We start from the raw sequence: 57,671 nt of genomic DNA on the forward strand, positions 1-57,671 counted from the left end.
CCCGCCCCCCCCCGTGGGTGCGGCGGCCGGGGCGCGGGCCCCCCCCCCACCCCCCCCCCCCCCCCCCCCCCCCCGGGTGTGGGGGGGGGGGGTGAGGGCGTCGCCGTCTGCGCCAACGGTACCGACACCATTCCCTCACCCGCCCTGCAGGCACCCTCTCCCGGAGGGCGAGGGTAGTGGGTGTTGCATCGTTGTGCCATTCAACACATTGCCATCACTGCACGTTACGTAATTGTATTCAAGGAGTACTTCATGGAACTGATCGACAGCCATTCGCACATATACGGTAGTGAGTACGTCGAGGATTTCGAGGAGATGATGGATCGGGCCAGGGAGGCGGGGGTCGGTACCATCATGGCCGTCGGCGCCGACATGGAGTCGAGCCGCGAGGCGGTGGCGCTTGCCGCCAGCCGACCCAACATCTACTGCTCAGTGGGGATCCACCCGCACGACGCGGCAGGCGTCACCGAGGCGGATTACCAGGCCGTGCGCGAACTGGCGCTCAACAACCCGAAGGTGGTTGCCATCGGCGAGGTTGGCCTCGACTTCTTCCGCGACCGCTCGCCCCGAGCCGACCAGGAGGAAGTGTTCCGGCGCTTCATCAGGATGGCGCGCGAGCTTTCTTTGCCGCTCATCATCCACGACCGCGACGCCCACGACCGCATCGTAGCCATCCTCAAGGAGGAAAAGGCGCACGAAGTAGGAGGCGTACTGCACTGCTTCTCGGGCGACCTCGCCATGGCGCAGGAGTGCATCGACATGAACTTCATGATTTCCATCCCCGGGACGGTCACCTATCCCTCCAACGAGGCATTGCGCGACGTGGTCCGCGGTGTGAAGATCGAGAAGCTCATGGTGGAAACCGACGCGCCCTACCTCACCCCGGTGCCGCACCGCGGCAAGAGGAACGAGCCGGCCTTCGTCAGGTTCGCCGCAGAACGGATTGCGGAAGTGAAGGGGCTCACCCCGGAAGACGTCGGGCGCATAACCTCGTTCAACACCCGCCGCCTGTTCGGTATTGACCAACCGGCCCAAGAGGACACCATCGCCTACAAGATCCGCAACTCGCTCTACCTCAACATCACCAACCGCTGCTCCAACCGGTGCACCTTCTGCCCGAAGTTCGAGGAATTGTCGGTCAAGGGTCACGAACTGAAGCTTTCGCACGAGCCCAATTTTGTCGAGGTGATCGCCGCTGTTGATGCGGCTGCGGATTACGACGAGGTGGTCTTCTGCGGGTTTGGTGAACCGTTGATCCGGCTGGATCTGGTCAAGGAAGTGGCCGCCGAGCTGAAGCGGCGCGGGTTGCAGGTGAGAATAAACACGGACGGCCAGGCGAACATGGTGCACGGTAGGAACATTCTTCCGGAGTTGAGCGGGCTGGTAGATGCCCTCTCGGTGAGCCTCAATGCGGCCAACGCCGCCGATTACGATCGGCTCTGCAATACCCCGTTCGGGGCGGCCGGCTTCCAGGGGATCTGCGATTTTCTCAGGGAAGCCCCCCAGTACGTACCGCAGGTGACGGCAAGCGCGGTGACGGTGCCCGGGCTGAACGTGGACGAGGTCAGGGCTCTGGCAGAGTCGCTCGGGGTGGCCTTCCGCGAGCGGGAATATTCGGAGGTCGGCTAGGGAGTGTCGGCAGGCGGGAGGGTGAAGTAGAAGGTTGCCCCCTCGCCAGGCCTCCCCTCGCCCCACACCTTGCCCCCCATGCGCTCAAGCATGCGACGCACCATGGACAGACCCAGCCCGTGGCCATGGAAACGACTGCCGTCGTGCAGCTTCTGGAATGGCATGAAGAGCTTGCCTGCCTGCGCCATATCGAACCCTTCGCCGTTGTCCTGTACGTAGCAGACCCCGTCCTCCCGTCCAAAGACGATCCTGGTGCACTCTTTCAGTGCGCAGTACTTCCACGCGTTACCCAGCAGGTTTTCCATCACCCCTGACAACAGCTTCTCGTCGCCGGTAACCCGAACGCCGTCCTGGATCTCCAGCGCCACCTCACGGACCGGGTCGGTGATGCGAAGGTCAGCCATAATGCGTCGAGCCATGCGGCTCAGGTCAACGATTTCGAGGCTAAGCTGCGACGACTTCACTTCGGAGAAATCAAGCATCCGGTCCAGGGTTTCTTCCATCCTCTCGCCACCGCTGATGATGTTGGCAAGGTACTCCCGGGCGGGCGCGTCCAGCTTGTCGCCGTAGCCTTCCTGCAGCAGTTCGCCATAGCCGTAGATCACCCGCAGCGGGGTGCGCAGGTCGTGCGAAACCGAGTCGTGGAGGAACTCGAGCTCGGCGTAGGCCTGGCTCAACTCGGCAGTACGTTCTGCAACACGCCGTTCCAGCTGCTCAGAAGCCTTCCTGAGCTGTTCCGACAACCGCCTCTCGTTGGCTAGTCGCATCGCATTGCGGACGCTGATCCCGATCACCGGGGCGATGCCCTGGATCAGATTGAGGTCGCTTTGCAAAAGCCCGCCATCCCGGGTAGCATCGTCGACGGCGAGCACCCCCAGGGCCTCCCCTTCGCAGAGGATGGGGGCGCAGATAAAGGACCGGACGCCCAGGGCGCTGACCAGGGCAAAATTTTCCGGCACCGCCTGCCCGCGGATTTCCTCGATATCGCCGACAAGCACTGGTTGCTGGGTGTGGAAACAGGTCACCAACACCCCGCGCGGAGCAGGTGCGGCAAGCGGGAATTCGATGCGACGTATCTTCTCTTCATCCTCCGGGCTAAACCCGAAGCAGCCGCGCAATACCAGGATGTTGCGCTGCGGGTCGAGCAGGTAGACGATGCCGCGGCCGTAGCCGAGACGCTTGTGCAGCACCTGGTTGACACTGGACAGGATCTCGGACAACTCGGTCCTGGTAGAGATAATCTGGCCGATCTCGTTGATGGCCAGGGCGCGGTCGAAGTTTTCCTGGACCTGCGAGAGAAGACGCTCGCTGGAACTGCGCATGTTGGTCAAAGACGAAAGCAGGGCCTTGCGCTCGAAATGGCGGCTGAGCAGTGTGAAAACAAGGTAGCAGATCAGCCCGAGAAACAGCGGCAGGTGCAAGAGGCTGTGATTACTGAGCAGTTCCGCCAGGAGCACGCCTATCAGTACCAGCGAGCAAACGCGCTGGGCCAGGAGAAGCCGGTAGGCCGCAGAGGGGCGCCACCTGATCCGGTAGCGGCACACCTTGCTCCCCTTGAAAATGCACTCGGTGTGCTCGATATCGGGAAAATCGTGGTCGAAAAGCAGGAAGGCGGCTTCGAAAAAACCGATCCGATTCTCGCACTGGCGCGGGTTCTCCTGCACCCCTTCGTGAAAGGTCACGGTGAGCTCGACCTCGTTCGGGCCGGTCTTGCGGGCGCTGCAGCGGGAAGAACGCGTAAAGCGCGGGGCGATCTTGTTGATGAGGTAAAAGATGTATTCCGGACCGACCATGCCAAGCAGGAACGATCGCAGCGGCCCCAGCGCATCCGGAGAAGCGGAGTAGCGCCCGGCTTCCCGCGCAATGCCGGGTTCGCCGGTAACCTGCACCAGCTTGTCGTGGAAAAGGTTCACCTGACGCTGGCTGAACCAGTGCCCGGGGTCGGAGACCTCGTGCTGCTTCATGCCGGCGTGCGCCAGCAGGGCGTGCGTATCGACGTTGGGGTACCGGTTGCGCAGGAGCTTCAGGTAGGAGTCGAAGATACGACTGTTATAAAGAGGGGTGTCCGGGGACGTTGGCATCTGCAACCTTTCACACATCAGTGGCGCAGGATATTACCGGTAACGTAAGGGAGAATCAAGTCAGATTATTTATCATTCCACGCGCTCACGGGATAGAGCAGTACCTTTTCCCTCAGAAAAAGAGCAGCTTAATCAGCCGGTGTTAGCAGCTCGGACCACACAGAAGACGGCTACTGTTTGCCCCCCGCTTGCCCCCGGTCTGCTTGCCGCACCGAAAGGCGGTAAAAAACACATTAGAATGTGATTCAAATTACTGACTTTATTGCAGCGAACTTCGATATTAGCATTGCATCATTCTCTGACAGGTTCGAACAGACGCCCCCTGTATAGAGAACAACAACAATGTGCACAACGATTTGAATAGAAGGTAATAATAACTCGACAATAACACGAAGCGCCAAGAGGTGGATTGCCACCTTGGCGTCAGCCAATGACCTGTTTTTTGGCGTAAAACGTGCTATAGATCCATTTCGGCAAGCATGTCCTCCCGCCACGGCGAGAGGGTGTACCTGAATCACTGCAGCTGGAGCTTGACCTGTGGAACAGAACCTCGCGAACATGCCTTTTGGGGATTTGCTGATGGAGTTGAAGCGCCTCCCCATGCTGGCGCGCTACAGCCTAACGCTCTATCGCAGGCGTAATGGCACCGTTGCGCCCAGCGGGCGTTTCGAGTCCTGTGCTACCGTCGTCGAGGCTCCCCTGTGCCGGGAGGCGTCGCGTCAGTTCTTCGAGGAGAACATGGAAGTGTTCTTCGATGAGGGCACCCCCTCGGTCTGCCGCTACGGAGGCGGTTTTTTCGGTTTCCTCATCCCCTTCTGCCTCTCCGGCGAAGATTTCTGCCTGGTCGGTGACGGTGTCCGTGAAGAATCGATAGATCTGTGGCAGTTGGCGTCGCTGGCTCATAACGGTGGGGATGCCTTTTCGCTGCTTCCTTACGTGGAATCGCTGTGCACCGCGAGCTACGAGGAGGTCGAAGAGGTCGCCGAACAGGTCAGGCGCAGGATCGAGGCGTACCGCCTCCCCGCGCCCCCCCGCCATGACGCCGTTGTGCGCGCACAGGAACCGGTCGGCGACGAGGCACTGCACGCCGTGTCTCAGGTCATGGAAAGGCTGGACAAGATCGGTACCGTAGCCGGTTGCATCGCCATCTGCTGCGAAACCCTTGTCACCGCTTTCGAGGTTGAGCGCGTGGCGATCGCCCTCCCGGACAGCGAAGGGAAATCGTTCCCCGTGACCGGCGTCTGGGGGCTCCCCGAAGAATTGGGTACGCTGAGCACCGAAGCACTGCAACTGTTCGTCACACCGGACAAGGCCAAAAAGGCCGTGCCCTGGGAGGGGAGGTTGCGCCAGGCGCTCCCCGAAGTCGCGGCCACCGTCTGTACTACATTCCCGCTCAAGGCCCAGGGTGAGCGGCTGGGTTTCCTGGCCATTTTCGACACCGAGATCCCTCCAAACGCAACCCTGCTCATCTCCATGCTGGCCGGTTCCATGGCCGCAAAGCTCGCGTCGCTCGGCCGTGACGCCGCCCGCAGCAAGGAGAGCGCTCTTTCCGAACGCCTCATGTCGCTTACCGATACGCTGCTTCAGATTGACAGCAAGGACCTGCTCTACGAATCCATCCTAAAGATCGCCTCGGAGCTCATCGATGCAACCCAGGGATCAATCATGCTCATCGACAAGGACGGCGTCGGCATGCAGATCGTGTTCACCCTGGGCATGACGCTCAACATCGCCCGCTGTCTGCAACTCAAGGTCGGTAAAGGTATCGCCGGCATGGTCGCCAAGACCGGCCAGCCGCTGCTGGTGAACGACGTCGAAAAGGACAGCCGGGTCGCCATGGCCAACCGGCAGCGTTTCAAGTCCAAGTCGCTGATCTGTATCCCGCTCAAGCTCAAGGACAAGGTGATCGGAGTGCTGAACCTCTCCGACAAGAAGGACCTGTGCCCGTTCACCCACTCCGACCTGCAGCTTTTGACCTCCTTCGCCAACCTCGCTTCGCTCATGATAGAACGCACCGAGGTGCTGGAAGAGTCGGTGCGCTTCGAGCAGCTCTCCGTCACCGATCCTCTCACCGGCCTTTATAACCGTCGATTCCTCAAGAGCCGCCTCGAAGAGGAACTGAACAGGAGCGCGCGCCAGGGACTGAACCTTTCCATCATCTTTATCGACCTCGATTTCTTCAAGAGCTACAACGACCTCTGTGGTCACCTGGCCGGGGACGAGGCGCTCAAGCTCACCGCAGATATCATCAAGGATTCGCTGCGAGACATGGATATCGTGGCCCGTTACGGCGGCGAGGAGTTCTGCGCGGTACTGCCGGGGACCTCCAAGTCCGAAGCGATGACCGTGGCCGAGCGGATTCGCTGCGAGATCGAGAGCAAGCGATTTCCCGGCGAGACCGACATTCCCCTGCGCCGCCTCACCGCAAGCCTCGGCATATCCTCCTTCCCCGAAGACGGCAGGACCTTCAACGACCTGGTGCACGCCTCAGACGTCGCGCTCTACGAGGCCAAGGCACGGGGGCGCAACCGTATCGTGGCGGCCCGCACCTCGGCTCCGCAGTCGGGCAGCAAGTTGGAAGCCCCGATCGAGCACCACGGCGGCTCGACGCACAGCAACCTCGCAAAAACCCTCGATTTCAATGCCTATCTCGAGGCATCGCTGCAGTCCAAGAACTGACCCTCGCCCATCGCCGTCCAGCTTTGCCGTCCCCCCTTCCCTGCGCCGGCTGCCGTCCGCTTCCCCCGTTAATTTTTTCCAGCACACACAACGTTTTATGGTGAAAAACTCTCTGAATCGTGCTAATACTCACTACGCGTAGCAGATGCATGCTTTTCGCCCTGAGGGAAGGCAGAAACAGAGTAGTAATTTGGCAGTATTGCCTTTGCCTTCTACAGTCGCTACACGAGCGGCAATGAGGTACTGATGAAAGACGCCAGCAAGATTTTGCAATTTGCCCGGCCTGATATAGTAATAGAGTTCTCTCCCGGCTCCGAAAAAGAGGTGGGGCTCAGCAAGCTGATCAACAAACTGAACTTCATCAACTTCCAAGAAGAATCAATCCTCGTCAACTTCAAGCATTCGAAATATCCCCGCACGGTAACACTTGAAGCAACTCCCCTGCCCTGCTTGAACAACAAGCTTGAATGCCGGTGGGTCTCAATCGACTCCGTCGAGGTCACGACCAACGGCTGTGTTTTCGACAACATCCTCGTGGTCAGCGGCCACAGGATGATCACCGCTTCCCCCGAGCTGATCAGCATGAGCGACGAGGGGGCCACCTTTCTCCTTCCCGAGAAGTGCACCGAAGTAAACTACCGCAAGTCCCGCCGTTACCCCTGCTCTGGCATCTCCGCGGAGCTCTTCCAAAATGGCGCGCGCTTTGAAGGGACGCTCGTCGATTTCAGCGCTGTTTCTTTCCGGGTTCACGTTCCGGGAGACGGCCGCCGCAACTTCAACTGGATCAACTGCGAGGTGCCGTTGCAGGTTGTTTTCAGTAACGGCAGCACCACCCTGTACTCGGCCGAGTGCCGCATCTCGACGCAAACGCCCGGGCAAAGTAGCAGGATCTACGTGTTGGAGCCGGTGCAATCGAGCATGCAGCGCTTCAAGGCGAAAGCGATTCGCAGCGACCGGCACGAACTCCTTCCCCTTCCCAACGCGGTCTTCACCCACCCGTTCAGCCAGAAAAGCGTGGACCTCAAAGTGTTGGACCTGTCAGGTTCGGGCTTCTCAGTCAGTGAAGATGCAGAGCTGAGCGTACTGCTGCCCGGGATGATTATCCCGGAACTGGAACTCCGCATAGGCAACGGCTTTGCCACCAAATGCAGTGCCCAGGTCATATACCGCGACAGTGTGCAGAAAAACGAGAGAGCAGCTACCGTTCGCAGCGGGCTGTGCTTTCTGGACATGGACATACGCGACCACGTGAATCTGCTGTCGTTGCTTTACCTGGCCAAGGACAAGCACTCCTACGTGAGCACCCAGGTCGACCTGGAGGACCTGTGGCAGTTCTTCTTTGAAAGCGGCTTCATCTACCCGGAGAAATACCACTTTTTCCAGACCAACAAAGCGCTCTTGAAGGAGACCTACAAGAGGCTTTACACGGAGAACCCCAGCATCGCCAGGCATTACATCTACCAGGAGCACGGAACCATCCTCGGACACCTGGCAATGCTGCGTTTTTACCAGAGTAGCTGGCTTGTGCACCATCACGCCGCCAACAAGTCCGAGTCGCTGAGCGCCGGGCTGGTCGTTTTGAACCAGCTTGCAAACTCCATCAACGACTCCTACAACCTGAAGTCAGCGTACATGGACTACATCATCTGCTACTACCGGCCAGACAACAAGTTTCCCAACCGCGTATTTGGCGGCGCAGCGAAGGCCATCGGCACAAAGAAAGGTTGCTCCATCGATACCTTCGCCTATTTCCATTACCACCGCACCTTCTCGGACGATTGGAATTTCTCCGGCCCCTGGAGCCTTACCCAGACCACCCGGGAGGACCTTTATGAGTTGGAGGGCTTCTACGAGCAGGAATCCGGGGGCGTGATGCTCCATGCGCTGGACCTTGAGCCCGCCATGGCGAATCAGGACCAGCTTGGCCAAGAGTACGAGCGCGCCGGACTGTCGCGCGAGCGCCACCAGTACACGCTTAAGAAAAACGGTGACACCAAGGCCATTATCCTTGTGAACATATCGGACATCGGCCTCAACCTCTCCGACCTCACCAACTGCATCCACTTGATCGTTCTGGACCAGGCGCAGTTCCCGCGTGACATAGTCTACATACTGCTCTCCATCCTGACCCACAAGCACCAGCAAAACGATATTCCGGTGCTGGTGTACCCCATGAGTTACGTTGAAGCAGCCGATCTCCCCTATGAACGAAAGTACGCGCTGTGGGCCATAAGCTCCCACGATCACGCCTCAGACTTCATCAAATACATTAACGACATGCAGACGCGGCATAAGCCCAAGCGCGCGCACGCAGCGGAACACTTGGAACCTTCGGAATAAAAGATGAGCACTCCGCTTTACAACAGCAGCATCATCGACACGTACATCAAGCTGATCAAGAGCAAGTACAACTTTGTGAACGTCGGTGAGTTGTTGAGCTACGCCAACATGACCTACCTTGAGGTCTCCGACCAGGGTCACTGGTTTTCCCAGGAACAGGTGAACCTGTTTTACGAAAAACTGCTGAAGGTGACCGGTAACGAGAACATTGCCCGGGAGGCCGGACGCTACGCGGCGTCCCCCGAGGCGATGGGCATCATCAGGCAGTACTTCCTGGGCCTCGTCGGCCCCGCCAAAGCCTATAGCCTCATCGGCGAGGCAGCCAACACCAAGATCGTCCGCTCTTCTGTTTACACCTCCAGACAGATTGCCAGCAACAGCGTTGAAATAACCGTCACCCCGCGCCCCGGCACCCACGAGGAGCCCTTCCAGTGCCAAAACAGGATGGGGTTCTTCGAAGCGGTCGCCAGCGTCTTCAACGCGAAGCTACCCCACATCGAGCACCCTGAGTGCATGTTCAGGGGGGACCGGGTCTGCCGGTACACCGTGTCCTGGGACAAGGTCCCATTTACCTTCCGGAACCACACCCGGTATGCCGCGGGGCTCTTGTTGCTGGCGCTCACCGGGTACTTCCTGAAGGTCGACCCAGCTACTGCGCGAGTCGTCGCCCCCTGGTCCATCACTGCGTTCCTCACGCTCACCCTGATTTCGCTCAGAAGCGAGAAAAAGGCCCTGATCCTCAGCCAGCAAAGCCTGGTCAACCTGACGGACAGCCTGTTCGAGCGGGTGGAGATCAACTACAACAACGCCCTCGTCACCAACGAGATCGGGCAGGCGATCAGCAGGCTGACCGAGGTGCACGACATCCTCTCCGACGTGATCCAGATCCTGGAAAAGCGTCTCGATTACAGCCGCGGGCTGATCCTGCTCGCCAACCCTGAGAAATCGCGGCTGGTGTTCCACGCCGGTTTTGGCTACCACGACGAGCAACTCGCCTTCCTGGGCAAGACCACCTTCCACCTGGACCGCCCCGACTCCAAAGGAGTCTTCGTTATCTCCTTCCGCGAGCAGCGCCCCTTCCTCGTGGCCGACGTGAAGGACATCGAGGGTAACCTCTCCGGGAAAAGCCAGAACTTCGCCAAGCAGCTCCTCTCCCAGACCTTCATCTGCTGCCCGATCATCTGCGAGGGGGAATCCCTGGGCATCATCGCCGTCGACAACCTGAAATCCAAGCGTCCCCTGGTGCAAAGTGACGTCTCCCTCCTCATGGGGATCGCACCGGTGATCGGCATCAGCATACGCAACGCCAAGCTGCACGAGGCCAAGTCGAACCAGTTCAGCTCGTTCCTGAAGGTCATGGCGGCCTCCATCGACGCCAGGGACCCGCTCACCGCCGGCCACTCGGAGAAGGTGACCGAGTACTCCGATGAGATCTGCGAGGAACTGGGGCTGCCGCGGAGCGAACGGGAGATGATCAGAGTGGCGGCCCTGCTGCACGACTACGGCAAGATCGGCGTGCCCGACGCCATTTTGAAGAAGAACGGCCGGCTTTCCGACCTGGAGTACGAGATCGTCAAGACCCACTGCCACAAGACGCGCGACATCCTTGAACAGGTTAACTTCGAGGGTATTTACCGCGAGGTTCCCGAGATAGCCGGCGCGCACCACGAGAAGATCGATGGCACCGGCTACCCCAAGGGGTTGAAAGGAAAGGACATACCGCTGGGGGCGAAGATCATCGCCGTTGCGGATTTTTACGAGGCGGTGACCTCACAGCGTCACTACCGGGCCCCCATGCCCAGGGAAGCGGCCTTCCGCCTGCTCAGGGAGGGTGCGGGATCCCATTTCGACAAGCACATCGTCGACGCCCTGATCACCTGCCGCTCCCGCGCCAGCGAGGACGGAGACGCCTCTGCGGCTCAGGAGGGCTGAGGCTTTCTGCCCCGGCAGGAGATGATCGGGGTGTAGGTAAAGCGGCGTGGACTGGCGAAGAAGGCGCGGAACTCGGCAAGGAACTCCTCGTAGCCCCCTTGGTACTCGTTGAAGTCGTAGCCTGACCTCTTGGCAGCCACCTCGACCTTCTTGGTCCAGTTGAATTCGTCCACCTCCTTCAACTCCCCGAAGATCTGGTGGTGCGCCTCGACCTTGACGTCGATGTCCTCAAAGCCCAAGTCGTAGAGGAAGGAGTACAGTTTCCTCCCGACGTAGGGGTCGAAGTTGTCGTTTTCCTCGAGGCTCTTGATGGTGGCGGCGACGGCACGCTCCATGCGAGGGGAATGGCCAAAATGGCTCAGGCAGTTGTGGTCAAGATCGATCAGGCAGAGAATGCCACCGGGCTTCAGTGCCGCCGAGATGTTACGCACCAGCTCGAAGCAATTGGAGAGGTGATACTCGAGCACGAATCGGCACCAGGCGAAATCGAACTGGCCCAAGCCTGCGAGCGGCTGGTATAGGTCGCAGCGCTCGAAGCTGACCGTGGAGGAGCCGTAGTGCTGGCGGGCAAACGCGAGCCGCTGCTCGGAGAGGTCGACCCCGACGGCGCGCCCGCCCGGCTGCACCAGTTCTCCCAGCATGCTGGTCGTCTTGCCGGGACCGCAGCCGATGTCGATGACGCTCATGCCGGGTGCGAGGCCGGCCCAACGGGCCTGTTTCTCGGTCACCGCGTTGTCTGTTTTCATGTCAAGCCGAACTGATTCCTCGGCGTGTTCCATCAGGTACTGTCTTTCAGAGTGCATCAACTGCTCCCGTTAACCGATTTGAATGATTAAACTTTTAGCACGAACCAGTGGGTATAGTCAACCACGACCGTCATGTTACCCGTTGCCACAGCGATTCGTCAACGTCGCACTTTAATTTAATTCCAGGAGGATCTATGAACTACAGGAAGAGCTTGATCGCGGGGCTGGTCGCCTCGACCGTCGCGCTGGGAGCCGCCGTTCCTTCGTCGGCCCTTGCCGCCGGCTACGCCGTCTTCACCCACGGTGCCAGCGCCCTTGGCCAGGGCAATGCCGTGACCGCCCACACCAGCGACGCCAGCACCATCTTTTACAACCCGGCCCTGATGAGCAAGCTTGACGGGACCCAGGTTCTGGTCGGCACCACCGCAATAGTCTCGTCCCGGGAGTACACGAGCTCCATCGGCGGCAACGACGCATCGGACGACTCGGTCTTCTTTCCGAGCCACCTGTACGTGACCCACAAATTCAACGACCAGGCCAGCGCGGGCCTCGGCGTCTTCAACCCGTTCGGGCTGGGCACCAGCTGGGACAGCAACTGGGACGGCCGCTATATCGCCACCAAATCCACCCTGAAGACTTTCGACATCAACCCTGTCTTCTCGTACCGGGTCATCCCTTCCCTTACCCTGGCCGCAGGTCTCGACGTCATGCTCCTCGACGCTACCCTCGAGCGCAGCATCTTCACCGGCGGGCCGGACATCAGCTCGAAGTTCAAAGGAGACGGCACCGGGGTCGGCTTCAACGTCGGCGCAGCCTACGACATCACCCGCGACCTGACCGTGGGCGCCTCGTATCGCAGCCAGGTTCACGTCGACATTTCCGGCGATGCAACCTTCTCGGTGCCGTCGCTCAACACCGGCGGCAAGACCGACCTCACGCTGCCGCCGCAGTTCACAGCGGGCGTTGCCTACAAGGGGATCGACAAGCTGACCCTGGAAGCCGGCATGCGCTGGGAAGGGTGGTCCAAGTTCAAGAGCCTCGATATCAGGTTGGACAACGGCCAATCGGTAGTCACCCCGCGGGACTGGAAGGATAGTTGGGGCCTCAACGTCGGCGGAAGATATCAGGTGGATCCGACATTCGCCCTGTCCGCAGGGTACGTCTACGGCGACACCGCGGTGCCCGACAGCACCTTTGACCCCTCCATCCCGGACGCCAAAACCCACGTCTTCTGCGCCGGCACCGATATCGACCTCAAGCCGTTCACCATTGCCCTTGCCTACGGCTACCAGTACTACGAGAACCGTAACAAGAACAACACTATCGGTGCAAATCCCTTCGTCCCCACCAGCACCGCCAACGGCAAGTACCAAAACGATGCGCACCTCGTAGCGCTCTCGCTGGGGTACAAGTTCTAACCACACCCCGCGCATCATGTACGAAAAAAGGCCTCTCCCTGATCAGGAGAGGCCTTTTTATATTGATTCCCCTCGCCCCCCGGGAGAGGGTGGCCGAAGGCCGGGTGAGGGTGCGGCAGCTGCGAGCCCTGCGTTCCCGTGCAGTAACTACTCTACTTCCTGGCGAACCTGGGGTCCAGGCTGCGCGCCAGGTCGTCGTAGGCCACCAGCGCCTTGATCTGCGGGGACGTCTTCTTCACCGTGGCATCGAAGAGTTGCAGCTTGCCGTTGAAGACCTGTGCCTTGTTCCTGAGCGACGTGGTGCTTTCGGCGAGGAAGCTCTTCTCGGCCTTGTTGTCGTCGCTCTTCAAAAACGACTTCGCCTTGGTCAGCGCCTCGTCGCCGGAGCCCACGTAGTGGTTCACGCTCTCCAAAAAGGAAAGCGAGGATGCGGACAGCTGGCTCGTGGTAGTGAGCCGCTCCTGCACCTCGGTCATCCCCTTCAAAAGATCCTGATCGGCGAAGCGCACCAGTTCCGACACGTCCTGATTGTAGGTCGGCTTGTTGGGGTCCAGCGCGTCGGCCCGGGACAGGAACTGTTGCGAGGTCCCCAGGTACTTGTTGATGGAGACCGAAGCCGCACCGAGGGAAACCGCGGAGTCGGAGACGAACTTGGTGAAGAGCGATGCCTGTCCCGCGTAGGGGATCGGGAAGAATCTCACGAAACGCGCGGCAACGGAACTGGCCTGGATGTACTTGGAATAGCTGGCGACGTGCCCGGACATCCACTTCACGTAGCTCTCGAAATCGGCCATGGATTGGCGCTGCGCACGCACGTCGGCAATGATCTCTTTGAGCTTCTTCGAGTTGCGGGCGGCAAGATCGGTGGAACTGATGCTGCAGCTCTCCAGCGCCTTGATCCGCTCCTGCAGGAGCGCATTCTCTTTGGTGAGCGCCGCGATGGCGGCGGCCTGGTCGGGTGTCGCTGCGGCCTCAGGTGCCGGGATGGCTGCGGCGGACGGAGCAGCAAGAGCGGCCGAAGCGGCCGCAGCGGCAGGCACAGGGTCGGCGGCATGGGCAAGCGGCGCCGCCAGTACGGCGGCAAACAACGAGAGTGTGATAACGGTGCGGATCTGCACGGGTAAACTCCTGGATCATTAGTGTCGGACTCGCGGAAGATACATGAATCCCCCGGGAGAGACAAGGCAAAAGAGCGGGAACTAGCGCGGGGTGCGGCTGCACGCACGGGACGAAAAAAGGCCGCGCCTTGCGGCACGGCCCCGTCGGGTCGGCAGTCCCCTACCCTATTTTTCTTTGAAGGTGATGCGGTAGTTGAAAGTCTTGGGGTCGTACCAGTCCAGGACCTTGCCCCCCACTTCGGCGTAGGGATAGCCAAAGGTGTTGAGCGGCGCGCCTGCCTGCGGCGGGTTAAGCACCAGGTCGCGCCCCGAGGCGATCTTGAAGCGGTAGGGATCGATACCGCCCCAGAAGTAGTCGCGGTACTCGCGGGTCTTGGCGTCTTTCAACTCCAGCTTTTCGACCAGCATGGCCTTTCTCACGTCGGCCGGGTCAACCGGCACCCAGCCGGTCCCCGGGAGGAAGAACTCGACCCAGCAGTGCTGCCAGGTGGTGACATCCTCCTCTGCCTTCTTGCCAAGGCGCAGGCCGAACACCTCGCGCGCCGGCACCCCGGCAGCGCGCGCCAGCGCGATGTACACCGAGGAGATGTCGGTGCACTTTCCGCCCGGTTTTTTCAGCAACTCGCAGACGTCGCCCTTGCCGCAACCGACCGTGGCCGGGTCGCGGTACATGTTTTCGCAGGCCCAGTCGTAGATCGCCTTCGCCTTGTCGAGCACCGTGGTCTTCCCCTTGACGATGCTGTCGGCCAGCTTCTTTACCTCACCGTCCACCGGACCCATGGAGGTCGGTTTCAGGTACTCGGCGTAGTCGGCAGAGTTCCAGGCCGGCTCCTTTGCCGACAGGTCCTTGATCCGGACCTCATCGCGCTGGACGTTGAAGGTGTAGACGAGTTTGCGGCTCTTGGCGTCCTTGTCCCACTGAGCGTAGAGCATCGGGGTGCCGTTGGCCCGGTCGGTGTAGACCGCGGAGGAGGCAAAATCGCCACTCACCTTGACGTCGGTGACGTTCTGATAGGAGTCGGAAACCGCGTAAGGAATCCAGAGCCTGGTCTCCTTGCCCGCCTCCTGCTTGGAAAGATCAACCTCGACAGTGATCTGCCCGCTGCGGCTTTTGGCCCAGGCAGCCGGGGTTACGCAAAGGGAAAATGCCAGCATGGTCAACAACAACCTTTTCATCGGTGCTCCTTGTGTTTCTTGAAGTATTGGAATAACTACAGCTCTTAAGGCTTTGATTTAACAGCCGGCATGCTGCATTCTTCCACTCGGCCAGAGTGGTCTGGACATGATATGACGGAATCGATGTGGTACCTGCAATCGTCGAACAGCTCTACGTACCGTGGACCTCTCACGGGCGCTCCCCTCTGCTGGTGCCGATGACCTCAAGGAAGGCCTCGATGCGCACCTTCAACTGTTCCGTGTCCGATTCGGAATAGTCGGTCTCGATCTGCAGGAAGGGGACCCGCACCGTCTCTTGCAGATGGCGTTTCACCGTGAACGATTCGACGTTGTAGGTGTGGCACCCTTGCCAGGTGAGGTCGATTACCCCGTCCGCTGCGAACTCCCGCACCAGTTGCTCCAGCAGTTGCAGCCGCCCCTTGTTGGGCGACATGCACGAGCAGGGAACGCGCAGATACTTCTCCGCAATGGAACGGAGCAGGTTCTTACCCGGTTGCACCGGATCCACCTTCTTGTAGGCGCCGCAGCTCTCGAAGCAGACCACGCTCCCCCCCAGCTCCTCGACCAGGCGCACGACCTTGTCGGAGCCGAGACCGACCGGGACCCCGGTCAGCAGGATGCGCGGCGTTTTCGCCGTGAAGGGAGAGATGCCCTGGTCGCTCAGCTCGGCAAGTTCACGGGTCAGCCGGTCAATCAGGTCAATCGCCTCGCGCTTGTCTACGGTGAAGCCGCGGTTGTGCAGCACGGTGAGCAGATCCATTCCCGAAATCGGCGCAGGCTTTCTTTTCAGCAGGTCCTGAAGCGCTTTCAGAGAGCGGCGTTCTTCGTTGAGCAGCAGTATCGCAGCGGCCAGCTTCTCCGGAGTGATCCGGACGTCGAATGCCTGTTCCAGGCGCGTCATCAGGCGCTTCAGCTCCAGGACCCAGTACTCCAGCGCCGCCTCGTCCTGCACCTGGGGCAGTTGCATCAGGTGCAAAGGCTTCATCTCACCCAATAACTCGTACATCTTCTTCTTGCCGTCACAGGTGGTCTCGGCGAGCAGCAGGTCCGAGAAGTGGAAGAAGGGACAGGTATCGGTAAGCGCGAAACCGTAGCTCGATTTGATCAGCGGGCACAGCGAGCGCGGCAGCACCTTTTCCGCCGCGGGGATGGGCGTCGCGCTGGTGCCGCACAGCGACACCGGTATGGCACCCGCGGCGACGATCAGTTCCACCGGTGAGAACAGGCAGTAGGTGCCGACCACTTTCCTGCCGCGGTCCTTGGCCACCTTGAGTGCGATAGCGTTTCTCTCCCTAAGTCCGGCAATCTCGCTAAAAGCAGCGCAGATATCCCTCATGCCTCGTACCCCAGGATCGCCGCGCCCAGCGCGCCGACCATCTGCGGCGCCTGCGGCACCCACATGTCGATGCCGAGGCTCGTTCCGATGGCGCGACAAAGTTCGCGGTTCAACGCGACGCCGCCGCTGAAGGTGACCCGGTGCGACAGGGCAACCTTACCTGCCAGCCCCTGGATCCTGGCAGCGATGGAGTGGAAGATACCGGCTGCGATGCTTCCCTTGTCAGTCCCGCGCGCCAGCAGGCCGATCACCTCGGACTCGGCGAAGACCGCGCACATGCTGGAGATCGGCACCGGCGTCGCCCCAACGGCAAGCTGTCCGAGCTGATCCAGGGAGACGTCGAGCACGCCGGCCATGACCTGCAGGAAGCGACCGGTGCCGGCGGCGCACTTGTCGTTCATGGCGAACTCCGCCACGCGCCCCTGGGGGTCGACACTGATCACCTTGCTGTCCTGGCCACCGATATCGATCACGCTGCGCGTTTCCGGGTACAGGAAATGGGCTCCGCGGGCGTGGCAGGTGATCTCAGTGACCTTCCGGTCGAATATGGGGAGGGAAACCCGTCCGTAGCCTGTCCCGACGATGCTTTGCACCTCATCCGCCACGAGGCCCGCGCACTCCAGCGCCTGGCGATAAGCTTCCAGCCCTGCCGCCTTGGGGTCCCAGCCCGTGGGAACGACGACGCTGGCGCGGATCTCTCCATCGAAGATAACCGCTTTTGTCCCTGTCGAACCTATGTCGATTCCTGCTGCTACCATCTTTGTCACTCACTAAAGGGGATGCCGTGGAGAGGTGGGGGTAGAGGAAAACTACTGACATGAATAACTAATTGACCCGCTGGAGTCAAATTGATAAATTCGATGAAATCAATAACAGTGATCGCTACACCTAATAGGAGGCCACGGTGAACCTGAAGCAGCTCGAAATATTCATCAAGGTGGCGGAAAGCGGCAGCTTCTCCAAGGGGGCGGAGGCCACCTTCATTACGCAGTCTACGGTAAGCCAGCATATCTCGGCCCTTGAGAGTGAATTCGGCATGAAACTGCTCGATCGCACCGGCAAGGGTGCCCTTCCTACCGAGGGAGGCAAGATCCTGCTGGAGCGGGCACGCAAGCTGGTGGAGTATGCGAAGGAGATACCGATTGCGCTGGCGCGCTTCAAAGGGATCGAGGAGGCGGTGCTGAACATCGCGGGGAGCAGCATACCCGGCGAGTACATGATTCCGGCTGCCCTCCCCCTGCTGATCGACCGTTTCCCCGGCGTGACTATCGTCCTTAGACAGGGGGACAGCCACGACGTCTTGGGCAAATTGCTGTCGGAAGAGGTGGAATTGGGCGTGGTCGGCGGTCGCTTCGACGAGGATACCCTGGAATTTACCCCCTTTGCCGAGGACGAACTGGTCCTGATTGCCCGCGCAGGCCACCGTTGGGGCGAGGGAGAAGCGATCCGCAAGGAGGAGTTGCTCGGCGAGCCGGTGGTGTTGCGTGAAACGGGATCCGGGACCGGGAAAGCAGCGGCCCAGGCCCTGCGCGACGCAGGCATCGACCCGACAAAACTGCGGGTGGCGGCGCACCTGGGGAGTAACGAGGCAGTGAAGCGTGCGGTGATGGCTGGTATCGGCGTATCTTTTGTTTCCGCGGTGTCGGTGCGGCACGAACTGGAACAGGGGGCGCTGATTCAGGTTCCCGTGGACCGCGTTTCCATCAAGCGGCAGTTTTATCTGGCCAGCCGCAAAGGGCGGGAAATGTCGCCGGCGGCAGAAGCCTTCCGGGGCATCATGCTGGAAATTTTCAGGGGGGATGGGCAGCTGACTATCGACTCTTAATTGTCGATTCTCGAGCCCCTCATCTTCTTGCGCTCCGAAACCGCCTTCTTGTCCGAGAGCCGTTTCTCTTTGGCGCCGCGCGGTACCTTGGTGGCGATACGCTTCTTCCTCTTCTGTTCGCGCCGGCGCAGCAGTTCCGCCAGGCGCTGTAGCGCCATCTCCCGATTTTGTGCCTGTGACCGGCTCTCGCTGGCCTGGGCCACGATCCCCGTTGGGAGGTGACGGATGCGAACGGCGGAGTCGGTGGTGTTGCGATGCTGCCCCCCCGGTCCCGACGCGCGGTAAAACTCCACTTTTATATCCGATTCCTTGATCTCTAACATCTTCCTCTTCCTCGTTGTTGCGGATGCCGTGAATATACCACGACCGCAGCCTGCGCCCAAGCCTTGTCGGCCACTGGACCATCGCGACACACAGGTACTTACCTGCACCGGTACTACGTGGCGGTCTGTTACGACAAGCGAACACCGGCTCCCGCGGTTGATGTCACCGGTAATATTTGTTACATTGGCCCCCTTTCGACACTACATCTGCGACAAGGAGAGTTGAGCCATGCCCGTCATAACCATCGACCTCGGCACCATCGAGAACAAAGAGAAGAAAGGCCAACTGGTACAGGCCCTGACCGAAGCTGCCAGTTCCGTAACCCAGATACCCGCCGATAAATTCATCGTCTTCATCAAGGAGATGGAGCGCGAGAACATCGGCGTCGGCGGAAAGCTGCTGTCAGACATCCTCAAGTAAAGGCACAGGAGGCCACATGAAAAAGAGTCTGGGCAAAGGGACCCACGCCATGCCGACCCCGGTTTGGCTGGTGGGAAGTTACGACCTGGCGGGCAAGCCGAACCTGGCCACCATCGCCTGGGGCGGCGTCTGCAGTTCCGATCCGGCCGCAGTCACTATCTCGCTGCGCAAGTCGCGCCACAGTTACGACGCCATTCTGAAGCACGGCGCCTTCACGGTGAATATCCCGTCGCAGCAGTTTGCCGTCGAGGCCGACTACGCCGGTATCGCTTCGGGCAAAACCGAGGACAAGTTCGCCAAGGCCGGGCTCACCGCCGTCAAAAGCGACCTGGTCGATGCGCCCTATGTCGCGGAATTTCCGCTGGTCATCGAATGCCGCCTGTTGCAGACCGTCGAGATCGGGGTGCACACCCAGTTCATCGGCGAGATCGTCGATGTGAAGGCAGACGAGTCCGTCCTCGATGGCAACGGCCTGCCTGATCCGGACAAGGTGCGGCCGATCATCTACAGCCCCACCAACCGTATCTACTACGGCCTGGGTGAAGCAGTCGGCAAGGGATTCGATATCGGCAAAGAGTTGATGAAGTAACTGGAGGGTTGCCGTCGCTACGGTATAATCGTTCCCGTCATTAAGCCAAGGCGCCCTGCCCCCTCCTCAAAGGGGGCAAGGTTCCAACCGGGGACGATCATGGACGACGAAACCTTCAAGAACGAAGTACTGGACCGGCTGCAACAAATCATCGAGATGCTGACCTCGATCCTCCCGGAGGCGTGCCTCGAGGAAGTCGAGGAAACGCCTGCTCCCCTAACCCGCCCCGAGGTGGAGCAGGCGCGTAACCCGTACGGCATCGGCGAGGAAATGCAGGACGACTATCGGTCAGCCCTCGAAAAGTGGAAACTCGAACACGGCAGTGTCTGAACCGGACTCTGCCGTAAAGGAACTGGCCGGTGGTCCCGACGCAGATTGCGCAGATGGGCCATCGGCCTTTCATTTACACCTACGAGCCCCCCCCCGTCCCTCCTTTCGCAAAGGGGGGACAGGGAGGATTTTCCTAACGTCCGCACCCTCTCCCAACCACGAACCGCTCCTCGAACTCCAAGGTCACCCTTCTCAGCGGCTCATCCAGAAACCCGAGCGCGCTCTGAGCGACGTAGGCCGGGACCCCGCCATAAAATGCCTGTGCAATCCCCCCGGTTATGCAGGCAAGGGTGTCGGAATCACCTCCGAGCGAAACGGCAAGGCGCAGGGCACTCTCGAAGTCGCTCGAGTCGAAGAAGGCAGCCAGCGCCTGGGGGAGCGTCCCCTGGCAGGAGACGTCGAAGCGATAGTCCGGACGGATGTCGTCGCAACCACGGGAAAGGTCGTAGCCGAATCGACCGGCGATGAAACTGCGTATCTCCGCCTTGGTGCCGCCGGTGCGCGCGAGATAGATTGCAGTAGCAGCGGCCTGCGCGCCGCGCACCCCCTCCGGATGACCGTGGGTGGGAAGGGTGTACTCCTCGGCCTTTTGTAGCACCTCGCCCAGTGAATCGAAGGCCCATGCCGCAGGCGAGATACGCATTGCCGAGCCGTTGCCCCAGCTGTAATAGGGAGCAGCATCGTCGCTGGCGGCCCAGCGCGCGAAATTCTTGCCGTACCCGGCCTCTGGATACCTGCGATAGTAGCGCCGCATCACCTGCGGGTATGATTCACCGCTCATGATCGCCTCGGCGAGCGCCACGGTGAGCACAGTGTCGTCGGTGAAACGGCAGTGGTCCTGGAACAGTGGAAACTCAGTGGTCTTGATGTTGTTCCACTCGTAGATCGATCCCACGATGTCGCCGGTCAGGGCACCAAGCATGTCATCCCCCTACCCCTTTAGCCGGGGTTTTGGTATCATCACTTGCCATGAACTACCTCTTCCACCTCTACTTATCCGGGAACGACCCCGCCATCATCACCGGCAACTTCATGGGGGACTTCGTCAAGGGCCCGCTTGCTGACCGGTTCCCGGAGCGCCTGCGTCAAGGTCTTGCGCTGCACCGGCGTATCGACTCCTTCGCCCAAGGTCATCCAGCCTTCACCGCCAGCCGCCTGCGCATCGCCCAGGAATTCGGCCTGTACCGCGGCATCTTGGTCGACCTGTACTACGATCATTTCCTCGCCAGCGGGTGGCGACACTGGCATGACGATCCCCTGCCGGTCTACCTCGGGCGGATCAGGAAAATCGTAGAGGGAAACCGAGACCTGCTGCCGCAACCGCTGCAGAGGCTGGTCCCGATTATCTTCGAGGACATGATCCCCTCTTACCTCACTACCGACGGTATTGCCGGTGCCCTGCAGCGCATGTCCAGACGCGTGCCGCGTGCTAATCCCCTGGCCGGTGGCGGCAGCGAGCTTACCCGCAACTATTCAATATTGCAAGAAGATTTTCTGCAATTCCTCCCCGATGTACATCGATGCGCACGGCAGTTTTTGCACGATTGAAACAGCAATTGCAGCTCCGAGTTTGCAACTGTTAGGACGCAGAAGGTATTTTGTTTTCCCTTTGGCAGATACTGTCACAGTAACATCGGCCACTGTATTTCGTTAACACCCCTATCATCCCTCTCACGGCCCACCACCCCTAGCAGTTCTCCAAGTCGAAACTTCAATTGCAAAAATTCATAAGATAAGTCATAAAAGCGCAACAATCCGCTTGAATAGAAGCCCGCCCCGCGGTAAATTAAAGCGCTGTATTGATGTCGCCCCTGGAGAAGAACGATAGACACGATCCACCTGCTCATCTTCGCCCTAGACGGCACACGCTACGCCTTGAGACTGGAACAGGTCACCAGGGTCATCAGGGCTGCGGCGCTCACCACGATCCCCTATGCCCCGGATGTCGTACTCGGCATCCTAGACCTGCAGGGGGATGTCATCCCCGTCATAAACCTGAGAAGGCGGTTCGGGTTGCCTGAGCGGCCCATCGGCTGCGAAGACCACTTCGTCGTTGCCCGAACCCAAAGGCTCGCCTTGGCACTCCACGTCGATACGACGGAAGGTGTGTGCGAGTTACCCCCCGGGGCACTCCTGCCACCGGACAAGATCGTCGCCGGGACGGAATTCCTGGCCGGCGTTACCCGGACTGCCGACGGGCTGGTACTGATCCACGACCTGGACACCCTGCTCTTCCCCGAGGAAGAAGCGCAGATCCGGGCTGTTCTGGAGCAGGCGTAGCGTGGCGGGCGATAAACACCACGCGCTGCCAGTTTTCGCAGGATTCGTAGGTAGGAACCTCGGGTTGCACTTTCCCGAGGCGCGCCTGGGTGACCTGGCGCTGAAAATGACCGCGCTGGCACGGGAGGCGGGTTTCAAGGACCTTGACCGCTACCTGTTCCAACTCATGGCGGCTCCGCTCTCCCAGGAACAGATGAATGCCCTTAGCGGGGCCTTGACCATCGGTGAAACCTATTTCCTGCGCGACCCCAAGAGCTACCGGGTGCTCGAACAGCAGATACTCCCCGGGCTCATTGCGGCGCGTCGGCGCGGCGGCAGGACCCTCAAGATCTGGAGTGCCGGGTGCTCCACAGGCGAGGAGCCCTACTCCATCGCCATCATCCTTAGTCGACTGTTGCGTGATCTTCCGGACTGGAAGATCACGCTGCTTGGCACCGATATCAACGTTGACGCTCTGGAACGGGCACACAGGGGGGTGTACGGCAAATGGTCCTTCCGCAACGCACCGCAGTGGATCATGGAGTACTTCACCCCCGTCGGGGACGGCCAGTTTGAAATCGTGCCCCGCATCCGCGAGATGGTGCAGTTCAGCCCGTTGAACCTGGCCGACGACACCGGCCATGCCCTCACCAGCGGCACGGATATCATCTTCTGCCGCAATGTGATGCTCTACTTCCACACCGAGCAGATCGAGAAGACGGTAGGGAGGTTCCACGCTGCTTTGAAGCCGGGCGGATGGCTCTTCGTAGGCCCCACCGAGGTGGACCACCAAAGACTGCGCGGCTTCAGCTGCCACCACTACGACGGGGCCCTGGTGCTCAGAAAGGGAGAACAGCGCCGTAAAACGATGCGCCCAGCCGCCCCCATGCCGACACCGGTTCCGGCGGCAGCCCCGCTGGGGACGGCCTCTTCCGTTGCCTCCCACCGGGCCTTCCCTGATCCCTTGTCGTCGCAGGCGGAGCCCCTGCCGGGCAGCATCGAGCTGGCACGGACGGCGTATCGCGACGGGGAGTACCAGGAGGCGGCCCGGCTGGCCCTGTCCGCGCCGCACCTCCCCGAGAACCTTGCTCTTGCGGCGCGCTGCTACGCCAACCTGGGGCGGTACCAGGAGGCGCGGGAGCAGTGTGAAAAAACGCTGCGGCTGGAGCGCCTGAATCCTCATACCCACTACCTGCTTTCCATGATCCTGGAGCAGATGGGAGACGGCGAGGCAGCCGAAGCTGCACTGAAACGAGCACTGTACCTGGACCATGACTATCTGCTCGCCTACTTCGCCCTGGGGAACCTGTGCCGCAAGCGCGGTGAACTCCGGGAAGCCGAACAGAGTTTCGCAAACGCCCTGCGCCTTTTGCAGCGCTACGACCCGGCGGAGGTTCTGCCCGATGCCGAAGGGATCACGGCCGGGTTGCTGTCTCAGTTGATCAAGGGAATGAACGCCGGTTTGAACCGCAGGTAATACCGGCGGTACTACTGTTTCAGGAGATGGCGGATGTCGGTAAAGAGCTCCAGCATAGACTGGGCTGCACTGCTCAAGCGACAGGAAGCGGCATTCGCCGCGGCGGGCGCCCCCTCACGCGACCCTGAGCGCGAAAAGGCCCTGCTGGACGAACGGGCGCGCCTATTAAGCCGGCAACCTGAACGCCCGTCGGACGCGCAGGGGATCGAGTGCCTGGAGTTCCTGCTCTCCGGCGAACGCTACGCCATCGAAATCTGCTACGTGGCGGCCACCTTGCCGCTCACTGATTTCACGCCGCTTTTTTGTGCGCCCTCGTTCGTACTCGGGATCACCAACCTGCGCGGCCGCATCATTTCCATCGTCGACCTGCGCCGGTTCTTTGAACTGCCGGCCATGGGCCTTTCCGACCTGAACCGGGTCATCGTGGTGGGCAACGAGCAGATGGAGTTCGGCGTCCTCGCCGACAGCATCGTCGGCACCAGGACCGTCGCGCCCGGTGCCTTGCTCCCCATTCCCGACACCTTCACCGGCCCGAGGGAAGAGTACGTCGCCGGGGTGACCGAGCAGCGCCTTGCCCTGCTCGACATGGGGCGCATCCTCGCCGACCCGAGGATGGTGGTGCACGAAGAGGTGGGTTAAGGGCAGAATAAGATTAAGATTTAGATAGATACGCTTTTATGAGGGAGGTCGAGGATAGGTTCAGATGAGGAGAATTCTCTAAGTCTTAACCTTAATCTTGATCTTTCCTAGGGGGTTCCATGCTGAGTAACATGAAGATCCGTTCCCGACTGGCCGCGGGGTTTTCCGTCCTGGTGCTGTTCCTGATCCTGATCGGGGGGCTGTCCCTGAAGAACCTCGCCGCGCAAGGCCAGCTCCTGAGCGAGTTCTACGAACACCCCTTTGCGGTCACCAACGCCATCCAGCAGGTGGATACCAACATCACCCGCATGCATCGCGGCATGAAGGACGTCATCCTCTACAGCAACGACCGCGAGGACGTGGATGCCTCGGTGGCTGATATCGACAACTGCGAAAAGATCGTCTACCGCCAGCTTGCGCTTGCCAGGGACCGCTTCCCCGGGGACAAGTCAAAGCTCGACCAGATCAAGGAATCCATGGACCAGTGGAAGGTGATCCGGGCCAAGACCATCGACCTCGTGCGCCAGGGCAAGGTCAAGGAAGCCATCGCTTTCCACAAGTCCTACGCGCGGCGCACCGTGGCCCAGATCGACACCCAGGTGAACGAGGTGCTCAAGGATTCCTACACCGTCGCCGACAAGTTTGCCGCCGAGTCCAAGAAGAACCAGAGCACCACCTTCGCCATCACCGCGACCCTGGTGGTGCTGGCCGGCATCCTCGCTGCCCTCATCGCCTTCGCCATCACCGCCTCCATCACCAAGCCGCTCACTGACGCGGTGCAGGCCGCCGAGCGCCTGGCCCAGGGTGACGTTTCCGTCGAGCTCGGCAGCGACTCCGCCGACGAACTGGGCCAGTTGCTCAGGTCCATGGGCAAGGTGGTGCACTCCATGCGCCGCCTGGGGGAAACCGCCAACCGCATTGCCCTGGGCGACCTTGACGTCGACATTGCGCTCCTCTCCGATCGCGACGTCTTCGGCACCGCGATGCGCAACATGGTGGCTTCACTTAACAGCCTTGCCGACAATGCCGACCGCATCGCGTCCGGCGATCTCACCATCGAGGTCCTGCCCGCCTCCCCCAAGGACCGACTGGGCAACTCCTTCCGGATGATGACCAGCAACCTCAGGGAACTCACGGTGGAGATCGCCGAGGTGGTCAACGTGCTGGCCGGCTCCGCCGCGGAGATCATGACCACGGTAAGCGAGCTCGCCTCCAGCTCGGCCCAGACCGCCACCTCCATCTCCGAGACCAACGCCACCGTCCAGGAGATCCGCCAGACCACCGATCTCACTTCGCAGAAGTCGCGCCAGGTGTACGAGAGTGCGCACCGATCCACCCAGATCGCCCGCACCGGCCGCGAATCGGTCAACAGCGCCATCGGCGGCATGCAGGGCATCGACGAGCGCATGGGCTTCATCGCTGAACGCATCGTCAACCTCTCCGAACAAAGCCAGGCCATCGGCGAGATCATCGCCACCGTCGCCGACCTGGCCGAGCAGTCCAACCTTCTCGCTGTCAACGCGGCCATCGAGGCGGCCAAGGCGGGCGAGCACGGCAAGGGATTCGCCGTCGTGGCACAGGAGGTGAAAAACCTCGCCACCCAGTCCAAGCAGGCCACCTCTCAGGTCAGGAACATCATCGGCCAGATCCAGAAAGCGACCACTGCCGCGGTGCTCGCCACCGAGCAGGGGAGCAAGGCGGTTGAAGCCGGGGTGAAACAGTCCAGCGAGGCGGGAGAGTCGATCCGCCAGCTTGCCTCCAGCATCGAGGAGTCCTCCAACGCCACCCTGCAGATTGTCACCTCTACACAGGAGCAGGCCATCGGCATGGACCAAATCGCCATCGCCATCCAGAGCATCAACCAGGCCAGCGATCAGAACGTCGAAGGTTCGCGCCAGATCGAGGCTGCGGCCCGCAACCTCTACGAGCTGAACCAGAAGCTGCAGCAGCTGGTCAGCGGCTACAAGGTGGCATAACGGCCATGACTGCAGTAAACGGGGGAATCTCGCCGCATGCTTGACAGCGACGCCTTGCTCAAAGAGCTCCTGGCGACCTTCGACATGGAGGCCCGGGAGCATCTCGGGGAGCTCTCGACCCTGCTTCTTGCGCTGGAACGCGATCCGGACCTGGCAGAGCGCAAGCGCCTTTTGGAGTCGGTGTTCCGCCGCGTGCACACGCTCAAGGGAGCGGCGCATGCCGTGAACCTCCCGGACGTCGCCCTTGCCTGCCAGCAGCTCGAGGACGTCCTCGCCGAGCTGAAGCGTGGCGACCTCGCGCTTGGGCTGGAACAGTTCGACTCGCTGCACGTGAGCATCAACGACCTGGAGAAGCGGCTCTCCCTGGGACTGGCGGCAGCTTCTGCAGTTGCGCCCCATGTCCATCCTGCGGGGCCGCCCCACCCTGCCCCTGCGCCCCTGGTTGCACCTCCCGAGCCGGAGCAGCCTGCCGCGGTCGCCACCGTGACAGTTTCTGCGCCGGCAGCCACGCTCCAGGCCGTCACGCAACCCGTCACGCAACCCGCCCGCGTCCCGGAGCGCAAGCCGGCGCAGCAGCACCACGTTGCGGCACGCCCGCAGGGGGACGAGACCGTCCGCGTATCCGCCCGACTCCTGGAAGAACTCCTGCTGCAGTCGGAGGAACTCGTGTCTGCGAAACTCTCGGCATCCGCGCTCCACGAGGAGCTGGCGACCCTTGCCGGTGAGCTGGCAATGCGCCAGGGGGAGCGTGGCCGTGCCCTGGAGAGCGCGCGTAGGGTCAAGAAGGGCGCAACCGGACGTGAGGCCGCGCTCGCCGTGCAACTGGAGCAGAGTTGCCAGGCAGAGCGGCTCATCGAGGGGCGCCTGCGGCTCCTGGAGAAGGGGGCGGACAAGCATCTGAGATCGCTGCAGGGCATGCTCGACCCCCTTTTGGAGGAGATGAAGAAACTGCAGTTGCTCCCCTGCAGCACCGTCTGCGACCCCTTTGCCAAGCTGGTACGGGACCTCGCCCGCGAACTGGGCAAGGAGGCGGAATTCAGCTACCAGGGGGGGGAGCTGGAAATCGACCGCCGTATCTTGGCGGAACTGAAGGAGCCGCTGTTGCACCTGGTGCGTAACACGGTCGACCACGGTATCGAGGCACCAGAACAACGCGAGGCCGCTGGCAAACCTGCCAAGGGCGCCATCCGCCTCGACATCCGCCTGCAGGACGCGAACCGCGCTGAACTCGTCCTCGCAGACGACGGCGGCGGCATCGACGTCGCCCTGGTTAAAAACGCCGCGTTGAGGCTCGAGGTGGCCACCGACGAGGGGCTGGAGCGCATGTCCGACCGGGATGCGCTCCAGCTCATCTTCGAGTCCGGGCTCTCCACCAGCAAAACGGTAGGCAACGTTTCGGGACGCGGCGTGGGCCTTGCCATCGTGCGCGAGTCCCTGGAGCGTCTCGGCGGCCACGTTACCGTTTCAAGCACCCCTGGTTATGGCACCACGTTCCGGCTGGTTTTTCCCCTTTCATTCGCCAGGATACGCGGCCTGTTGGTCCAGGTGCGCGGCAGGGACTGCGTCATCCCGGCCAACAACGTCGAAGTGAGCTCGCGGGTGGCGCTTGCGGGCGTAAAACGGGTGGAGAACCGCGACACGGTGCTGGTGAACGGCGAGGTGGTCGCGCTGGTTTCTCTGGCTCGCATTCTCGAACTGGAACGGAGCGCTCCGGCGCAGCAGGAGAGCCTCTGCTTCGTGCTACTGCATGCCGGCGAAAAGAAGATCGCCTTCGCCGTGGACCAGGTGCTGGGGGTCCAGGAGATCCTGGTCAAGCCGCTGGGGCGGCAGTTGTCCCGGGTGCGCAACGTCTCAGGAGGTACCGTCCTCGGCAACGGCAAGGTGGTCCCGGTTTTAAACGTCGCCGACCTGTTCCGCTCTGCATTCGCCGTCGAGGCGCCAGCGGTGCCACTGGCCGCCCCCACCGCCAAAGCAAGGACGGTCTCGGTGCTCGTGGCGGAGGACTCCATCACCTCGCGCACGCTGCTCAAGAACATCCTGGAAGCGGCGGGCTACCGGGTGCGTACCGCCGTGGACGGGGCGGATGCGCTGTCCCAGTTGAGGGCCGAGCCATGCGACGTGGTCATCTCTGACATCGAGATGCCGCGCATGGACGGCTTCCAACTCACCGCTGCCATCCGTGCCGACAGCAGGCTGGCCACCCTCCCCGTGGTCCTGGTGACGGGATTGGAATCGCGCAGTGACCGGGAGCGGGGTATCGATGTCGGTGCCAGCGCCTACCTGGTGAAGAGCAGCTTCGACCAAGGCAACCTGGTCGAGGTCATCCAAAAACTAAGCTGACGAGGAACCACGTGATCAGACTGTTGGTGGTGGAAGATTCCAAAACGGTGCAGCGTGCCCTGGTGGCCGCCTTCGAGGCCGACCCGGACATCAAGGTGATCGGCACCGCAGAAACCGGCGAGGAAGCGGTCGAAGCGGCGAAATGCCTCCGTCCCGACCTGATCACCATGGACATCAACCTCCCAGGTATGGACGGCTTCGACGCCACCCGCGCCATCATGTCCACCTGCCCGGTCCCCATCGTCATCGTCACAGGGAAGATGAATCCCAAGGATTCCGCCACCCTGTTCCGGGTCATGGAGGCCGGCGCCCTGATGGTCCTCGCCAAGCCGGACCCGGTGGGGAGCCCGGGCTACCAGGACTCGGTGGCCAACCTGGTGCACCACCTGAAGCTGATGGCCGAGATCAAAGTAGTGCGGCGCATTTTCCCGTCGGGCAAGGTGGCGCCCCGCCCCGAGCGCCCGCTGCCTCCGCCCCCGGTACAACCGGTCAAGGTGGTGGCAATCGGGGCATCGACTGGGGGGCCGCCACTTTTGCGCCAGATACTGGCCGAACTGCCCGCCCCTTTTCCCGCCGCTGTGGTCGTTGTCCAGCACATGGCGGTCGGTTTCACGGAGAACTTCGTGCACTGGCTGAACCGCAGCTCGAAGCTTCCGGTACAGTTGGGGACCGACGGTGCTCAACTCGCCCCTGGGCAGGTCTACGTGGCACCGGACAACTGCCACATGGAGGTCACCTCCACCGGCAAGATCATCCTCACCGAAGCCGCCCCCGAGCACGGGGTACGCCCATCGGTCTCGGTCCTGTTCCGCTCGGTGGCACTAAGTTACGGCCGACACGCCATGGGGGTGCTCTTGACCGGGATGGGCAAGGACGGGGCGCTGGAGCTTAAGACGATCCGGGGGCGCGGCGGCATCACGGTCGCGCAGGACCGCGAGAGCTCCATGGTATTCGGCATGCCCGGAGAGGCCATAGAAATCGACGCGGCGCAGCACGTGCTGCCACCGGGAGCAATCATAGAACTGTTGCACAGGGTTACCAGTAAAAGCGCAAGCGCCGCTTCACGTTAAGGAAAGAGAAAAGATGGCCACCGACTACACCGCTGGTGCCGACCGGCACCATATACTCATCGTCGACGATAGCCCCACCCAGGCTAAGCTCCTTGAACAGATGCTGGCCGAACAGGGCTACCGGGTACGCACCGCGCGCAACGGCAGCGACGCCCTGGAAGTGATCCGCTCCGGGAGTCCCGACCTCGTCATCAGCGACATCCTCATGCCGGAAATGGACGGGTTCGAGTTGTGTCGCAGGGTCAGACAGCTCCACGACAAGGCACAGCTCCCCATTATCCTGCTTACCCACCTGAACGATCCGGCCGACGTCCTGCACAGCCTCGAGGTCGGTGCAGACTACTTCGTCTCCAAGCCCTACAGCCGTAAGCTCCTCCTGTCCCGCATCCGTTCGGTGCTCGAAGGGGAGCGTCTGTGTCGCCAGGGCGATGTCGAGGGGGAGGTTTCCGTCGGCTACCGCGGCAGGCAGTACCATGTCCACGCCGACTGCGCCCACACTCTGGAACTGCTGCTGGCGACCTACGAGATGGCGGCCGAGAAGAACCAGGAACTGCTGGGAGCCCAGGCCCTTCTCTCCAACCTGAACCGCGAGCTGGAGCAGCGGGTGCTGGAGCGGACCGCGGCGCTCACCCAGGAGACGGCGGAACGCCTGCAGGCACTGGAAGAGCTGCGCAAGAAGGACGAAGTGCTCATGCAGCAAAGCCGGCAGGCGGCCATGGGGGAGATGATCGGCAACATCGCGCACCAGTGGCGCCAGCCGCTCAACGCGGTCGGGCTCTTAGTCCAGGATCTCACCCTCTCCTACGAGTACGGCAACTTCAGCCGCGACTACCTCGAGTCCAGCACCGGCAAGATCATGCAGATGGTGCGGCACATGTCCCAGACCATCGACGACTTCAGGAACTTCTTCACCCCCGACAAGGAGAAGACGGAGTTCCACCTGGAAAAGGTGCTCCGGCGCACCCTGGCGCTCATCGACGGCAGCCTCAACGACAAGGGGATCACCATCGAACTGCAGGCCGGCGCGGTCCCCGCCGTGGTGGGGCACCCCAACGAGTTCTCCCAGGTACTGCTGAACATCATGAACAACGCCATGGACGCTTTCGGCGAGAGAAAGGTTCGGGCCCCGCGGCTCAAGGTGGTCCTCTCCAGCCACGAGGAGCGGGCCGTGGTCACCATCGCCGATAACGCCGGCGGCATCTCAGAGGAGGTCATCGACCGCATCTTCGAACCCTACTTCACCACCAAGGAACAGGGCAAAGGGACCGGCATCGGCCTGTTCATGGCCAAGAACATCGTGGAGAAGAGCATGAACGGCTCGCTGACCGTACGCAACACCGGTGAAGGCGCCGAGTTTAGGATCGAGGTCTGATATGGCGGCAATTGCAACATCCGGCAGCGGCTTCAAGCTGTTATACGTGGAAGATGATGAGATTACCCGGCACACGGTGCTCACCCTGCTTAACCGCCGTTTTCCCTCTCTTGACATAGCATCGGCCGCCAACGGAGGCGAGGCGATGGAGCTTTACGGCAGCTTCGCCCCCGACCTCGTGGTCACCGATATAAAGATGCCGGTGATGAGCGGCATCGACATGGCGCGACGCATGCTGGAACGAAAGCCGTCGCTACCCATCATCGTCACCAGCGCGCACAGCGACATGCAATACCTACTGGAATCCATCGAACTCGGCATCGCGCGCTACGTTCTCAAGCCGATCGACAGCGGCAAACTATTCGCCTCCATCGAGACCTGCCTTGGCACCCTTTCGCTGGAGCGTGAACTGCAGGCCCAGCAGGCTTTCGTCCGCAAGCTCTCGCGCGCAGTGCAGCAAAGCCCCAACTCCATCGTCATAACCGATCCGCACGGGACGGTCGAATACGTCAACCCCAAGTTCACTGAGCTGACGGGCAAGGCGCAAGCTGAGGTGCTGGGGCGCCCGCTGGCCGAGCTGCTTCCCGGTGGTGCCGAGATCTGGGCGCAGGTGTCGCCTGGCAAAACGTGGCACGGCGAAGTGGCCGGCTCGGGCAAGGACGGAATCCCCCTGTACCAGTCCAGCTCCATATCGCCGGTACTCGATGAGTCCGGTGCTATCGCCAACTTCGTGGCGGTACACGAGGACATCACCGAGCGGGTGTTGAATGAGAGGAAAATAGAGCAGCTGAACCAGAGCCTCACCGCGCGCGCCGAGGAACTCGAGATCGCCAACCGCGACCTGGAAGGGTTCAGCTACACGGTCTCGCACGACCTGCGCACCCCTCTCACCAACATCAACGGCTACTGCCAAGTGATCCTGGAGATCTACGGCCGCACTCTGGAGGAGGGGTGTAAGGAGTTCATCGACACCATCTTCAACGAGACTATCAGCATGAACCAGCTGATCCGGACCCTGCTGGAGTTCTCCCGCGTCACGCGGGCGGAGATGGTGAAATCCCCGGTGGACCTGAGCGAGATGGCCACCCTGATCGCCGCGTCACAGCAGCTTGCCGCACCCGGACGCAAGCTCAGCTTTACCATCGATCCCGACATCAGCGCGTATGGGGACCGGGACTTACTGAAGGTGGTGCTGGAGAACCTCTTCTCCAACGCCTGCAAATATTCCGGCAAGAAGGAACTGTCCCTGATCGAGTTCCGCGCGATGGAACGGAACGGGGAAACGGTGTACCTGGTTCGTGACAACGGGGCCGGTTTCGACATGGCCCAGGCCGAGAAGCTATTCAGCCCGTTCCAGCGCCTGCACACGGAACGCGAGTTCAAGGGGTTCGGGGTGGGGCTGGCCACGGTACAGCGCATCATCCAGCGCCACGGCGGGCGGGTGTGGGCTGAAGGCGAGGTTGATCGCGGTGCGTGTTTCTACTTCACCCTCCCCGGACCGCAGGCGTAGTGGCGGCGACGCGGGGAGTTTCTTTCAACTAGCGGAGGTCTCAGTAGTGACAGCGACAAACAAGCATTCACAACGGATTTTGCTGGTCGATGACGAACAATTGATCCTGGACGGGTGTCGCGCCTGCCTGAATAACGCCGGATGGCAGGACGTGCTGACCGAAAGCGACAGCCGGTTGGTGATGTCACTGCTGGAGCGGGAGGAAGTCGACGTCATCGTGCTCGACCTGCGCATGCCCCACATCACCGGGTTGGAACTGCTCCCCCAGATAGTGAAGCAGCACCCGCAGATCAAGGTGATCGTCTCCACCGCCAACAACGAGGTGGAGACGGTGGTCAACTGCATGAAGGAAGGCGCCTACGACTACATGGTGAAGCCCATCGACGTCAAGCGCCTGCTCACCTCGGTGAAAAAGGCGATGGAGATGCGCAGCCTCGCCAACGAACTTTCCGCACTGAAGAGCTACATGTTCAACGACCGCCTTGATCACCCGGAGGCATTCTCAGGGATCGTCTCCGGCAACAAGGCCATGCGCGCCGTATTCCAGTATCTCGAAGTGATCGCCGGGACCCGGCAACCGGTGACCATTACCGGCGAGACCGGCACCGGAAAGGAGTTGATAGCGCGGGCCATCCACGACCTGAGCGGCTGCAGCGGCGACTACGTGGCGCTCAACGTGGCCGGTTTGGACGACAACATGTTCTCCGACACCCTGTTCGGCCACCGCAAGGGGGCCTTTACCGGTGCAGACCAGGCCCGCGACGGCCTCATCACCCGTGCCGCGGGGGGCACCCTCTTCCTCGACGAAATCGGCGACCTGAACGAGATGTCGCAGATCAAGCTGCTCAGGCTTTTGCAGGAGCAGGAGTACTACCCGGTCGGGTCCGACTTCATCAAGAAAAGCGATGCCCGCATCGTGCTGGCCACCAACCGGGACCTGCAGGAGATGATCAAGCAGGGCAAGTTCAGAAACGACCTGTACTACCGGCTCTGCGGTCACCGGGTGCACCTTCCCCCGCTGCGCGAGCGCCTGGACGACATCCCGCTTCTTTTGGACCACTTCCTGGAAAAAACGGCCGTGCGCCTGGGCAAGAAGAAGCCGACGCCTCCGCCGGAGCTCGCCGTTATGCTCACCCTGTACCCTTTCCCGGGCAACATCCGGGAGTTCGAAGCCCTGGTCTCCGACGCCGTACTGCGGCACACCTCGGGTGTCCTTTCCATGGACACCTTCAAAGCCGTGATCGGCGATGAGCGTCCCGCCCCTGGAGGTGCCGCGGGCACAGGCAAAAACGGCGGTGACAACCCGTTGTGCGACATCTTCGGCCACTTCCCTACCATCGACGAGGTCGAGCAATACATGATCGCCGAAGCGATGAAGATGGCCAAGGGAAACCAGGGGCTGGCCGGCAAGATCCTCGGCATGGGTCGCCAGACCCTCAACAAACGCCTCAAGTCGCAGGCCGACTGAGAGCAAAAAAAGCCGTAACGACAAAACCGCCGGGAGCATCGCCCCCGGCGGTTTTTCTTTTGCATCCGCGCCCCGGACCATTCACGCAGGGCGGAAGATGCCCTCTCCCACCGGGAGAGGGAGCGAGGCGGAGAGTAGCAGTTTAGAAGTGCTGCGCCACCATCCCCTGGGCGAGATCCATGGACGAGGTGAAGGCGGGAGAGATGGGATTGAGCACGTGGAGCGTCGGCCCGTCGGCAACCACCAGGAAGTCCATCACCAGCTGCTTGGTGTCCCAGTCCACGAGCTGCGGCCGGATGCCAACCTTGGAGGCGGCGACTACGTCTTCGGGCGAGAGTTCCTTGACCAGCCGGGCGGCGTCCTTGAAGAAGACCGAAGGGATGTACTTGGCAGGTTCGGTGAGCGCCACGTTGCGAAACTGCTTGTTGGCCAGGAATAACACGAGGTCCTGGAAGGCAATGGAGAAGGCCTCGGCGTCGATCCCCTTGACGATGCCGTAGTTCTCGCGGCCGAAGGCGGGGATGGCGGTGGGCCCAAGGTAGACGTCGCCGTGGACGCTGCGGGTGAAATGGACTCCGAGGAACGGATTGCGGATGTCGGGGACCGGATAGATGCTGGAATTGACGGTGTACGGCGCATCCTTTTTAAGGAGCCGGTACACCCCCTTGAAGGGGATCAGGCGGTAGTTCAGTCCAACGCCGAAGAAGGCCGCGACCTTGTTGCAGTACGCCCCCGCAGCGTTGACGAACCTGTTGAAACGGATTTCTCCCCTGCTGGTGATCGCGGTCCCGCTCCCCTTGAGCCCGGTCATGCGGCATCCCATCACGAAGGTGACCTTACCGCTTGCTTCCAGCTCCTTTTTCAGGCTTTTGAGCACGGCCTTCGGGTCGACCACCGCCGTGTAGTGCGAGAAGAGCGCCCGATCCACGGTGCGGGCATTGGGCTCTATGGCGGCAAGCTGGTGCTCGTCGATCATGTCCACCTTGGCGCCGTTAGCGGTGGCGCGCCGGTACAGTTCGTCGAGCACCGGCAGTTCCTCCTGGGTGCGCGTCACGATCACCTTGCCGTTTTCAAGAAGCGGCAGCCCCTGCTCCTTGCAGTAAGTCCGCATCAGGAAGTTACCGTTCAGGCATGACTTTGCTTTCAGGCTGTCCGGCGAGTAGTAGATCCCCGCGTGCAGCACGCCGGAGTTGCGGCCGGAGGCATGTACCCCGAGTTCTGCTTCCTTCTCTATGATGACGATATCGCCGTGGCCGGTGCGCAGCAGTTCGCGCGCGATGGTAAGCCCGATGATGCCCGCCCCGACGATCAGTATCTCAGCCCTGTCGAAACTCATGTCATCTCCGTATCCGCTGTCAAAAACCAGCAGCATTTTGTCACGCAAAGCCGCAGAGACCCAAAGAAATCATAGTAAGGATAAAGGCCCTTGGTTCACCCCAAAAGGTTTTCTTAGCGTCTTTGCGCCTTTGCGTGAGGTGTTTAAGGGTCCTACTCCCGCACCGAGAAGCGGGCGTAGGCATCACAGCGCAAGACCTGGACCGCGCTGGTGTTGCCGCGCGGGTAGATCTCCCGCGCCAGGTAGGCCAACTCTGCCGCCTCCTCGTGCGCCGGGACATCGCGCCACCAAGCCTTGCTCCCGCCCTGCGTCCCGTCGCTCCAGCGATAGCCACGCTCCTTGAGGACGTCCTTCTTGTCATACGGCGCGGACACGGCATAAACGCGCGAGGTAACCTCATGGGCCCGCTTCAGAAGCTCCAGGAAGATAGGCGCACCGCTCACGGGAAGGCGTTCCAGCAACAGCCCCAGCACACCCTCGGCGTCATCCAGCGCGCGGTGTGCGTTTATAGTGAGGGATCCGGTCTTGAAAAGGAGAAATTCCAAGGTGCGCGAGGAGAGCCGTTCCGCCCCCCAGTCGATCTGGCATACGGTGCAGGCCCAGGGGAGCTTCACGAAGGAGGGAAAACGGGTTTCCACGAATTTGCGGTCGAAAGCAGCATTGTGCGCAATGACCAGGTCGGATTTATCTGCCAGTGCGTTAACGAAGGCATCGTCGAAAGCCTGGCCGCGCACCATGTCATCGGAGATGCCGGTTATCTCCTGCACCTCGGGAGGAATGGCAAAGCCTGGATCCTCGAAGCCGGAGTAGCGGTCGGTGATGCGATAGATCTCGCCGCTAACGGGATCAAACTCGAAAGCCACGATGCCCAGTTCTATCACCTTGTCCTGCTTATGGTTGAGACCCGTCGTCTCCGTATCGAGGCAGAGCGCCACCTTGGCGTGGCTGGGACCGGGACGCCCGAGCCTTGCATCCCGCGACAGGTTCAGACGGCGCAGCACCTGGAAATCACCGGTGGAATGGAGGGACGCGATGGCGACTTCTATCTCCAGCGCGTTCATCGGGCCTCCTTTTTGCTTCACAGCCATGTCGTCACCTTGTACCTTTAGGTATGTACCGGAAACGGTTGGCAATCGCTGGCGTTTTCGGTAGACGGCACGATATCATAGACTTAGCATGGCAGGCAACAGTCAGCATGGCAGTTTACCAAAATGTAGGTGTAGTGTCGGCATCGTCTGGCAGCGGCAGGCCCGCGAAAAGGAAATGACAATGGGCGAACTTGACGATTTTCTGAATGAGCACGCCGAGGATGACCTCGTCTGTTGGCTGCACCAGGCCGAAGCTGCGCGCCGGTATGGAACTCCCGTCAAGGAGGTAGAGCGAGCCATCCTCGAGCTGGGCCTGCTTCCGGCGCGTTACCAGCGCAACCGCACTACCGTCACCACCAAGGGGCAGCTTGCCCTCTTTTGCAGCCGGGTCGCCGTGATAGGGTGCGGCGGTCTTGGTGGCTATGCTGTCGAGTTGCTGGCCCGCCTCGGCGTCGGCACCATTGTCGCGGTAGATCCCGATGTTTTCGAGGAGCACAACCTGAACCGGCAGCTCCTGGGCAACATCGACGCGATAGGGATACCCAAGGTAATGGCGGCAGCGGACCGGGTTGCCGCCATAAACCCCGCCGTAACCCTCGTGCCGGTGCAGGAGGCGTTTTGCAGGGAGAATGCGCCGGAGATACTGGCCGGTTGCCAGGTAACCGTGGATGCGCTGGATAACGTGGAGAGCAGGCTGGATCTCGCGCAGGTATGCAGCCACCTTGGGTTGTCGTTGGTGCACGGCGCCATTGCGGGGTGGTACGGACAGGTGGCCACGCAGCTACCCGGAGAGGCGACCGTTAGCAACATCTACCGCGGCTGGGACTCCGGGCCCGGCGTAGAGAGCGAGTTGGGCAATCCGTCGTTCACTCCCGCCGCCATAGCGAGCGTACAGGCTGCCGAAGTTTGTAAATTGTTGCTCCGCCAGGGACATCCCCTGACCGGGCGCAAGATGGTTATCGATCTGCTGCACATGGACGTCGACCACTTCGACATACCCACCTAGGCCCTTGCCCTGCCCTGATGCACTCCCGCATCACCTGCGACCCGACACCCCTCCCGTGCAGCCCCCCCTTACCTACCGTCCACGCCTGCTAACTCCTCGCCATGCAAAGCAACAAGCCCCGCCGTGCAATTCAGCATCCGTCTGCTGATGCCGTCCTGCCGGCGGGATGCACGGTTGCATCACCCGACAGCCGAGCCGTATACATTGTTCCCGTCGGATGCGAGGCGCACCAACTGCCGCCCCCGCTACCAAACTTGGCCCACGGCAACAAAAACACATTGTAACGGCCACTTACACGCCGCCTCGCGACGATAGCCGCACACTGCCCCGCGAGTACCGCGCCAACTGCAATGCGTGGCACACCCTGTGCTATCTGGACTGCGCCGACCAGGGGCGCGCCGAGTTTGCCGCCGCCCTGCCCGGTCATCTACTTCAGAAACTTAGTCACGGGGTGAATATGAATCTTTACATGGGAAAGATGCTGGTAGTTGACCTAAGCGCGAAAACGGTGACCACGGAACCATTGCGCGCCGATTGGGCCCGTGAGTACTGGGGAGCGTGGGGGCTTGCACTGCGCTACTACACCGACGCGGTCTCCCCCGAGGTAGATCCGCTCGCGCCTGAAAACGTCGTGGTCCTCATGACCGCGCCGCTGTGCGGGACCCTGGTGCCGCTCGCTTCCCGCATGTGCCTGGTATCCAAGTCGCCGCACACCGGGACCATCTTCGAGTCCAACGTCGGCGGCTCCTTCGGCCCCGAACTGAAGTACGCGGGCTACGACGGCATCATCATCAAGGGGCGCGCCGAAGCACCTGTCTTCCTGAAGATAGACGATGACCTTGTTACCATCGAATGCGCGGAGCACATGACAGGCCAGGGCATCTTCGAGACCGAGAAGTTGATGGAAGCGGCGATGGGCGCCCACGGCGCCAAGACCCTCGCCATCGGCCCCGCCGCTGAAAACATGATCTCCTACAGCATGATCGGCTCCGAGTCCTACCGCCAGTTCGGCCGCGGCGGCACCGGCGCCCTGTTCGGCAGCAAGAATCTGAAAGGCGTCGTCTGCCGCGGTACCGGCGGCGTCGCAGTTGCCGACATGGCCAAGTTCCTGGAGCGTACCGACCACTACACCAGGAACGACCTGCTGTGCGACGACAACCTGTGGGCCAAGACCGACGGCACACCCATCCTGGTGGAAGTAACCAACGAGATGGGCATTCATCCCACCCGGAACTACACCAAGGGGTTCAACGGCCGCAAAGAGACGCTCAATTCCGACGCCATCCAGGCCGCCAAACTCGGCAACCGCGCCTGCGCCTCCTGCCCGATGGCCTGCGGCAAGTTCACCCGGGTCAATTCCGCCGAGATCGAGGGGCCCGAGTACGAAACGCTCTGCCTGGGCGGCTCCAACTGTGAAATCCACGATCTCGAGGCGGTAATCCGCTTCAACCGCCTGTGCGACGACCTCGGGCTCGACACCATGACCTGCGGCAGCACCATAAGCCTCGCCATGGAGATGACCGAAAACGGCGTGCACAACTTCAACCTCCGCTTCGGGCAGGTCGACGAGTACCTCAAGGTGGTCTACGAGATCGCCACACTCTCCACCGAGCGTGGCCGCGATCTTGCCAAGGGGGCGAAGCACCTGGCCGACAAGTACGGCGCCACCGACCTCAGCATGGAGGTGAAGGGCCTGGAGATGCCGGCCTACGAACCGCGAGGCAACTTCGGCATGGGCATCGCCTACGCCACCAGCGAGCGCGGTGCCTGTCACCTGCGCGCCTTCCCGATCTTTGCCACCGACCCGCACGACATCGACGCGCTGGTGACCGAGGTGGTGAACGCGCAAAACGCCAACTCGATCAAGTGGTCCCTCGGTTTCTGCGACTTCTGGGGCACCATCAACACCTCCATCGAGGCCGACCTCATGTCCACCGGTCTGGGTGAACCGGTCAGCGCCGAGGAACTGGACCAGGCCGGAGAGAGGATCTGGAACCTGAGCCGCCTCTTCAACCTCGCCACAGGCTTCACCGCGGCAGACGACACGCTCCCCAAGAAAATCATGGAGCGCCCGCTCGAGGCCGGTCCGCACGAGGGACGCGTATTCAGCCGTGCCGATCTCTCCCGCGCCCTGCAGTCCTACTATGAACTGCGCGACTGGAGTGCCAGGGGAATCCCCTCGTCGCGCAAGCTGGCCACCCTCGGCCTTGATAAAACGACCTTATAGGAGACCTGACCTTGAAAAAAGAACTCTTCGCCAACCCGGATCTCTGCACCGGCTGCAACAGGTGCACTATCGCCTGCTCCGCAAAAAAGGAGGGGGTCTTTCAACCCAGCAAGGCCAGGCTGCGCGTGACCAACTTCCCACTGCGCGGCTACTCGGTCCCCAACATCTGCTTCCAGTGTCCCAAGGCGAACTGCCTGGAAGCCTGCCCCACCACCGCCATGTTCCGCGACGGCAGCGGCGTCGTGCGCGTGAACCGCGACCTCTGCTCTGGCTGCGGCAGCTGCGTCAGCGCCTGTCCCTACGGCATGGTCGAGCAGGACGCCAAGGGGATCCCGTACAAGTGCGACCTGTGCGAGGGGGATCCGGTCTGCGTAAAGGAGTGCCACGCCGAAGCCCTGGTTCATGCAACCGGGGACGCCGCCCTCTTCCAGCTCAAGGCGGCGCAGATGAAAACTAGGCCCCAGTCGGGTACCCCGCTCGAAAAGAGGCACAAGATAGCCGAAACATTGAAGAGAAGTTCACGAGGCTAGTCTTACCCCCTTGACACGAGGGGTATGCAATGCTTTAAACCAGATGCTTCACCTGAAGCGAAAAGGAGATGCAACCATGATGAGAGACGTAGCCTACGCCCAGAGCGAGGCCCAGAGGATGTTGAACCTGCTCCTGACCCCGGAAAATGAAGTACCGGCGGCGGAGCGTGAAAAGATCGAGCAGGAAACGGTCGAGAACTTCGCCAACCACATCAACAAGGGGTGGCTCAAATATCGTAAGTCCATGACCGAGGCAGGCGACTTCGCCTCCGTCGAGTGGACCGGCCAGGGCTCCACCCTCACCGACACCCGCGGCCGCGAATTCATCGACATCCTGGGCGGCTTCGGGCTCTACTCTGCCGGCATCAGGCACCCGAAGATCGTTGCCGCCGCCAAGGCACAGCTCGACCGCAGCCCGCAGTACAGCCAGGAAATGCTCGACCCGCTGCGCGCACACCTGGGCAAGGTGCTCGCCCACCTGCTCCCCGGCGACATCCAGTACGGCTTCTTCATCAACTCCGGCACCGAGGCGGTCGACGGCGCCATGAAGCTCGCCAAACTCTACACCGGCAAGGCCGGCTTCATCTCCACCGAGAAGGCCTTCCACGGCAAGACCCTCGGTCCGCTGACCCTCATGGGCAAGGCTATGTACCGCGAGCCGCTGTTGCCTCTTCTGGGTAACGTGCGCCACGTCCCCTACGGCGACGCGGCAGCCGTCGAGCGCGCCATCGTCTCCGCGCACCAGGTCGGCGACGGCATCGCCGCCATGATCGCCGAGCCGATCCAGGGCGAAGCGGGCGCCATCGTGCCGCCGGACGATTACTGGCCGAAGCTCAGGGAGATCTGCGACAAGTACGGCGTGCTCCTGATCGCGGACGAGGTGCAGACGGGCCTGGGCCGCACCGGCACACTGTTCGGCGTGGACCACTGGAACGTGGTGCCGGACATCATCTGCCTGGGCAAGGCCCTGGGCGGCGGCGTCATCCCCTGCTCCGGCTTCTTCGCGAGCTCAAAGGTCTGGGAATGCATGGAACCGAACCCGTTCATGCACTCCACCACCACCGGCGGCAACCCGATCGCCTGCGCGGCGGCGCTTGCCTACATCAACGTCATGCTGGAAGAAGACCTGCCGCGCCAGGCGCGCGAGAAGGGTGAGTACATCGTGGAGAAGCTGGAAGGTCTCAAGGCGAAGTACCCGCAGGTGCTGAAGGAAGTGCGCGGTAAGGGCCTCTTGATCGGCATGGACTTCCCGACCGACGAGATGGGGTGGCAGGTGGCTTCGGGGATGTTCTCCCGCCGCGTGCTGACCGCGGGTACCTTCATCAACGCCAAGAGCATCAGGATCGAGCCCGCCCTCACCATCAGCTACGAGTTGATCGACGAGATGCTGGTACGGCTCGAAGATGTCTTCAGGAGCATTGCGAGCGAGCTCTAGTCCGGCTGCGAGGCTGGCGAACCATAGGGCGCCCTCCGGCGCCCGGAACACAAAAAGGGGGTGTCGCTTATGCGCACCCCCTTCTTCGGTCAATCGCGTTAACAGGGAGTTACTCGATCTCCTGTGAACCGTTACTCAGAGGTGAACCACCATGCTCTCCGTACTATGCGGCATTGCTACCGCCTTTTGCTGGGGGACCTGCGACTTCATCGGCGGCACCAGCAGCCGCCGCGCCGGCGCCTTCGCCATGACCCTTGCCACCATCGCCTCCGGGCTCGCCATGCTGATCCCGGTCGCGCTCATGGTGCGGGAGACGCCGGTCACCGCCCCGGGGTGGGCGCTCAACATGCTGGCCGGCGCTTTTGACGCGCTTGGCATACTGCTTTTGTACCGCTCCATGACGCTGGGGCGCCTGAGCCTCGCCGCGCCCCTGTCCGCGCTCACCGCGGCCGCCCTCCCGGTCGTGGCGGGGATGATCCTGCAGGGTATACCAGACCGGAAAGTCATCGTCGGCCTGGCGCTCGCACTGGCCTCGGTGTGGCTCTTGTGCCGCGAAGAGAGCGAGGGGCCGGCGGAACCTCTGCGGGCCATTCACATCTGGCTACCGCTTTTGTCAGGTAGCTGCCTCGGCATGTTTTTGATCCTGATGCACTCGGCAAGCGGCGGGGCCGTGATCTGGCCCATGGTTGCGGTTCGCTGCGGCGGAGTCCTGGTGCTGCTCATGTTCCTGGCGGCGGGGAAACAGGGGGGCGGCGAATGGGGCGCCCTTCCCTGGCGCCTGGTCGCGCTGAATGCCTTTCTCGACGTAGCCGGCAACGGCTTTTACATTCTCGCTGGTCAGTCGGGGAGGATGGATGTGGCGGCGGTACTGAGCTCGCTCTTCCCGGGCGCCACGGTGTTCCTGGCTTGGTTGATACTCAAGGAGAGGGTTTCGAGGGTCCAGCTGGGCGGGGTGGCGACGGCGCTGGCAGCGATCGCCCTTTTGACCTGAGAACGGCAGGGTTATCCCCCGGAGACCAGCGGGAACAGCGCCAGGGTGTCGCCTTCCTTCATCACGTGGTCCAGTGTCGCAGGAGAGCCGTTGACGAGAACGACGCCGGGTCCTGCCCCGCTGAAGCCGAGTTCTGCGACGCCCGCCCGCACCGACGTGCCGGGTGCGTACTCGCGGACAGAGACCTTGAACCTGCCGATACGGTAGTGGGCGAATAGTTTCACGGTTACTTTCATGCACTCTCCGGAAGTGACGCCGCAGCCGGCAGGGATGCCCCGCCGGCTGCGGCACGAGTTTAGGCTGAAAGCTCCTGCAGTGACTCCTCGATGATGGACATGCCGCGCTCCAGTTCCGCATCGGTGATTACCAGCGGCATGAGCGTGCGGATAACGTTGCCGTGGTTGCCGCAGGAGAGCAATACGAGCCCCTTCTGGTAGCACATGCTGACCAGCTTCTTGGCCTCCGCCGCGGCAGGTTCCTTGGTCTCGCGGTCGCGCACCAACTCCATGGCCAGCATCGGCCCCTTGCCCCGTACCTCCCCGATGATTTCATAGCGCTGTTGCAGCTCGTCCATGCGGGCGCGCATCTTGACGCCCAGCTCCTCAGCCCGCGCCAGCAGGCCATCCTTGGTGAATATCTCGAGCACGGCCTGGGCCGCGGCAAGGGCGATCGGATTGCCTCCGTAGGTGCCGCCCAGTCCACCCACGTGCGGCGAACTCATGATATCCGCACGTCCGGTGACAGCCGAGATGGGGAGCCCGCCTCCCAGGCTCTTGGCCGTGGTGACCAGGTCCGGCACCACGCCCCAGTGGTCGATTGCGAACAGCTTGCCGGTGCGCCCCATCCCGGTCTGCACCTCGTCGATGATCAGGAGGATGCCGTGCCGGTCACAGATCTCGCGCAGCCTGGGGAAATATTCAGGGGGCGGCGTGACGAAGCCACCTTCGCCCTGGATCGGCTCGGCGATGATGGCCGCGGTTTTCTCGGCGGCGACGTGGCTGATGAAGAATTCTTCCAGGTGGTCGGCGCAGGCCATGTTGCAGCCCGGGTGCTGCAGCCCGAACGGACAGCGGTAGCAGTAGGCGTAGGGCATCCGGTACACTTCCGGCGCGAAAGGACCGAATCCGAGCTTGTACGGCTTCACCTTGCTGGTCAGGGTCATCGTGAGGTTGGTGCGGCCGTGAAAGCCGTTCTCGAAGGCAATCACCGCGGGGCGCCCGGTCGCGTGGCGCGCAATCTTGACCGCATTCTCTACCGCCTCGGCACCGGAATTGAGGAAGATAGTCATCTTGTCGCCATCCCCCGGCGCAAGTTCGTTCATTTGCGCGGCGAGGTCGACGTAGAGGTCGTAGGGAACGATATGGAAACAGGTGTGCAGGAACTTTTCGGCCTGGTCCTTGACTGCCGCGACGACCTTGGGATGGCAGTGACCGACGTTGGCCACGCCGATGCCCCCGGCGAAGTCGATCAGTTCGCGTCCTTCCGTATCAACGATGATCGCGCCGCGGGCCTCCTTCACGAAAGAGGGGGACAGCACGCTCACCCCCGGCGGTACATGCTTGCTGCGCAGCGCTTGCGACACTTCTTGGGTTCTCATCGATTCTGGGCTCCTTTGACTGAAGTAGATGCCATGTCTGCCGGTAACGCGGGCACCGGGTAAGTAACGTTATCAAGGAACGTACCAAACGCCTCCCGAGCACAAACGCCCCACCTTTTCCTGCTGGCAGCTCCCCTTTGTCATCTTCCGCCCCTGGCAGCAGTGGTTGCCCCTCCCTGTGAGGCGATGTAATTGATGCAGGTTTGCATCTTGAATGCAAAACGACATCCCGTCAGGCATCATCGTGAGCGTCCTCTCAGCTCGGTTCGATGCCGTCAACCTCCGGTGCGTAAGGATGGTGCCTCGTCTCTAACCAAGCAAACAGCGAACGTAGTGGCAGACCGCTTGCTACCGGCACCCGTTCAAGCGCCGTATACGGAGTCGGCCCGGATCGTGTATATATGTGACGGCCCCATTCCTTCTTGCATTTTTGATGCAGCTATGCATTTATTGCCAAAACAGCGGCGTTCGTTACGGCCGTGGCAGGAGATCCAGATGACCTTAATGGCAGAATTCGTGGGCGGAAACACGCCTACCCCGGAGCAGACCCACCAGGACGCTTTCAACGCGGCGCAGTACAACGCCATGGGCGACGGCATCATCTCGGTCGACACCGCCGGAACGGTGCTCCTGTCCGACCGCGTCAGCCGGGTGAGCCTCGACATCTACCCGGGAAGCTCCCTGAGCGGTCAGTACCCGGCGCTCTGGAGCAAGGTCGTGGAGACCATGCGCGACCGCAGGCCCCGCTTCGAACTCTCGGTCCAGAAGGGAGAAACGAGCTTCCTGGTCACGGTAAGCCCGGTCATGGTCGACGACGAGGTCTCCGGGGCAATCTGCGTATTCGTGGAAAACACCGACCTCGAGATCATGACCCGGCAGCTCAGGTCGTTCCGGGAGTTGACCAAGGAGCTGGGCGCCATCATCGATTCTTCCTCGGAAGGGCTCTGGGTCTTCGACGGCTATGGCGTGGTGCTGCGCATCAACCCGGCTGCGGAGCGCAACAACCGGGTCAAGAAGGAAGCGGTTGTCGGCCTCACCGCCCGCGAACTGATCGAGCAGGGGTACATGGAACGCTCGCCGGCCCTTGAAGTGCTCGGGTCAAAGAGCGTGGTCAACATGCTGGTCAACGAGGGGAACCGCAAGCTGATCGTCACCGGCACCCCGGTTTTCGACGACGAAGGGGGCATCATCAGGGTGGTGGTCTCGGAGCGGGACATCACCGAGATCGACAAGCTGCAGCGCGAACTCGAGGACCAGGAGGCAATCAAGGGGCAGTTCTGGCACCACATGCTGGAACAGCAGCAGGCCGAGCTCGCGTCGCAGACCATCATCGCCAAGAGCCCGCGCATGATCACCGCGCTGCGCCAGGCCGTCAAAGTGAGTTCCGCAGACTCCACCGTACTCATTCACGGCGAATCGGGCGTCGGCAAGGGGCTCTTCGCCGACCTGATCCACAAGAACTCGAGCCGGTGCGCGAAACCCATCATCAAGCTGAACTGTGGCGCTATTCCTGAATCCCTCATCGAATCGGAGCTGTTCGGGCACGAGCGCGGCGCCTTTACCGGCGCCCAGACCGCCAAGCCCGGCTACCTCGAACTTGCCGACAACGGCATACTGTTCCTCGACGAGATCGCCGAACTGCCGCTGGCGTCCCAGGTCAAGCTGCTTCGTTTTCTCGAGGACGGGCGGGTGACCAGGCTCGGCGGCACCACCGGCAGGAATGTCGACGTGCGCATCATCGCCGCCACCCACCGCGACCTGGAAAAGATGGTCGTGGAGAAGACCTTCCGCCTCGACCTCTACTACCGCCTCAACGTGATCCCCCTTTACATCCCGGCCCTGCGCGAGCGCCAGGAGTGCCTGCTGCCGCTCATCCGCCATTACATCGACTACTTCAGCCAGAAGGTCGGCAAGCAGAAAAGACTCGCCCGCGCCGCCCTGGACGCGCTCCTTGGCTACAGCTATCCCGGCAACGTGCGGGAACTGATGAACCTGTGCGAGCGGCTGGTGGTCATGTCCGAGACCGAGGTGATCGACCTGCAGGATCTCCCCAAGCAGCTTTTCGGCAGCGCAGCGGAACAGCCGGTGCCGCAGTCCGAGCAGGCCCTGCCGGTGTGGCCGGCGGACATGACCCTGGAGCAGATACTGGAAAGCGTGGAGCGCTCCCTTTTGAGCGACGCTATGAAGGAGCATGGCAACCAGTACCGCATCGCCGAGTCCCTGGGGATCAACCAGTCCACGGTGGCCCGCAAGCTCAAGAAATACGGCATATCCTAGTCCTTCCCCGGCGGCTGATGCCTCGCCGCATCCCGGATTCCGTTTTGCATCAAACGGGGTGTTGCATCGGATGCTCCGCCCCCCTATCCCGACCGGCGCACGGTCGTCAACCTGCGCCGGGCCACCCCTACCCTGTCCTAATCGTTTGTGAAACCGGCAGTTTTCACGCCCGGCACCACCGTATCCTCAGGATTGCCCACCGCCGTATACACATCTGGCACACCTCGTGCTGATGAACCCGCCCAAATACACCTCTCATAAGCAAATGCAGCCGCAGAGCCCGCATTCAATGTTGTAATCCACCACAGGAGGAAGAAATGAGAAAAAGCGTATTATTGGCAGCAGCGTTGGTACTGATGTTAGGTTCGATAGCACTGGCAGCGGACGGCGACCCGCACGCAAAGGGTGAGGCGCCGGCGCTCCCGCCCGGGCCCAAGGTGAGCGGTGACGTGTACCTGGGTGTCATGAACAAGTACATGTTCCGTGGCAACCAGCTCAACGCCAAAAACTCCTTCGTCACCCAGGGCGGCATGGATCTCACCTACAACTCCTTCACCTTCAGCTACTGGTTCAACAACCAGAACCGTGACACCGGGTACGCCAAGGCGAAAACCACCGAGAACGACGCCATCATCAACTACGCCGTTCCGGAGCTGGTGAAGGACGTCACCCTCAACGTAGGAGCCCAGTACTACTCTCTCGACGCGGCAGAGGACACCGCTGAGTTCTACCTGCGCGCCACCTACAACACGCTGCTCAGCCCGACGCTCGGGATCTACTGGGACTTCCTGGAGGCTCGCAACGACGGCCTCTTCTATACCGCATCGGTCACCCAGCCGGTTCCCCTGGTCCAGGACAAGCTGACCCTGAATCTGGGCGCCCTGGTCTCCTACAACCAGCACAACCCCAGCGCCGCCTACACCGATACCGACTCCCGCAGCGGCATTTACAGCGACTGGCACAACTACGAAGTCTCCGCCACCGTCGATTACAAGCTGTTCGACAACGTGACTATCACCCCCTCGTACACCTTTTCCGACCATCTGAGCAGCCACGCCAAGAACGTCGGCATAGGCGCCAAGAACTGTTACGGTCTCAAGGCCATGCTCTCCTTCTAACCCCCAGCATCACCGGCAGGGGGGTCCCTCCCCTGCCGCCCACCTCCTCCCTCCCCTGCATCATTCCCATCATTCCCATCATTCCCATCATTCCCATCATTCCCATCATTCCCATCATTCCCATCATTCCCATCATTCCCATCATTCCCATCATTCCCATCATTCCCATCATTCCCATCATTCCCATGATGCCGCACTGCATCAGCAAACCTCATCTCAACTCACCCCCACCCGGCCCAACCCGCAGTCCTCCCTGGCACAACAAAAAAAATAATGCACTCATCTCCCCCCCAATCAGGCAGCTCGCGTATACGAAATATTGTTTTATATCAGCCGTATACCCAAAAAGACACGCTACCCCCGCCAGTTGCGCACCACCTATGCGACGCATTATCGTGCCACCCCCGTTAAACCGTGGCATGTCACGTGCAGAATTAGAATGCGATATCGAGTTCGCATTTTGCAGCTTAAAGGAGACCCAGCCATGACGAGAGACGTAGCCTACGCCCACAGCGAGGCCCAGAGGATGCTGAACCTGCTCTTGACCCCGGAACACGAAGTCCCGGCGGCGGAGCGCGAAAAGATCGAGCAGGAGACCGTCGAGAACTTCGCCAACCACATCAACAAGGGGTGGCTCAAGTATCGCAAGTCCATGACCGAAGCAGGCGACTTCGCCTCCGTCGAGTGGACCGGCCAGGGCTCCACCCTCACCGACACCCGCGGCCGCGAATTCATCGACATCCTAGGCGGCTTCGGGCTCTACTCCGCCGGCATCAGGCATCCGAAGATCGTTGCCGCCGCCAAGGCACAGCTCGACCGCAGCCCCCAGTACAGCCAGGAAATGCTCGACCCGCTGCGCGCGCACCTGGGCAAGGTGCTCGCCCACCTGCTCCCCGGCGACATCCAGTACGGCTTCTTCATCAACTCCGGCACCGAGGCCGTCGACGGCGCCATGAAGCTCGCCAAGCTCTACACCGGCAAGGCCGGCTTCATCTCCACCGAGAAGGCCTTCCACGGCAAGACCCTCGGTCCGCTGACCCTCATGGGCAAGGCTATGTACCGCGAGCCGCTGTTGCCGCTTCTGGGCAACGTGCGCCACGTCCCCTACGGCGACGCAGCCGCCGTCGAGCGCGCCATCGTCTCCGCGCACCAGGTCGGCGACGGCATCGCCGCCATGATCGCCGAGCCGATCCAGGGCGAAGCGGGCGCCATCGTGCCGCCGGACGATTACTGGCCGAAGCTTAGGGAGATCTGCGACAAGTACGGCGTGCTCCTGATCGCGGACGAGGTGCAGACGGGCCTGGGCCGCACCGGCACCCTGTTCGGCGTGGACCACTGGAACGTGGTGCCGGACATCATCTGCCTGGGCAAGGCCCTGGGCGGCGGTGTCATCCCCTGCTCTGGCTTCTTCGCCAGCTCCAAGGTCTGGGAATGCATGGAACCGAACCCGTTCATGCACTCCACCACCACCGGCGGCAACCCGATCGCCTGCGCGGCAGCGCTTGCCTACATCAACGTCATGCTGGAAGAAGACCTGCCCCGCCAGGCGCGCGAGAAGGGCGAGTACATCGTGGAGAAGCTGGAAGGTCTCAAGGCGAAGTACCCGCAGGTGCTGAAGGAAGTGCGCGGTAAGGGCCTCTTGATCGGCATGGACTTCCCGACCGACGAGATGGGGTGGCAGGTGGCTTCGGGGATGTTCTCCCGCCGCGTGCTGACCGCGGGTACCTTCATCAACGCCAAGAGCATCAGGATCGAGCCCGCCCTCACCATCAGCTACGAGCTGATCGACGAGATGCTGGTACGGCTCGAAGACGTCTTCAAGAACATCGCAACCGAAGTTTGATTTACTGCCGCGGCGGGGCCATGTCCCCACCGCGGTTTTTTGTATACACGGATCAATCAATTTTGTTATTTAATTCCACTGAACGGAGAAACCCATGACAGATCAAGTAAAAGAAGTGCATCTGTTGGAAACTGGATTCGAATCGTTCGACGATGGCGGCCTCAAACGGGGTCTCAAGGACCGCCACGTCATGATGATCGCACTGGGGGGCATCATCGGCTCGGCATTCTTCCTCGGCACCGGTTCCATCGTCAAGGACGTCGGCCCGTCCGCCTTCATCACCTACGCCCTGGGCGGCCTCATCGTCTACCTGGTCATGATCGCCCTGGGCGAACTGGCTGTCGCCATCCCCATCTCGGGCTCCTTTGTCACCTACGCATCCGAGTTCATCTCCCCCTCCTGGGCAGCCGGAGTCGGCTGGAGCTACGTCTTCAACTGGATGGCCTACATACCAGCGGAATGTATCGCCGGCGGCATCATCATGAAGACCTTCGTGCCCGGGACCAGCGAGTGGATGTGGGCCGTGCTATTCGGCATCGTCATCACCGTGGTCAACATCTCCCACGTTGAGGCCTTTGGCGAGATCGAGTTCTGGCTCTCCATCGTCAAGGTCATGGCCATCGTCGTTTTCTGCGTCGTGGCAATCCTGATCTACTTCAACGTGATCCCGAACAACCACCCGCAAGGGATCGGCACCAGCTTCCTTACCGGCAACGGGGGAATCTTCCCCAACGGCGGCTTCGTGCTACTGACCACCATGGTCATGCTCCTGGTCAACTTCCAGGGGGTCGAGATCATCGGTCTCACCGCCGGTGAAGCCAAGGATCCCAGCAAGACCATCCCCACCGCCGTGCGCAGTATCACCGTCAGGGTCATCATGCTGTTCATGGTCCCGGTATTCCTGCTGGTGACCATCTTCCCGTGGGCCAAGGCCGGGGTGGAAGGTGGCTCCGTCTTCGCCGCGGCGCTGGAGCAGTACGGACTGCACTGGGCCGCCGGCCTCTTCAGCTTCGTGGTCCTCACCGCCGCCCTGTCCTGCGCCAACTCTGGCCTGTACTCCACGGTCCGCGTCACCTGGGCCATGGCGCGCGAAGGCATGGCGCCTAAGTTCCTTGGTGCCTTGAACAAGCACCAGGTCCCCGGCAACGCCGCCCTCTTCGTCATCGCAGGCGTCTGGTTCTTCCTCGCCGGTTCCTACTTCTTCTCCGCGTCCAAGGTTTTCGTGGCGCTGTTGTCGATCTCCGGTTTCACCGGCACCATCGCCTGGATCTCCATCATCTGGTCGCAGATGAACTTCCGCAAGCGCCTGGTGGCCAACGGTTATAGCACCAAGGATCTCAAGTACGTGGCGCCCGGCTTCCCGTACTTCGCGCACCTGGGCATCTGGAGCATGGTGGGCTGTCTCGTCTTCACCGCCTTCAACGAGAGCCTGCGCATCGGTTTCTACGCAGGCGTGCCGCTGCTGGTCCTGCCCATTATCATCCACAAGATGAGGAAGGTGGATCATGAAGTGCTGGCCAGGCTGCACAGCAAGGTCCGTTTCGACGACGTCTTCAAACCCCGCACCGCCGGCATCGTCGATTACCCCGCAGACTGCGCCGCCGAAGCCGACTAACCGCATTCAAATCCGCCACAAAGAAAAAGGGCCTCCCACCAGGAGGCCCTTTTTTAGTTCTCGCATAATTCAGTGCCAGGTGTCTCACAAGTCGCCCTTCCCTCCTGCCACCGGTGCCAGTCCTTCCCACTGTGATCAAGGTTTTGAGTAACCCCCTTTGCGAAGGGACAGGGGGGATTTGCCTCTGCCTCCCCAGAACCACACAAAATCCCAAAAGATGCCACCTTGCATCCAGAGATGCAGCGCAGCATGTAGCACCACAATCAAAACATCCATATTTTCAAGCACCTTACCAACTTCACCGTCAATTCCGCCAGAGTCCTTCAGCGCCGCAAGCCGAAAAACACCAGCTCCGATGCCCTGCCGCATCCGCCAAGCCTCCCGTTCGCGCCGCGTTGTGGCGGCAAAAGTGCAAACCAGCCCAATGCAAGGGCCGATAAGAGCTTGAAATATAATTAAATTCTACCTCTCACCTCATCCCCTCCCCCCCACGGCTAACCCCTCACCACATGCTGGCACACCTTATGCTGTTTACACTACCGCTGATCATGAAGGGGCCATCCGCTGCCGTACCGTGCGGAGCCCGGCCCACGTCATCAAAGATGGCAGCGACTGCCATTTCATCCCGGCCGCCGGCCGTACTAGGGGAGTTACCGATGGACATTGTTGATGACCGTATTTCCGGAAAGGTGCAGCGCGTCATGAAGCGCAACAGCACGCTCGCCAGCCGGAACCTCGAGTGGATTCATTCCCGAATTCATCCCTATTTCTTCATCACCATGCAGGAAGAGATCGACGCCATCGCCATCCTGGCGAGCGGGCTGCACAACCTGGCGAACAACCGCAGAATGATCCTGGCGGACCGGGACCGGATGCTCATCCAGGCAGTGCTGAACCGCCCGGGGTCCTTGTACGAGACGCTGCGCACCTTGAAGGAGCGCGACATCTCCTACGCCCATTTCGCCGTTTCCAACGGGCCGTTGCCGGACTCGGAGCACCATCTCGAACTGCAGCGCTTCGAGTTCGAGCGCAAGACGCCGCAGGAGGTTGCCGCCAGCACCGATCGGCCCGGTAGCGCCATCAAGCGCCGCATCGCCGCTGCCCTCAAGCGGGACTACCCCTCTTTCGACCACAAGCGGCTCGACTATCTCCTCGGTATTCTCTGGGTCAACAACCCGGATTACGTCCGCATCTCACCCACTACCCGCGTGGCGCGCACGCTCTGGCTGTTCCAGCAGACCAGGAACAACAGCGGTGTCTACCTCGACGCCGAGCCCGCCAGCAGCGGGGAAACCAGGCTCATGTTCGCGGTCGGGAACCCGCCCCAGCGCGACTTCCTGCAGCAGATCATGGAGGTGTTCAACCGGCTCGAGGTGAGCGTGAAGAGGGCCTACTGCCTCACCATCAGTAACGAGATCCATCCCTACTTCCTGGGCAACTTCTACGTCACCACCCGCGACGGTGGCGAGGTGACCCGCGGTTCGGAACTTTTCCTGCAGCTGCAGCGCGAGCTCTACAACACCCAGATCCTCTCCACCGCCTCCCCTTCCTACACCGAGCTGGTGGTCAAGGGGGTGATGAGTGGCGAGGACGCGCTCCTGGTCAACGCGATGATCGGCTTTTGCCACACCAACCTGGCGCACACCCATCCGGACAGCTTCGACCTGGAAGGGATCATGCGTGCCTTCCACAACCACCCCGACATCGCCCAGCAGCTGGTTAAGCTCTTCCGCGCCCGCTTCGAGCCTGCTGTCGCCGACCGCGAGGCGCACTACGCCGCGGTCTTGGCCGAAACCGAACGGGTCGTGGACAGCTACAACACCGGCCACGGCTTCCTGGACGAGTTCCGCCGCACCATCTTCCGCTGCGCCCTGCTCTTCATCCGTTACACGCTGAAGACCAACTTCTACGTGCTGGAGAAAAGCGCCCTAGCCTTCCGCCTCGACCCGACCTACATGGCGGAAATGGATCCCAAGTTTTCGGCGGACCTGCCGCCGGAGCGCCCTTTCAGGATCACCTATTTCCATGCCCGCTACGGGCTTGGGTACCACATCGGTTTCTCGGATATCGCCCGTGGCGGCTGGCGCACCCTGATCACCAACGGGCGCGACGACTACGTCACCTGTGCCAACTCGCTCTTCCGCGAAAACTACGTGCTCGCCCACACCCAGCACCTGAAGAACAAGGACATCTACGAAGGTGGCTCGAAGATGGTTGTGGTGCTCGACGCCGCCGGCATCCAGGACCGCGACCTGGTCACCCAGCGCCTGTACAAGCTTCAGTACTCGCTGATCAACGCCTTCCTGGACATCTTCGTCACCGAGAACGGGCGCGCCAGGGATCCGCGCGTCGTCGATTACTACCGCGAGGACGAGCCGATCGAGCTCGGTCCCGACGAGAACATGCACGACGCCATGGTCGAACTGGTGGCGGCCCAGTCGGTGCGGCGTGGCTATCTCCTCGGCGTCGGCATCATGTCCAGCAAGAAAGTGGGCATCAACCACAAGGAGTACGGGGTCACCTCGGCCGGAGTAATCAGGTTCGCCGAGATCACCATGGCGGAGCTCGGCATCGACATGCACCGCGACCCCTTTTCGGTTAAGTTCACCGGCGGCCCCAACGGCGACGTGGCAGGCAACTCCATGCACCTGTTGCTGGAGCGCTGCCCCAAGGTCGCCATCCGGCTCATCATCGACGGCACCGGCGCGCTCTACGACCCCTCCGGCGCCGATCGGGACGCCCTCGGACGCATCGTGCTGCAGTCCGACGTTGACGCTTTCGACGCGCAGGCGCTGCACCCCGGCGGTTTCATCATCTACCGCAACCGGACCCGGCGCGAGGGAATGAAGGAGCTCTACCTCAAGGTGATGCGCGACGAGAAGGGCCTGCACGAGCTATGGGTGTCCAACGACGAGTTCTACCGCGAGTACAACTCGCTGGTGTTCACCGTGGCCGCAGACCTTTTCATACCGGCAGGTGGCAGACCGGAAACGGTCAGGGAGCACGACTGCGACCGCTTCTTCGCCGATGACCGCACCCCGCTCACCCGCGCTATCGTGGAGGGCGCCAACTCGTTCATCACCCCCAAGGCGCGCATCGAGTTGCAAAGGCGTGGCATCGTGCTGATGCGGGACGCCTCGGCCAACAAGTGCGGCGTGATATCGTCATCCTACGAGATCATCGGCAACCTGCTGCTCTCCGAGAAGGAGTTCCTGGAGCAGAAGGAGCCTTACGTGGGGGACGTGATCCGGATCCTGAACAAGAGGGCCGAGGACGAAGCACGGCTCATCTTCCGCCGCCACCGCGAGGCCGCCGGGGCCCAGCTGTACACCGAGATCTCCGACGCCATCAGCACCGAGATCAACGCGCAGTACGCCAAGCTGTTCGCCTTCTTCCAGAAATACCCGCACCTGTGCGACCGGCCGTTGTACCGGAAGGCGATCCTGGCGCACCTCCCCGCGATGCTGGCCGAGAAACCGGCCTACCGGATGCGTACCAAGGGGCTTCCCGCCAAGTACAAGTACGCCATCCTCTCCAGCGAGATCGCCTCGTCCATGGTCTACCGGGGCGAAAAAGGCAACGACGGCTACCGTGAACTGGTGGAGGCCCACCTTAAGAGGCAGCCGGCGGCCTGACCACGAACCGGGTGCCGCGCGTGCCGCACCCGAGAACTTACAGAGAGGGATACATGCGATTAACCACAAATACCCCCGGCAGCGACCCGTCTGCGGTGCTCTACAGCCGCTGTACGGTGTCGCTCGGCAACGGGCAGATCATCATGGAAGAGATCCCCTGCCGCAACCTCGAAGAGGTGATGGGCGGTTTCGGACGCTCGTTCCAGATGCTTGCCGAGCGGCAGGTACAGGAGGCCTACACCCCGGAGAACCCGCTCATCCTGAATACGGGGCTCCTCACCGGGAGCAACGTCATGACCGGCCTGCGCAGCTATTTCTCGGGCTACAGTCCGCTCAAGCAGTCCAACAAGGGGCTTCCCGCAGCGATGTGGTCCGCGGCAAGCGGCAAGTTCGGCGCCAAGCTGAAGTGGACCGGCATTGATGAGGTAGTATTCGAGGGTCGTGCCGACAACCCGGTCTATGCTGTGTTCAAGGCAGGCGCCGAGGGACCGGAGGCAGAGCTGAAGCCGGCCGCGCACCTGCTCGGGCTCAGCAGTCACGACAAGATCATGGTGCTGCAAAAGGAGTATCCGGGGGCGCATTTCGCGGTCATCGGCCCCGCAGGCGAGCATTTCAAGCAGGTTTTCATGGGGGCGATCGCCCTCAGCACGGAGAACCAGTTGAAGACGGGCGAGGACAAGTGCCGCTTTGCCGGGCGCGGCGGCATGGGAAGCCTCATGGGCTACAAGAACCTGGTCGCCATCGTGGCCCAAAGCGAGGATCAACTGCCGCCGATCACTCCGGAGATGAGGGACGTGAACCGCGACGCGGTCAAGGCAGGCGGCTCCAACCGCTTCCAGCCCCTGGCGCAAGGAGGCGGTGGCGGAACCTGGGCCAACCTCGAGGTTCTGGACGTGTTCAAGGCGGTGCCGGAAAACAATTTCCGCTCCGTCGCCGCGGACGGCATCCGGGGGCTCTACCGCGACAACGTGGAAAAAAACCTCCACGTGCGCAGCGAGGCCTGCTTCCGCTGCGGCATCCGCTGTCATAACAACATCTACCGCAAGAAGGAGGACGGTAGCGCGGGCGAGTTCATCGCCAAGTTCGACTTCGAGCCGCTCAACCTGTTCGGCACCAACCTTGGCATCCACGAGGGGGATAAGGTCGCCGAACTGATCCGGTTCTGCGACAACCTGGCCATGGACGCCATCTCCCTCGGCACCACCATCGCCTACATCCTCGACTACAACGCGCGTCACCCCCAAAACCGCATCCTGAACGGAGCGACCTTCGGGGATTACGAGAAGGTGCGCGAACTGGTGCTCGCCACCGGTAGCGGTTCCTGCGCCCTTATTGGCCAGGGGGTCAAGCGCCTGTCGACCCTTCTCGGGGAGACCGGCTACGCAATGCAGGTCAAGGGGCTGGAACTGCCGGCCTACCTGCCGGAAACGAACCCGGGCTACGCCTTTGCCATTGCCGGCGGGCACATGTCCATGGGCACGCACATGCTGCTTGCCAGGGACGGCAAGGTAGGGCTCGATGAATGGGTCCATGCCGTCACGAAGCAGGGGCTTTTGCAGGTCGGCTACGACATGATCGGCCTGTGCAAGTTCGTGGGGCTCGGCATGGGGCACGATTTCGTGGTGCGCGCAGTAAAAGCCGCAACCGGCTTGGAAATCGACTCGGACCAGATCGTTGCGGCAGTGCGCCGTGCCTACCTCAGGGGACTAGCCCTGGAACAGCGCCAGGGGTACCAGGACGACGAGTACACGCTGCCGCAGCAGGTATTCAGCACCCCGAATCCGAACATCGCCCTCCCCCGCTTTGTGACGCCGCAATTTCTCGAGGAGATGAAAAAGCAGGTCTGGGACGCATTCGCCCCAGAGATGGAGGGGCTTTTAGCCTGAGCAACAAGGATACTTTCACCAAAACGGAGGAACGATGATCACGGAAATGAAGACATCCTACAGGGTGGTGTCAGACGCGCGACTGGTCGAACTCAGGGCTCGCGAGGACGCGCTCTTCGAGCGGCGCACCCCCAACTCGAAAAAGACCTTCCAGCGCGCGCACGAGATGCTCCTGAACGGCGTCCCGATGCCCTGGATGGGGGACTGGGGCACCTCGCACCCTATCTTCGTACAGCAGGCACAGGGAAACAAGATCACTGACTTGGACGGCAACACGTACCTCGACTTCTGCCTGGGAGACACCGGCGCCATGTTCGGCCACTCGCCCGAACCGACCGCAGCGGCGGTTGCCGACCAGGTACGCAAGGGGATCACGACCATGCTCCCCTCGGAGTACGCCCTGGATGCCGGCTTGGAGCTTGGTCGCCGTTTTGGCCTCCCCTTCTGGCAGGTCGCCATGACCGCTACCGAGGCGAACCGCTACGTGCTCAGGATCTGCCGGGCCCTTACCGGCAGGCACAAGGTCCTGGTCATGAACGAGTGCTACCACGGCTCGATCGACGAGACGCTGCCGCACATCGCCCCCGACGGGAAGCTGGAGCTTCGCTCCGATTTCGACATGAACCCCGGCGTCCCCAAGGACGCGCTGACCCGCGTGGTGGAGTTCAACGACATCCCCGCCCTGGAGCGTGAACTCGCCCACGGCGACGTTGCCTGCGTCCTCGCCGAACCGGTCATGACCAACTGCGGCATGGTGCTTCCTGCGGAAGGGTACCACGAGACCCTGAGGGATCTCTGCACCAAGTACGGCTGCATCCTGATCATCGACGAGACCCACACCCTCTCCACCGGTCCCGGCGGGTACACGGCAGCCTACGGGCTCAAGCCGGATTTCGTCACCCTGGGTAAATCCATTGCCGGCGGCATCCCCGTCGCCGTGTACGGGTTTACCAAGGAGATTGCGGAGCGGATCAACGCCTCGTTCGGCAAGAAGAGCGTTTCCGACCCGATGGGCATCGGCGGCACCCTTTCC

44 protein-coding genes and 1 pseudogene (1 of these 45 only partly in view) are annotated in these 57,671 nt (G+C 61.6%); 31 read left to right on the top strand and 14 right to left on the bottom strand.

All coding sequences use genetic code 11. The features are described from left to right. Positions 1–252 precede the first annotated feature (252 nt). The gene (locus tag K7R21_RS06020) at positions 253–1,629 is read left to right on the top strand and encodes a TatD family hydrolase (protein WP_224982372.1); all 1,377 of its coding nucleotides are present in this window, start codon (positions 253–255) and stop codon (positions 1,627–1,629) included. Here K7R21_RS06020 and K7R21_RS06025 read toward each other — a convergent pair. Next, entirely contained in the window at positions 1,626–3,710 is a 2,085-nt protein-coding gene (locus K7R21_RS06025) for a sensor histidine kinase (protein WP_224982373.1), read from the bottom strand. The genes K7R21_RS06020 and K7R21_RS06025 overlap by 4 nt on opposite strands. A gap of 537 nt (positions 3,711–4,247) precedes the next feature. Here K7R21_RS06025 and K7R21_RS06030 point away from each other — a divergent pair. From K7R21_RS06030 to K7R21_RS06040, 3 genes are all read left to right on the top strand, one after another. Then, positions 4,248–6,389 (top strand): sensor domain-containing diguanylate cyclase, encoded by a 2,142-nt coding sequence (locus K7R21_RS06030; RefSeq protein WP_224982374.1) that lies wholly within the window; start codon positions 4,248–4,250, stop codon positions 6,387–6,389. Between the two features lie 246 nt (positions 6,390–6,635). Beyond that, positions 6,636–8,729, top strand: coding sequence for a PilZ domain-containing protein (locus K7R21_RS06035; protein ID WP_224982375.1), 2,094 nt, complete (start codon positions 6,636–6,638; stop codon positions 8,727–8,729). Positions 8,730–8,732: 3 nt separating this feature from the next. Beyond that, on the top strand, positions 8,733–10,661 hold the full coding sequence (locus K7R21_RS06040) for an HD domain-containing phosphohydrolase (RefSeq protein ID WP_224982376.1): 1,929 nt from the start codon (positions 8,733–8,735) through the stop codon (positions 10,659–10,661). Here K7R21_RS06040 and K7R21_RS06045 read toward each other — a convergent pair. Beyond that, positions 10,649–11,464, bottom strand: coding sequence for a methyltransferase (locus K7R21_RS06045; RefSeq protein WP_224982377.1), 816 nt, complete (start codon positions 11,462–11,464; stop codon positions 10,649–10,651). The genes K7R21_RS06040 and K7R21_RS06045 overlap by 13 nt on opposite strands. Positions 11,465–11,601: 137 nt before the next feature. Here K7R21_RS06045 and K7R21_RS06050 point away from each other — a divergent pair, with 137 nt between their 5' ends. Next, entirely contained in the window at positions 11,602–12,825 is a 1,224-nt protein-coding gene (locus tag K7R21_RS06050; protein WP_224982378.1) for an OmpP1/FadL family transporter, read from the top strand. Between the two features lie 152 nt (positions 12,826–12,977). Here K7R21_RS06050 and K7R21_RS06055 read toward each other — a convergent pair whose 3' ends face one another. The 4 genes from K7R21_RS06055 to K7R21_RS06070 all read right to left on the bottom strand — a co-directional run bounded on the left by K7R21_RS06055 (position 12,978) and on the right by K7R21_RS06070 (position 17,213). Beyond that, complete coding sequence (locus K7R21_RS06055) at positions 12,978–13,943, bottom strand: hypothetical protein (RefSeq protein WP_224982379.1); 966 nt, start codon at positions 13,941–13,943, stop codon at positions 12,978–12,980. Between the two features lie 165 nt (positions 13,944–14,108). After that, positions 14,109–15,119, bottom strand: a complete 1,011-nt coding sequence (locus K7R21_RS06060) for a transglutaminase-like domain-containing protein (protein WP_224982380.1) — start codon at positions 15,117–15,119, stop codon at positions 14,109–14,111. 169 nt (positions 15,120–15,288) lie between these two features. Then, on the bottom strand, positions 15,289–16,455 hold the full coding sequence (locus tag K7R21_RS06065) for a double-cubane-cluster-containing anaerobic reductase (protein ID WP_224982381.1): 1,167 nt from the start codon (positions 16,453–16,455) through the stop codon (positions 15,289–15,291). Then, a complete protein-coding gene (locus tag K7R21_RS06070) occupies positions 16,452–17,213 on the bottom strand; it encodes an acyl-CoA dehydratase activase (RefSeq protein WP_224982382.1) in 762 nt (253 codons plus the stop codon). Before K7R21_RS06070 ends, K7R21_RS06065 begins: the two co-directional genes overlap by 4 nt. A gap of 146 nt (positions 17,214–17,359) precedes the next feature. Here K7R21_RS06070 and K7R21_RS06075 point away from each other — a divergent pair, with 146 nt between their 5' ends. Next, positions 17,360–18,280, top strand: coding sequence for a selenium metabolism-associated LysR family transcriptional regulator (locus K7R21_RS06075; protein WP_224982383.1), 921 nt, complete (start codon positions 17,360–17,362; stop codon positions 18,278–18,280). Here K7R21_RS06075 and K7R21_RS06080 read toward each other — a convergent pair. Continuing rightward, a pseudogene (locus K7R21_RS06080) lies at positions 18,277–18,600 on the bottom strand (peptide chain release factor-like protein); the annotation flags it as partial. The gene K7R21_RS06075 and the pseudogene K7R21_RS06080 sit on opposite strands and share 4 nt — an antisense overlap. A gap of 232 nt (positions 18,601–18,832) precedes the next feature. Here K7R21_RS06080 and dmpI point away from each other — a divergent pair. The 3 genes from dmpI to K7R21_RS06095 all read left to right on the top strand — a co-directional run bounded on the left by dmpI (position 18,833) and on the right by K7R21_RS06095 (position 19,943). Beyond that, on the top strand, positions 18,833–19,024 hold the full coding sequence (dmpI, locus tag K7R21_RS06085) for a 4-oxalocrotonate tautomerase DmpI (protein WP_224982385.1): 192 nt from the start codon (positions 18,833–18,835) through the stop codon (positions 19,022–19,024). 16 nt (positions 19,025–19,040) lie between these two features. Then, positions 19,041–19,613: a flavin reductase family protein gene (locus tag K7R21_RS06090; protein WP_224982386.1), complete on the top strand. Its 573-nt coding sequence runs from the start codon at positions 19,041–19,043 to the stop codon at positions 19,611–19,613. A 99-nt stretch (positions 19,614–19,712) separates the two neighbouring features. After that, the gene (locus K7R21_RS06095; RefSeq protein ID WP_224982387.1) at positions 19,713–19,943 is read left to right on the top strand and encodes a hypothetical protein; all 231 of its coding nucleotides are present in this window, start codon (positions 19,713–19,715) and stop codon (positions 19,941–19,943) included. A 133-nt stretch (positions 19,944–20,076) separates the two neighbouring features. Here K7R21_RS06095 and K7R21_RS06100 read toward each other — a convergent pair whose 3' ends face one another. Further along, positions 20,077–20,865, bottom strand: coding sequence for an ADP-ribosylglycohydrolase family protein (locus K7R21_RS06100; protein ID WP_224982388.1), 789 nt, complete (start codon positions 20,863–20,865; stop codon positions 20,077–20,079). Between the two features lie 29 nt (positions 20,866–20,894). Here K7R21_RS06100 and K7R21_RS06105 point away from each other — a divergent pair, with 29 nt between their 5' ends. The 10 genes from K7R21_RS06105 to K7R21_RS06150 all read left to right on the top strand — a co-directional run bounded on the left by K7R21_RS06105 (position 20,895) and on the right by K7R21_RS06150 (position 34,054). Then, positions 20,895–21,491, top strand: coding sequence for an acyl carrier protein phosphodiesterase (locus tag K7R21_RS06105; protein ID WP_318248327.1), 597 nt, complete (start codon positions 20,895–20,897; stop codon positions 21,489–21,491). 297 nt (positions 21,492–21,788) lie between these two features. Continuing rightward, the gene (locus tag K7R21_RS06110; RefSeq protein WP_224983418.1) at positions 21,789–22,223 is read left to right on the top strand and encodes a chemotaxis protein CheW; all 435 of its coding nucleotides are present in this window, start codon (positions 21,789–21,791) and stop codon (positions 22,221–22,223) included. A gap of 1 nt (position 22,224) precedes the next feature. After that, positions 22,225–23,679, top strand: a complete 1,455-nt coding sequence (locus K7R21_RS06115; protein ID WP_224982389.1) for a CheR family methyltransferase — start codon at positions 22,225–22,227, stop codon at positions 23,677–23,679. A 33-nt stretch (positions 23,680–23,712) separates the two neighbouring features. Continuing rightward, complete coding sequence (locus tag K7R21_RS06120) at positions 23,713–24,318, top strand: chemotaxis protein CheW (RefSeq protein ID WP_224982390.1); 606 nt, start codon at positions 23,713–23,715, stop codon at positions 24,316–24,318. 119 nt (positions 24,319–24,437) lie between these two features. Next, a complete protein-coding gene (locus K7R21_RS06125; protein WP_224982391.1) occupies positions 24,438–26,294 on the top strand; it encodes a HAMP domain-containing methyl-accepting chemotaxis protein in 1,857 nt (618 codons plus the stop codon). A 36-nt stretch (positions 26,295–26,330) separates the two neighbouring features. Next, the gene (locus tag K7R21_RS06130) at positions 26,331–28,634 is read left to right on the top strand and encodes a hybrid sensor histidine kinase/response regulator (RefSeq protein WP_224982392.1); all 2,304 of its coding nucleotides are present in this window, start codon (positions 26,331–26,333) and stop codon (positions 28,632–28,634) included. Between the two features lie 11 nt (positions 28,635–28,645). Next, on the top strand, positions 28,646–29,704 hold the full coding sequence (gene cheB, locus K7R21_RS06135) for a chemotaxis-specific protein-glutamate methyltransferase CheB (protein WP_224982393.1): 1,059 nt from the start codon (positions 28,646–28,648) through the stop codon (positions 29,702–29,704). 13 nt (positions 29,705–29,717) lie between these two features. After that, positions 29,718–31,076 carry a hybrid sensor histidine kinase/response regulator gene (locus K7R21_RS06140; RefSeq protein ID WP_224982394.1) on the top strand — a complete coding sequence of 453 codons (1,359 nt, stop codon included), beginning with the start codon at positions 29,718–29,720 and terminating at the stop codon, positions 31,074–31,076. Position 31,077: 1 nt separating this feature from the next. Next, positions 31,078–32,586 carry a sensor histidine kinase gene (locus tag K7R21_RS06145; protein ID WP_224982395.1) on the top strand — a complete coding sequence of 503 codons (1,509 nt, stop codon included), beginning with the start codon at positions 31,078–31,080 and terminating at the stop codon, positions 32,584–32,586. 46 nt (positions 32,587–32,632) lie between these two features. Beyond that, on the top strand, positions 32,633–34,054 hold the full coding sequence (locus K7R21_RS06150) for a sigma-54-dependent transcriptional regulator (RefSeq protein WP_224982396.1): 1,422 nt from the start codon (positions 32,633–32,635) through the stop codon (positions 34,052–34,054). Positions 34,055–34,196: 142 nt separating this feature from the next. Here the strand turns inward: K7R21_RS06150 and lhgO are convergent, their stop codons facing one another. Continuing rightward, the gene (lhgO, locus tag K7R21_RS06155; protein ID WP_224982397.1) at positions 34,197–35,390 is read right to left on the bottom strand and encodes an L-2-hydroxyglutarate oxidase; all 1,194 of its coding nucleotides are present in this window, start codon (positions 35,388–35,390) and stop codon (positions 34,197–34,199) included. A 152-nt stretch (positions 35,391–35,542) separates the two neighbouring features. Next, positions 35,543–36,451, bottom strand: coding sequence for a 3'-5' exonuclease (locus K7R21_RS06160; protein WP_224982398.1), 909 nt, complete (start codon positions 36,449–36,451; stop codon positions 35,543–35,545). Between the two features lie 208 nt (positions 36,452–36,659). Between K7R21_RS06160 and K7R21_RS06165 the strand changes: the two genes are divergently transcribed. From K7R21_RS06165 to K7R21_RS06185, 5 genes are all read left to right on the top strand, one after another. After that, on the top strand, positions 36,660–37,484 hold the full coding sequence (locus K7R21_RS06165) for a HesA/MoeB/ThiF family protein (RefSeq protein WP_224982399.1): 825 nt from the start codon (positions 36,660–36,662) through the stop codon (positions 37,482–37,484). A 457-nt stretch (positions 37,485–37,941) separates the two neighbouring features. Beyond that, positions 37,942–39,711, top strand: a complete 1,770-nt coding sequence (locus tag K7R21_RS06170) for an aldehyde ferredoxin oxidoreductase family protein (RefSeq protein WP_224982400.1) — start codon at positions 37,942–37,944, stop codon at positions 39,709–39,711. 11 nt (positions 39,712–39,722) lie between these two features. Next, the gene (locus K7R21_RS06175) at positions 39,723–40,241 is read left to right on the top strand and encodes a 4Fe-4S dicluster domain-containing protein (RefSeq protein ID WP_224982401.1); all 519 of its coding nucleotides are present in this window, start codon (positions 39,723–39,725) and stop codon (positions 40,239–40,241) included. Between the two features lie 76 nt (positions 40,242–40,317). Further along, the gene (locus tag K7R21_RS06180) at positions 40,318–41,676 is read left to right on the top strand and encodes a putrescine aminotransferase (protein WP_224982402.1); all 1,359 of its coding nucleotides are present in this window, start codon (positions 40,318–40,320) and stop codon (positions 41,674–41,676) included. A gap of 151 nt (positions 41,677–41,827) precedes the next feature. Further along, the gene (locus K7R21_RS06185; RefSeq protein ID WP_224982403.1) at positions 41,828–42,667 is read left to right on the top strand and encodes a DMT family transporter; all 840 of its coding nucleotides are present in this window, start codon (positions 41,828–41,830) and stop codon (positions 42,665–42,667) included. A gap of 11 nt (positions 42,668–42,678) precedes the next feature. On the opposite strand, the gene K7R21_RS06190 is transcribed toward K7R21_RS06185, so the two are convergent. Continuing rightward, positions 42,679–42,903, bottom strand: a complete 225-nt coding sequence (locus tag K7R21_RS06190; protein WP_224982404.1) for a MoaD/ThiS family protein — start codon at positions 42,901–42,903, stop codon at positions 42,679–42,681. 59 nt (positions 42,904–42,962) lie between these two features. Then, on the bottom strand, positions 42,963–44,264 hold the full coding sequence (gene gabT / locus K7R21_RS06195; protein ID WP_224982405.1) for a 4-aminobutyrate--2-oxoglutarate transaminase: 1,302 nt from the start codon (positions 44,262–44,264) through the stop codon (positions 42,963–42,965). A gap of 495 nt (positions 44,265–44,759) precedes the next feature. On the opposite strand from gabT, the gene K7R21_RS06200 reads away from it, so the two are divergent. Then, complete coding sequence (locus tag K7R21_RS06200; protein WP_224982406.1) at positions 44,760–46,541, top strand: sigma 54-interacting transcriptional regulator; 1,782 nt, start codon at positions 44,760–44,762, stop codon at positions 46,539–46,541. Positions 46,542–46,858: 317 nt separating this feature from the next. Next, positions 46,859–47,659 (top strand): hypothetical protein, encoded by an 801-nt coding sequence (locus tag K7R21_RS06205; RefSeq protein ID WP_224982407.1) that lies wholly within the window; start codon positions 46,859–46,861, stop codon positions 47,657–47,659. Here the strand turns inward: K7R21_RS06205 and K7R21_RS06210 are convergent. Beyond that, positions 47,637–47,861, bottom strand: coding sequence for a hypothetical protein (locus tag K7R21_RS06210; protein ID WP_224982408.1), 225 nt, complete (start codon positions 47,859–47,861; stop codon positions 47,637–47,639). The two genes, K7R21_RS06205 and K7R21_RS06210, sit on opposite strands and share 23 nt — an antisense overlap. Before the next feature lie 282 nt (positions 47,862–48,143). Here K7R21_RS06210 and K7R21_RS06215 point away from each other — a divergent pair, with 282 nt between their 5' ends. Continuing rightward, positions 48,144–49,502 carry a putrescine aminotransferase gene (locus K7R21_RS06215; RefSeq protein ID WP_224982409.1) on the top strand — a complete coding sequence of 453 codons (1,359 nt, stop codon included), beginning with the start codon at positions 48,144–48,146 and terminating at the stop codon, positions 49,500–49,502. A 94-nt stretch (positions 49,503–49,596) separates the two neighbouring features. Further along, positions 49,597–51,117 carry an amino acid permease gene (locus K7R21_RS06220; protein WP_224982410.1) on the top strand — a complete coding sequence of 507 codons (1,521 nt, stop codon included), beginning with the start codon at positions 49,597–49,599 and terminating at the stop codon, positions 51,115–51,117. A 135-nt stretch (positions 51,118–51,252) separates the two neighbouring features. Here K7R21_RS06220 and K7R21_RS06225 read toward each other — a convergent pair whose 3' ends face one another. Beyond that, positions 51,253–51,486, bottom strand: coding sequence for a hypothetical protein (locus tag K7R21_RS06225; RefSeq protein ID WP_224982411.1), 234 nt, complete (start codon positions 51,484–51,486; stop codon positions 51,253–51,255). A 287-nt stretch (positions 51,487–51,773) separates the two neighbouring features. On the opposite strand from K7R21_RS06225, the gene K7R21_RS06230 reads away from it, so the two are divergent. The 3 genes in view from K7R21_RS06230 to K7R21_RS06240 are tightly spaced (at most 53 nt apart) and all read left to right on the top strand, a layout consistent with a single transcriptional unit that may run on beyond the window. Next, complete coding sequence (locus K7R21_RS06230; RefSeq protein ID WP_404813629.1) at positions 51,774–54,752, top strand: NAD-glutamate dehydrogenase domain-containing protein; 2,979 nt, start codon at positions 51,774–51,776, stop codon at positions 54,750–54,752. A 53-nt stretch (positions 54,753–54,805) separates the two neighbouring features. After that, the gene (locus tag K7R21_RS06235; RefSeq protein WP_224982412.1) at positions 54,806–56,638 is read left to right on the top strand and encodes an aldehyde ferredoxin oxidoreductase C-terminal domain-containing protein; all 1,833 of its coding nucleotides are present in this window, start codon (positions 54,806–54,808) and stop codon (positions 56,636–56,638) included. A 34-nt stretch (positions 56,639–56,672) separates the two neighbouring features. Beyond that, positions 56,673–57,671, top strand: partial view of a transaminase gene (locus K7R21_RS06240; RefSeq protein WP_224982413.1) — the 5' portion only. It continues 390 nt past the right edge of the window; only the first 999 of its 1,389 coding nucleotides appear in the window; its start codon is at positions 56,673–56,675; its stop codon lies beyond the right edge, outside the window.

This window comes from Geomonas agri (genome assembly GCF_020179605.1).
Taxonomy (GTDB): Bacteria; Desulfobacterota; Desulfuromonadia; order Geobacterales; family Geobacteraceae; genus Geomonas; species Geomonas agri.

Coding starts and splice junctions, on each gene's coding strand:
- K7R21_RS06020 (WP_224982372.1), top strand. CDS start 253: ATGGAACTGATCGACAGCCATTCGCACATATACGGTAGTGAGTACGTC.
- K7R21_RS06025 (WP_224982373.1), bottom strand. CDS start 3,710: ATGCCAACGTCCCCGGACACCCCTCTTTATAACAGTCGTATCTTCGAC.
- K7R21_RS06035 (WP_224982375.1), top strand. CDS start 6,636: ATGAAAGACGCCAGCAAGATTTTGCAATTTGCCCGGCCTGATATAGTA.
- K7R21_RS06040 (WP_224982376.1), top strand. CDS start 8,733: ATGAGCACTCCGCTTTACAACAGCAGCATCATCGACACGTACATCAAG.
- K7R21_RS06045 (WP_224982377.1), bottom strand. CDS start 11,464: ATGCACTCTGAAAGACAGTACCTGATGGAACACGCCGAGGAATCAGTT.
- K7R21_RS06050 (WP_224982378.1), top strand. CDS start 11,602: ATGAACTACAGGAAGAGCTTGATCGCGGGGCTGGTCGCCTCGACCGTC.
- K7R21_RS06060 (WP_224982380.1), bottom strand. CDS start 15,119: ATGAAAAGGTTGTTGTTGACCATGCTGGCATTTTCCCTTTGCGTAACC.
- K7R21_RS06065 (WP_224982381.1), bottom strand. CDS start 16,455: ATGAGGGATATCTGCGCTGCTTTTAGCGAGATTGCCGGACTTAGGGAG.
- K7R21_RS06070 (WP_224982382.1), bottom strand. CDS start 17,213: ATGGTAGCAGCAGGAATCGACATAGGTTCGACAGGGACAAAAGCGGTT.
- dmpI (WP_224982385.1), top strand. CDS start 18,833: ATGCCCGTCATAACCATCGACCTCGGCACCATCGAGAACAAAGAGAAG.
- K7R21_RS06090 (WP_224982386.1), top strand. CDS start 19,041: ATGAAAAAGAGTCTGGGCAAAGGGACCCACGCCATGCCGACCCCGGTT.
- K7R21_RS06095 (WP_224982387.1), top strand. CDS start 19,713: ATGGACGACGAAACCTTCAAGAACGAAGTACTGGACCGGCTGCAACAA.
- K7R21_RS06100 (WP_224982388.1), bottom strand. CDS start 20,865: ATGCTTGGTGCCCTGACCGGCGACATCGTGGGATCGATCTACGAGTGG.
- K7R21_RS06120 (WP_224982390.1), top strand. CDS start 23,713: ATGTCGGTAAAGAGCTCCAGCATAGACTGGGCTGCACTGCTCAAGCGA.
- K7R21_RS06125 (WP_224982391.1), top strand. CDS start 24,438: ATGCTGAGTAACATGAAGATCCGTTCCCGACTGGCCGCGGGGTTTTCC.
- K7R21_RS06130 (WP_224982392.1), top strand. CDS start 26,331: ATGCTTGACAGCGACGCCTTGCTCAAAGAGCTCCTGGCGACCTTCGAC.
- K7R21_RS06140 (WP_224982394.1), top strand. CDS start 29,718: ATGGCCACCGACTACACCGCTGGTGCCGACCGGCACCATATACTCATC.
- K7R21_RS06145 (WP_224982395.1), top strand. CDS start 31,078: ATGGCGGCAATTGCAACATCCGGCAGCGGCTTCAAGCTGTTATACGTG.
- lhgO (WP_224982397.1), bottom strand. CDS start 35,390: ATGAGTTTCGACAGGGCTGAGATACTGATCGTCGGGGCGGGCATCATC.
- K7R21_RS06160 (WP_224982398.1), bottom strand. CDS start 36,451: ATGAACGCGCTGGAGATAGAAGTCGCCATCGCGTCCCTCCATTCCACC.
- K7R21_RS06165 (WP_224982399.1), top strand. CDS start 36,660: ATGGGCGAACTTGACGATTTTCTGAATGAGCACGCCGAGGATGACCTC.
- K7R21_RS06170 (WP_224982400.1), top strand. CDS start 37,942: ATGAATCTTTACATGGGAAAGATGCTGGTAGTTGACCTAAGCGCGAAA.
- K7R21_RS06180 (WP_224982402.1), top strand. CDS start 40,318: ATGATGAGAGACGTAGCCTACGCCCAGAGCGAGGCCCAGAGGATGTTG.
- K7R21_RS06185 (WP_224982403.1), top strand. CDS start 41,828: ATGCTCTCCGTACTATGCGGCATTGCTACCGCCTTTTGCTGGGGGACC.
- K7R21_RS06190 (WP_224982404.1), bottom strand. CDS start 42,903: ATGAAAGTAACCGTGAAACTATTCGCCCACTACCGTATCGGCAGGTTC.
- gabT (WP_224982405.1), bottom strand. CDS start 44,264: ATGAGAACCCAAGAAGTGTCGCAAGCGCTGCGCAGCAAGCATGTACCG.
- K7R21_RS06200 (WP_224982406.1), top strand. CDS start 44,760: ATGACCTTAATGGCAGAATTCGTGGGCGGAAACACGCCTACCCCGGAG.
- K7R21_RS06205 (WP_224982407.1), top strand. CDS start 46,859: ATGAGAAAAAGCGTATTATTGGCAGCAGCGTTGGTACTGATGTTAGGT.
- K7R21_RS06210 (WP_224982408.1), bottom strand. CDS start 47,861: ATGCAGTGCGGCATCATGGGAATGATGGGAATGATGGGAATGATGGGA.
- K7R21_RS06215 (WP_224982409.1), top strand. CDS start 48,144: ATGACGAGAGACGTAGCCTACGCCCACAGCGAGGCCCAGAGGATGCTG.
- K7R21_RS06220 (WP_224982410.1), top strand. CDS start 49,597: ATGACAGATCAAGTAAAAGAAGTGCATCTGTTGGAAACTGGATTCGAA.
- K7R21_RS06225 (WP_224982411.1), bottom strand. CDS start 51,486: ATGCGGCAGGGCATCGGAGCTGGTGTTTTTCGGCTTGCGGCGCTGAAG.
- K7R21_RS06230 (WP_404813629.1), top strand. CDS start 51,774: ATGGACATTGTTGATGACCGTATTTCCGGAAAGGTGCAGCGCGTCATG.
- K7R21_RS06235 (WP_224982412.1), top strand. CDS start 54,806: ATGCGATTAACCACAAATACCCCCGGCAGCGACCCGTCTGCGGTGCTC.